Origin of the sequence: Phaeobacter sp. HF9A, assembly GCF_011806385.1 — a bacterium.
In the GTDB taxonomy this organism is placed as follows: Bacteria; Pseudomonadota; Alphaproteobacteria; order Rhodobacterales; family Rhodobacteraceae; genus Epibacterium.
The window spans coordinates 1-57,671 of the sequence record NZ_JAATOX010000008.1; the positions used below are offsets into that span (position 1 = coordinate 1).

Consider the following 57,671-nt stretch of genomic DNA (forward strand, 5'->3'; position numbering starts at 1 on the left):
GCCGCAGATGAAGCGCCTGCAAAAAATCTGCCATGACAATGCGATCACCATGGTCATGGGCTATTCCGAACGCGCCGGCGGCAGCCGCTACATGAGCCAGGTCATCATCGGCGAGGACGGCACCATCCTGCTGAACCGCCGCAAGCTCAAGCCGACCCATGTGGAACGCAGCATCTATGGCGAGGGCGACGGTTCGGATCTTCAGGTGATTGACAGCCCGGTCGGCCGCCTCGGCGCGCTGAACTGCTGGGAACATGTCCAGCCATTGGTCAAGATGTCGATGTATGCCCAGCACGAAGAAATCCACGTCGCCGCCTGGCCCAGCTTTTGCGTCTACCGCGATCTGGCCTATGCGCTTGGCCCCGAGGTCAACAATGCCGCCTCGCAGATCTATGCGGTGGAAGGGTCGTGCTATGTCCTCGCGCCCTGCGCCATCGTCAGCCAGGAGATGTTCGACCGGATTGCCGGCGACAACCCGGAAAAGGCGCATCTGCTGAACCCGCAGACCTCCAGGCCCGGTGGCGGCTTTGCCCAGATTTTCGGCCCCGATGGCCGCCCCCTTTGCGACCCGCTGCCCGAGGACGAGGAAGGCATCCTTTATGCCGATCTCGACCCCGCAATGCTGTCCATCGCAAAGGGGGCCGCAGATCCCGCTGGCCACTATGCGCGGCCTGATGTGCTGAAGCTGGTGATCAATCGCGAAAAGCGCAGCGTGATGGAAGAACACAACGGCACCGCGGGCTTTGCCGCCATTCCCTATGAGGATGCGGAAGAGGCGTAACCGCCCCGGCCCGCCGAACCAGCCCAAAAACCGCTCATCCGGCGGCACCGCTGCCGCCGGAAACACACGCGGAGCTCGCCGCGACCAAAGAGGTGTCCCCAGCCGCTGCTCGCGCCGCGCCGCTGGCCTGCCGATGCGCGCATTCCGCCACAATCATCAAAGCCCGAAAACGGGCAATACAACAGGGAAAAACGATGACCGAGATCAAAATGAACAGACGTCAGTTTTCAGGCATTCTTGCCTCCTCGACCTTGCTGCTGTCGGCGCGCGGGGCGCTTGCCGACGACGCCGGAGCGATCCGCATCGGCTTTGTCAGCCCGCGCACCGGGCCCTTGGCGGGTTTTGGCAAAACCGATGGCTATGTGCTGGAACAGGTGCGTGCGGCGCTGAGCGGCGGGATCGAGGTGGCGGGCAAGACCTACGCCGTCGAAATCCTGGACCGGGACACCCAGTCGGACCCGGCGCGGGCGGCGCAGCTGGCCAAGGAGCTGATCAACGAGGGGATCGACCTGATGCTGGCGGTGTCCACGCCCGAGGTGATCAACCCGGTCTCGGACGCCTGCGAGGCCGCCGGCGTGCCCTGCCTGTCCACCGTGATGCCCTGGGAGGCCTGGTATTTTGGCCGTGGCGCCAAGCCGGGCGAGCCGAGCCCGTTCAAATGGACCTATCATTTTGGTTTCGGCGTCGGCGAGATCTTCAAGACCTACAGCTCGACCTGGTCGCAGATCGAAACCAACAAGAAGGTCGGGGTGATGTATCCCAACGACGCCGACGGCAACGCGGTGCGCGCGGTGCTGGCCCCGCAGCTGGAAGCGGCGGGCTATACCATCATTGACCCCGGCGCCTATGAGACCGGCACCACTGATTATTCGACCCAGATCGCGCTGTTCAAGGCCGAGGGCGTCGAGATCATCAATTCCTTCCCGATCCCGCCGGATTTCGCCGCTTTCTGGCGTCAGGCAGCGCAGCAGGGTCTGACCCGCCAGGTCAAGATCATGCAGACCGCCAAGACCGGGCTTTTTCCCTCCGAGATGGAGGCGATGGGATCGCTGGCGGAAGGCATGGCCTCGGCCGCCTATTGGCACCGCGATTTCCCCTACACCTCGCCGGTGACCGGCCAGACCGGCCACGAGCTGGCGGCGGGTTGGGAAGCCACGAGCGGCGAGCAATGGACCCAGCAGCTGGGCGCCACCCTGTCACTGCTGGATGCCGGTATCGAGGCACTGAGGGCCGCGAGCGATCCGCATTCCAAGGAAGCCCTGCGCGACGCCATCGCCACGCTGAACGTGGAGACCATCGGCGGCCAGGTCGATTTCACCTCCGGCCCGGTGCCGAATGTGGCCTCAGGCCCTATCCTCGGCTCGCAATGGGTCAAGGCGAAGGACGGCCCGTTCGATCTGGACTATGTGCTGGTCAACAACGCGACCGACCCGAACGTGCCGATCACCGCCGAGCTGACCCCGTATAACGAATGATCGGGGGCGCGGTGATGGCAGAGCAGACCCAGCTTCATGCGACGGGGATCCACAAATCCTTTGGATCGCTTGCGGTGTTGAATGGCATTGATTTCTCGGTGCATTCAAACGAGGCCGTGGGCATCGTCGGGCCGAACGGGGCGGGAAAGTCCACCCTGCTCGGCGTGCTGTCGGGGGCGACGCTGCCAACGCGCGGCTCGGTCCAGCTGAATGGTGCGGAGGTCGGCGCTCTGCCGGCGCGGGAGCGGGCAAAACAGGGTCTGGTGCGCACGCATCAGATCCCCAAGCCCTTTTCCGGCATCACCGTCTTTGAGAACGTGCTGGTGGCCGCGACCCATGCGGGCGCCAGCCGCCAGTCGGAAGCCTATGACCTGGCGCTGGACGCGCTACAGATCTGCGGCATGATGGCGGTGGCGAACCGTCCGGCGGAAAGCGTCGGCCTGCTGGATCGCAAGCGGCTGGAACTGGCGCGGGCGCTGGCAACGCGGCCGCGCCTTCTGCTGCTGGATGAGATCGGCGGCGGGCTGACCGACGCCGAGGCCAGCGAGCTGGTGGAGACCATCCGCAAGCTGCGCGAGCGTGGCATCGGCATCGTCTGGATCGAGCATATCGTGCATATCCTGGTGCAGATCGCCGAGCGGCTGGTCTGCATGGACGCAGGCCGCATTATCGCCGAGGGCACGCCGGACGCGGTGATGCGCCATCCCGAAGTGGTCAAAGCCTATCTTGGGGGGGCTCCGGCATGAGCATTCTGAAGATCAGCGATCTTGATGTGCGCTATGGCCAGTTCCGCGCCGTGCGCGGCGTCAGCTTTGCGCTGGAAAAGGGCGAGATCCTTGCCCTGGTCGGCGCCAATGGTGCGGGCAAGACCACATTGCTGCGCGCGCTGGCCGGGGCCAACCCGGTGTTCAGCGGCAGCATTCAGCTGAACGGCACCGATATGACGCAGACCAGCAGCCATGCGCGCGTGGCGGCAGGGCTGGCATTGGTGCCCGAAGGGCGCAAGCTGTTTCTGGACATGAGCGTCGAGGAAAACCTGCGGCTTGGCGCCACCGTCGGGCGGCCAGGTGACTGGACGGTTGAGCGGGTGTTCGAGACCTTCCCCAATCTTGTCAAACGCCGCCACGCGCCGACCGGCACCATGTCGGGCGGCGAACAACAGGCCACGGCGATCGGCCGGGCGCTGATGTCCAACCCCGATGTGCTGATCCTGGACGAGGTCAGCCTCGGCCTGTCGCCGCTGGTGGTCGATCAGGTCTATGCCTCGCTTGAGGCGCTGATGCACACCGGCACTACGATCATTCTGGTCGAGCAGGATCTGACCCGCGCGATGACGGTGGCGGATCGGGTGATCTGCATGCTGGAAGGCCGGGTGATGCTGGACAGCCCGATGGCAGAGACCAGCCGCGAGGCGATCACCCAGGCCTATTTCGGAAGCGCGGAGACGGGAGCTGTCGCATGATCAATATCCTTATTCAGGCCGTGCTTCTGGGAGGCTATTACGCGTTGATTGCCTGCGGGCTGGCCTTCATGTTTCAGGTCATGCGGGTGATCAACCTGGCCCATGGCGCGCTTGCGGTGGTCAGCGCCTATCTGGTCTGGCTGCTCGCCGACAGCGCGGGGCTGTCGCCCTTCCTTGGGGTGCTGCTAATCCTGCCGGTGATGGGCATCGCGGGCTGGCTGTTGCAGCGCCTGATGCTGGAACGCGCGGTCCGGGGCGGAGAGCTCTTGCCGGTGCTGACCACCTTTGGCCTGGCCATCGTGCTGGACAACCTGATGTTTCAACAGTTTGGCGCCAATACCCGTTCGCTGTCGCCCTATATCGGTGATCTCAGCTGGGAAGCCTTTGAGTTGCCGGGCAATATCTATGTCGGCAAGCTGCCGGTCTACATCCTTGTGGCGGCGCTGGTGATCCTGGGCGGGCTGGACCTGATGCTGAAGCGCACGGCGCTGGGGCGGCAGATCCGCGCCACCGCCGCGGACCCCGTCACCGCCGGGTTGATCGGGGTCGATGCGCGGCGCGCGGCGGGGATCGCCGCAGCGCTGGCGACCATGACGGTGGCGGTCTCCGGGGTTGCGCTTGGCCTGCGCGGCACCTTTGACGCCTATGCTGGCGCGCCACAGCTGCTGTTTGCCTTTGAGGCAACGATCATCGGCGGCGCGCGTTCGCTTTGGGGGGTGCTTATTGGGGCCATCGTGCTGGCGGTGGCGCAATCCTTTGGCGCGCAGATCCATCCGCAGGGCTTCCTCTTGGGCGGGCATCTGGTCTTTTTGATCGTGCTCTTCGTTCGGCTCTCGCTGAAGGGCAGATCGCTCAATCTGATGCAAATCCTGCGATCCACCGGAAAAGGAGCGGCGCAATGACCATCCATCGCTGGACCTGGCAGTCCAAACTGACTTTTGCCCTGGCCGCCGTGGTGCTCCTGCTGCTGGCCCTGGTTCCGGGCTTTGCATCCGGGGGCGTGATCGAGCGGCTGACCGTGCTGTTCATCTATGTGATCCTCGCCGCGATGTGGAACGCGCTGGCGGGCTATGGCGGGCTGGTCTCGATCGGCAATCAGCTGTTCTTCGGGCTTGGTGCCTATATGACGATCCGGCTGGCGGATGCGGGGATCAACCCCTTCGCCGCCATGGCTCTGGGCGCCGGGATCGTGGCCGGGCTGAGCTGGCTGCTGTCGCTCTTCATGCTGCATCTGCGTGCGGGCGAGTTTGCCATCGGCATGTGGGTGCTGGCCTCGATCGCGCATCTCTGCGTCAATCTCGACCCGCTGATCCAGGGCGAGACCGGCACCTCGCTGATCTCGCTCAATGCCTATGCCATTGACGCGCGGCGGGTGTTGATCTTCTGGGCGGCGCTCATCGGCATGGTGGGGCTGCTGGCGCTGCTGTTTGCGGTGCTGCGCACGCCCTCGGGGCTGGCAATGCAGGCGATCCGCGACAATGAGGAAGCGGCGGATTCCGTTGGCGTCAACCCGATGCGCACCAAGCGGCTGTTCTTTGTGCTGGCAGGTTTTGGCACCGCTGTCGCGGGCGCTCTCTGGCTGGCGCAGGTCTCGGCCTTCCAGCCCAAGACCTATTTCAGCGTGCAATGGACCGCCTATATGATCTTCATGGTGCTGGTTGGCGGGCTTGGCCGGTTCGAAGGTGCCATCCTCGGCGCGCTGATCTTCTTTGCCGCCGAGACCTGGTTTGCGGACACCGGCGTCTGGTATTTGGTCGGGCTGGGCGCTGTGGCGATGCTGTTCTCGCTGTTCCTGCCCAAAGGGCTCTGGGGTTGGGTCGAAACACGCACCCATATCAGCCTCATGCCGCTGGGCTATCGCGTCCAGTTTGACACCCAATCAGAGCAAGGGAGGTAACATTATGCTTTTTGGAAAAACCATCGTGGTCACCGGCGTCGCCAGCGGCATCGGGCGGCGCACAGCCGAAATGGCCGGGCAGATGGGCGCGACCGTGATCGGCATTGATCGCAGCCCGCCCGAACAGAGCATTGGTCAGGTCCTGATCGGTGACCTCTCGACCCCGAAAGGGGTCGCCGCCATCGCCGATGCCCTTCCAGAGCGGTTCGACGGTCTGTGCAATGTGGCGGGCCTTTCGGGCCAGAGTGGCGCGGCGGAGACGCTGGCGGTCAACTTCTTTGGCCTGCGCGCCCTGACCGAGACGCTCGCCCCGAAAATCCGTGAAGGCGGTTCCGTGGTCAATGTCGCCTCGATTGCCGGCTTTGGCTGGCGCCAAAACGCCGCCCGCGCCGCTGCGATTGCCCGCACCACCGGCTTCCCCGACGCGGCACAGATCGTTGCCGACCATGATATTCCAAACGATGCCGGGTATCCGGTGTCCAAGGAAATTCTGCTGGTCTGGACAATGCTGGCCGCCCATCAGGCTCATTTCAAAAACCGGGGCATCCGGGTCAACGCGGTTTCTCCCGGTCCGGTGGAAACGCCGATCCTGCAACAGTTCCGCGAGGTTCTGGGGGACGCCCGCGTCAATGCCGACGTCGAGGCCGTAGGCCGCGCTGGCACGGCCGAGGATATCGCCCCGGCGATCCTGTTCCTATGCTCGGATGCCGCGCGCTGGATCAACGGCACAAACATCGCAACCGATGGCGGCCTGGAGGCCGCGGTCACCGCCAGCGCATATGGGTTCTGACGGCCCCGTCGCACGCACCGGCTGGCTGCCTCGCGGCGGGTTGGTCGTCTTATCGGAGGGGCAGCGCGCCGGGCTTGCGCGCTGTTCCGGGGGTTCGAAGCGAAATTAAAGGCTTAGAAGGGGGAGTGCTGGGTCGGGGCCTCGATGGTGATCCAGCGCAGGTCGGTGAATTCAGCGATCGCCGCCTTGCCGCCAAAGCGGCCATAGCCGGAATCATTCACCCCACCAAAGGGCATTTGCGGCTCGTCAGCGACGGTCGGACCATTGATGTGGCAAATGCCGCTCTTGATCTGCTTGGCCGCGGAGAGCGCCCGCTGGATATCCTGGCTGAAGACCGCGGCGGAGAGGCCGTATTCGGTGTCATTGGCAACGCGGATCGCTTCGGCATCGCCCTTGACGCGGATGATGGATTTGACCGGGCCAAAGCTCTCCTCGCCATAGATGCGCATGTCCGGGGTTACGCCATCCAGCAGGGTCGCGGAGTGGATCGCCCCGTCGCGCGCACCACCAGCGATGCATTTCGCGCCTTTTGCGGTCGCATCCTTGATCAGCGCATCCATTTTTTCGCCGGCCTCGGGGCTCACCAGTGCGCCCAGCACGACCTGCCCACGCGGATCACCATAGGGCAGTTTCGATGCCCGCTCGGCCAGTTTCTGCGCAAAGGTATCGGCGATGTCTTCATCGACGATGATGCGCTCGGTGGACATGCAGATCTGACCCTGGTTCATGAAGGCGCCAAAGATCGCGGCATTGACCGCACCGTCGATATCCGCATCCGACAGCACCACCAGCGGCGCCTTGCCGCCCAGTTCCAAGAGCGACGGCTTGAGGTTCTCGCCGGCCAGGCGGCCAATGATGCGCCCAACGGCAGAGGAGCCGGTGAAGTTCACGTGCTTGACCTCCGGTGCCTCGATCAGCGCCTTGACGACTTCGGCGGCATCAGCGGGCGCGTTCGAGATATAATTGACCACACCCTCGGGCAGACCAGCCTCGACAAAGCAGTCAACAATCATGCGATGGGTCTTGGGGCAGGCCTCAGACCCTTTCAGGATCACCGTATTGCCGCAGGCCAGCGGCATCGCCAGGGCGCGGGTGCCGAGGATCACCGGCGCGTTCCAGGGCGCGATACCAAGGCAGACCCCCTTGGGTGTCGCGACCCCCATGGCCAGGGTGCCGGGTTTGTTGGAGGGGATGACCTCGCCGCCGATCTGGGTGGTCATCGCCGCCGCCTCGCGGATCACGCCCGCCGCCAGCATCACGTTGAAGCCCGCCCAGGGGCCTGTCGCACCGGTTTCGGCGATCATCGTCGCAATAAAGGCGTCGGACTTGGAGTCCATGATATCCGCCGCCTTGTTGAGCAGGGCGCGCCGCTCACCGGGGCCGGTGGCCGCCCAGGCCGGGAAGGCTGCGCCTGCCGCCTGCGCCACCACTGCCGCATCGGCGGCCTTGGCGGCGGCCGCGGTGCTTGCGACCTTGCCGGTCACCGGATCAATCCGGTCAAAGGTGCTCTTGTCAGAGGCCTCTGCGTCCGAATTGTTCACAACGAATGCCACTGTCATCTTGATTTCCTCCTTGAATGACCTTGCTCTTTGGGTCTTTCGCCTTGCGAACGCACCCTATCCTCAACCTTGCGCCTCACGCATCCGCACCAGGGCGGCGAGCAGGCGGTTCATCGGCACCGCGATACCGCGCGTCTCGCCGATCCGTTCGACATATCCGTTCAGCGCCTCGATTTCGGTCCGACGGCCTGCTTCGACATCCTGAAGCATCGAGGGTTTATGGCCCGTATGTTCGCGCAGTGCAAAGTCGATTTGCTGTTCCACCGCCGCGATATCACCGGTGACACCTTCGGCGGCGCCGACCGCCAGCACTTCGGCGGCGATGTCGCGCGCCAGCCCTGCGCCGACATATTCGGCGATCGCCCCGACGGTGCCTGCGCCCAGAACGGCGGTGGCGGTCCTGGCACAGTTGAAGGCCGCCTTTTTCCAGACCTGCGCGGCGGCGGCTTCGGTCCAGGTGAGCTGCACGCCGTCAAGCTCCGCCGCCAGCTCTGCGGCAGCACCGTTTGCATCCAGCGCGTCAAAGGGCGTGTAGGCCATGCCGTGGCTGGCCACATGGCCGGGCCCGCGCAGATCGCCCGGCGTCATGGTGCAGCCGAACAGAACCTGGCCATCCGGCACCCGCGCCCGCAGCCGTTCGACATTGCCAAGCCCGTTCTGCAAGGTCATCACACAGGCGCCTGCGTCGATCAGCGGCGCGATCCCCTGCAAGGCGGCGTCGGTATGCATCGTCTTGGTCAAGAGGATCACCAGATCAACCTGCGGCGCCTGGTCGGGCCGCATCGCGGGGATCTTCAGGTAGTCGGTGCGGTCGTCCCAATCCACCCGCAGCCCCTCTGCGCGGATCGCGCTCAGATGGGCCTCGTTCAGATCGAGCAGCACCACATCATGGCCCGCTGTGTGCAGCTCTGCCCCGATCACCGATCCAAGGGCACCGGCGCCAAGTATTGCGATTTTCATGGTGTTCTCCTTTTCAACCAGACCTATCCACCAAAGACCTGCGGCAACCAAAGCACCAGACCCGGAAAGGCCAGCAACACCAGCACCCGCAGAATTTCAGCGCCAAAGAAGGGCAAAACCCCCTTGAAGGTCGCCGACATCGGCGTGTTCTTGGCCAGCGCCGAAATGACAAAGACATTCATGCCCACCGGTGGCGTGATCAGGCCCAGCTCCACCACGATCAACGCCAGGATGCCGAACCAGATCTTCAGATCCTCGGTGCTCATGCCAAATCCGGCCCCCTCTGCCCCCATGTAGAGCCCGCCGTTCAGCTCCACCAGCACGGGCCAGAAGAACGGGATGACCAGCAGGATCATCGACAGGCTGTCCATCAGACATCCCAGCAGGATCAGCGCCACCAGCAGCAGGAGCATCACCATCATCGGCGCCATGCCGGATTGGATGATCCAGTCTGCCGTGGCCTGCGGCAGGCCGATGCGGGACATGAAGATCTTCATCAGTTCCGCGCCCAGCAGGATCAGGTAGATCATGCCGGTGGTCGAGGCGGTCTCGCGCAGGGCGCCAATCATGTCGGGCAGGCGGATTGCGCGTGTGATCGCACCGTAAAGCCAGACCAGCGCCACGCCGATTGCGGCAGCCGGTGTCGGATTGTAAAACCCGCCATATATACCCCCCAGCACGATACCAAAGATGCCAAGCACCGGGATCATGCCGATGGTTGCAGAACGAAACTCTGCCGCGCCAACGCCGCCATGGGCGGGGCCGGCCTCGGGTTTGATCCAGACATAAAGCGCGATCGTGAGGATGAAGAGAACCACCGCCATCAGCCCGGGCAGCAGCGCAGCGGCAAACATGGTGACGATATTGGCCTCGACGATGATCGCATAGATGATCAGCACAACCGAGGGCGGGATCAGGATGCCCAGCACCCCGCCCGCAGCCAGGGTGCCAGTGGCCAGCGCACCAGAGTAGCGGTATTTTTCAAGTTCGGGCAGCGCCACGCGGCCCATGGTCGAGGCGGTCGCCAGCGAGGATCCACAGACCGCGCCAAACCCCGCGCAGCCCGCAATCGCCGCCATGGCGGTGCCGCCGCGCATCCAGCCAAGCCAGGCATTCGCCCCCCGAAACAACGCCTGGCTGAGCCCGGCCTTGGACGCGAGCGCCCCCATCAGCACAAACATCGGCACCACCGAAAGATCGTAAACGGAGAACTGCCCATAGGCGAGCGTCTTGAGCTGGTTGAAGACCGGCGCGATGCCATTCACCAGCGCGATGCCCACGCCCCCCACCAGGATCATCGCATAGGCGATCGGAATGCGGATGGCGATCAACGCAACAAGGATGACAAGCGCCGCAATACCCAGCGTCAGCGGATCAGTCATGTGGCCCTCCGTTCGACAGCCGCCGAATGTCCTGTGTCAACGTGGCGAGGGCGGCGACGGCCAGGAGCGCAAGCGACGCAAGAACCGGCAGATAGGCCAGCCAGACCGGAATTTGCAGGATCGACGTCTCGTAGCCATAATTCTTCTGGTCAAGCAGGCCGTCAAACATGCGCCAGAGCATCAGCAGCGCAAACAGCAGCGCGATCAGCGACCCCAGAGCGCCAAGAAAGGCGCGCAGACGCGGCCCCGCCCCTTGGGTAAAAATATCTGCCGTCACGTTAGAGCGCGACAACTGGCAATAGGGCAAAAAGGCAAAGGCCGCGATCGCTACACCCATTTCGGTCAACTCAAAATCCCCCGGCACCGGCCAGCCGACCAGCGTGCCCAGGACCGAGGCGACATTCATCATCACCACCGCGAGCAACAGCAGACCACCCAGCAGCGCCCAAGCAAGAACCGCCTTCGCAACCGCCCCGGAGGTGTCGGGGCGGTCATCCTGTTCCATTACCTCGGCCAAGGTCAGCCCGCCGTGTTCTGGGCGACCAATGCGCGGGCCTTCTCGACCAGCGCGGCGCCGTCGATGCCCTTGCCGGAGACCTCTTCGATCCACCGGTCCACCACCGGCAACATGGCATCCAGGAAGGGCTGGGTTTGCTCTTGATCCAGAATGCGATGCGTGTTGCCCGCGTCGGTGGCGACCTTGATGCCGAAATCATCAGAAGCCCGCCAGATGTCGCCCACCTGACCCCACCAATCCCGATCAGACGCATCGCGGAACGCCTGCTGGATATCCTCCGGCAGCCCGTCCCAGCGGGCCTGGTTCATCGACACCTGGAAGGTCGTATTGCCAAAACGCTCCTCATCGTAGAGTTCGACCTGGTATTTGGTCTGGTCCTGGATCTTCAGCGGCGGGATGATCTCCCAGGGGATCAACGCGCCATCGACGACACCTTTTTGCAGCGCCGGGGGCAGTTCGGGGACCGGCATTGCCACCGGGGTGGCGCCAAGCGACTCGATCACCCAGGCACCCGTGCGGGTCGGTATCCGCAGCTTGGCCCCTTTCAGATCGTCAAGGCTGGTCACATCCAGATCGCCGGTATGCAGCGCCTGACCGGCGTGCACATGCAGGAACATCACCTCGACGCCCTTGTAGTCCTCGGCCAGGTCCTCCTCGAACATATCATAAAGCGCGAGGTTCGCCGCCCTTGGGTCGTTCTTGTAAACGGTCGGCAGTTCCATCACCTCGGTGCGCGGGAACAGCCCGGGCGTATAGCCGTTCACGGTCCAGACCAGATCAACAATACCATCGCGAACCTGCTGGATCAGCTCCGGCGGCCGCCCGCCCAGGGTCATGGAGGGAAAGATCTCGATCTTGACGCGACCGCCGGAATTCTCTTCGACGGCCTTCGCCCAGGGCTCCAGCATCTGTGTCTGCGCCGGGGCCTGCTGGCCAAGAAAGTGATGCAGGCGAAAAGTGTAGTCCTGTGCCTTCGCGGCGGAAGACAGCGCAAGACTGGAGGCGGCAACCAACAGCGCGCCCATGAAGTTACGACGGTGCATGAATTTCTCCCCAAATGTGCTTTCCTTGCCCGAACCGGGCGACTCCTCCGAAAAGCATGATGGACGATGGAAGCGACTGCGCTTAAAGTCCAAATGATAGTTTGGATAGGGACTATTCAGAATAATGATAAACCCCCGCCGCATCGACCTTAACCTGCTCGACCTCCTGCTTCAGATCTATGACTCGCACTCCGTCTCGGTCGCTGGCGCCAATCTGGGGCTGAGCCAGCCTGCCACCTCCAACGCGCTGGCGCGTCTGCGGCAGATGCTTGGCGATCCGCTGTTCATCCGCGGCGCGCGCGGGATGGAGCCAACGCCATTCACCGAACGGATCGTGCCCGACATTCGCGAGCATCTCTCCGGCATTGCCTCGGTGTTGAACGATGCGACAACCTTTGATGCCTCCAACAGCAAGCGGACCTTTCGGCTGTCCCTGTCCGGCCTCGGCGAACAGGTCTTTCTGGCGCCCCTGGCCCGGCATGTGTTCGCGCGCGCCCCCGGTATCCGGCTGGAAAACGCCTCCTCGCCATTTCTCGACCTCTATCGAACCCTTGCAACGCGAGAGTCGGAAATGGCGATCGGCCTGCTGGAAATGCAAAACGCACAGCTGCGGCAGATGCATCTGTTTGACGAGGATTACCGCGTGGTCGGCCCTCCCGGCCTGTCCCATCAGCGCGCCGCCAACCTGGATCTATGCCGGGAGCGGATCGTGATGGCGGTGCCGAGCCTGACCTACGCGGATGATGTTGAACAGGTACTGGCCGAACGCGGCCTGGCAGAGAACGTCTGCATGCGGATCCGCAACTTCGGCGCCCTGCCGGAGCTGCTCTCGACGCTGAACGCCTTTGCCATCGTGCCGGGCTATCTGGGGCGGCGGATGGTCGAGGCGGGACAGGCCACGATGCTGGACATGACCTTGCCACGGGGGCGCCAGAAGGTGCAATTGGTCTGGCACATCAACACGATGCAGGATCCCGGCTGTATCTGGCTGCGCGCGCAGATCAGGGAGCTGTTTCAAAGCCGCGACATCTGCCAGGATGCCGGAGATAGACCGGATCGCCCGTGACCGCGTGCCATCCACCTCATTCGGAGCAAAGCACATGGCAACACCGCTGAACGGATCGCTGATCAAGGCCTTCGAAATTCTTGACCTCTTCTCCGAACAGAAACCGCAGGTATCGGCGGCCGATGTGGCCCTTGCGCTGGAAATGAGCCCAAGTTCCGCGCATCGGTTTCTGGTGACGCTGGAAGAGGTCGGCGCGCTGGTGCAGGTGCGTCGCGGTGCCTACAGCCTTGGCCACCACATTGAAAAGCTCGGCCGCATCGCGGAGCGCACCAATCCGCTGGCCACGCTTGTTCAGCCGGTCATTGCACAGATCAGCAGCCGCCTGAACGAATCCGTCATGGCCGGACAGCTCACCCGGGAGGGCGTCGTTTGTCTGGCCACGGCCATCGCGCCGCGCCCGATCTCGGTGAATATCCAGGTTGGACGGATGCTGGAGCTGCATGTCTCGGCGCAGGGCAAGCTCTGGCTGGCGCATATCGACCCGGAAGAGCGCAGCACGCGGATCACTGATCTGATCCACACCGGCAAGCTCACGCAGGCAGAAGCGCACAGGCTGCACCATGAAATCGACCGCGCACAACAGGATGGGTTTGCCTGCAACCGTGGCGAAAGCGAGCCGGATATCGGCGCCGTAGCGGTGCCGGTCTTTGACGAGACCGGAGCGCTGCGCCTGACGCTTTCCGCCTTTGGCATGGCCAGCCGCTTTTCAGCGCAGCACGAGGCGCGCATTGCCGCCAGCCTCACGCAGGCCGCACAGGAGGTTTCCAACGCGATCCCGCAGTAGCCCGCTTGGACGCTTGACAAATCTCCCCAACCCTCCAATCATTTATGAGATTCTTATCTCACTATATGAGAAAAATACACGAGGCCGAGATGAGCGACGACACCAGAATGACCGCAGGGGCAGCATTGCTGTCGCGTTTCAGCGCCTTGGGCGTGGAGTATGTGTTCACCAACTCAGGCACCGATTTCCCCCCTGTTATCGAGGGTTTGTCCGAAGCCGAGGCCGAAGGCATGTCTCTGCCGCGCACGGTGACCGTGCCGTTTGAGAGCGCCGCGACCGGCATGGCGCATGGCTATACGCTGGCCACGGGGCGGCCTCAGGCTGTGATGGTGCATACCAACGTGGGCCTTGCCAATGTCGCCATGGGTGCGATCAACGCCGCCTGCGACAATATCCCGATGCTGTTGTTCTCGGGCCGCACGCCGACGCTGGAAAAGGGCCGGCTGGGCGCGCGCACGGTGCCGATCGGCTGGGGGCAGGAGATGCTCGACCAGGCCAGCCTGATCCGCGAGGCGACCAAATGGGATTACGAACTGCGCTTTCCCGAACAGGTCTTTGACGTCACCGACCGCGCCCATGGTATTGCCAGTTCAACCCCCAAAGGGCCGGTCTACATCAGCCTGCCGCGCGAGGTGCTCTGCGAAACCGTGCCAGCCGATGGGGCCCTGCGCCGCCCACAGATGCGTCCCGCCACCATCGGTCCCGATCCGGCCACGATGGAGGAGATCGCTCGCTTGCTCGCCGAGGCAGAGCATCCGGTCATCTTTGCCCAGCACGGCGCCGGCTCGCAGGAGGCATTTGACGCTCTGGCCCGCCTGACCGCGACATGGGGCATTCCGGTCTGTCAATATTGGGCGGTGGAGCTGGCGCTGGCGACCAGCCATCCGATGGCCACGGGGCCGAACCCGCGTCCCTGGCTGGAAAAGGCCGATGTGATCCTCTGCCTCGACGTGCTTGCCCCCTGGTCGCCTGCCGATGTGGAGCCCCGCGAAGATGCCACCGTAATCCAGATCGGCCCGCGCCCGCTGCAAGAGCGCTCCGGCGTGCGCAACTTCCGCTGCGATCTGGGTGTCACCACCGAGATTGCCCCGGCCCTTCTGGCCCTGGAGACCGCGCTGGAGGCATGCAACGACGCGAACGGCAAGGCCGCCGCGCGTGCAAAATCCGTCGCGCAGGCGAACGAGGCCGACAGAACCGCCCGTTTTAATGCCGCCCTCGGCGACGCTGGCGCGGCGGCCCTCACCAAGCGCTGGATCAGCCACACGCTTTCGCTGCATGTGCGGGACCGCGATGCCACGGTGTTTTCAGAACTTGGCTGCCAGCTGTCAGCGATGAAACTCGAAAAACACCAAAGCTGGTTCGATGGGCCTCATGCGGGTGGCCTTGGCTGGGGGTTTCCGGCCGCCATGGGCTTTGCGCTTGCGCGCCCGGATCGAACCGTTGTCGCCACCATGGGTGACGGCTCCTATATGTTCGCCAACCCGGTCGCCTGCCATCAGATCGCCGAGGCGCTTGGCCTGTCGATGGTGGTGCTGGTGCTGAACAACGCCGAATGGGGGGCGGTGCGCCAGTCGGTGCTGGACATCTATCCCGACGGCCATGCCGCGCGCGCCAATGCGGTGCCGCTAACCGATCTGTCGCCCAGCCCGGATTTCGTCAAGGTCGCCGAGGCCTCCCGTGCCTTTGCCCGTCACGCCCGGACAGAGGACGAGTTCAACGCCGCCCTGACCGAGGCGCTTGATCATGTCGCCGCGAAAAAGGGGCTGGCGCTGATCGAAGTGGCGATCGCAAAGACCTGAGGGCAGACCGGCATGCGCCCGCGTCATCAAGCGGGATCGGTCTGATCGGGGCCAAGAACCTGCTTGATCAACTGCGTCATCCAGTCATAGGCGGCGCGGCGACGGTCGGTGGCCTTGTGGGTCAGCAACCGAACGGTAAAGCGCGGCAGCGGCAGCGGGATTTCGATCACCTGTAGCCCCCAGGTTTCCGAAAAAGCCACAGCGCTGCGATGCGGCACCACACCGATCAGGTTGCTTTCCTTGATCGCGGCCGGCAGCACGTTGAACTGTGCCAGCGTCAGCCGCACATCAAAGACGGGTTCACCGGCGTGCACGGCATGGCTCACGGCCTGCCAATGCCCCGCCGCATCAGAGACAACCGCATGCGCTGCCCCCCGGAATGTCGCTTCGTCGATCTCGCCCTGGATCGTCGGATGGTCCCGGCGGACAATAGCGGCATAGTGCTGATCCAAAAGGTCGATCTGCGACAATTCCGGGTCCTGGGCTTCCAGCTTGCCGATCGCAAAGTCGAGCCGCCCGGATTTCAGCAGAGTTTCCACCTGGGCAATCTCCAGCGGCGTGGCCTCGACCTTTATGCCAGGCGCATGTTTCTGAAGCGCCCCCACAAGCGGCGGCAGGAAGGTCAGCGCCCCGATATCCGACAAGGCAATGACAAAACGATCCTGCGCGGTCTGGGGATCAAAGGGCTCTTCTGCGCGGAACGTGGCCTCCAGCTGGCTGAGCGGGTGACGGCATTCAAGATAAAGCTGGGTCGCAAGCGGTGTCGGGCTCATGGAGCGCGAGCCGCGAATGAACAACTGGTCGCCGGTGATGTCCCGCAGCCGCCCCAGCGCCTGCGAGATCGAGGGCTGTGAGACATTCAACCGCTCGGCAGCCGCCGTCGTCGTGCCGCACTCATGCACCGCAACCAAGATCCGAAGAAGGCCAAGATCGTTCACTTATCTTCCTTCCTTATATCATCGGAGGGAAGATAATTAGATGATTTATGCCACTGGGTCTAGCGCTAACACTTGCCCGGACTCCGGTCCATTTACGCCGCGGGAGCGGCGGTCTGGCAGGGCTTGGTCCAATCCGCGGTCAAGCGCAGCGCCAGGCTGTGGCTCAGGTCCGACGCCGAAGTGCCCACCCAAAGGGCATAATCCCCTGCCGGTGCGGTCCAGGCATTGCTCTGCACATCGAAATACGCCAGGTCGCGCATGTCGAGCGTGATCCGCGCCTCGGAGCGCGCGCCAGGTTCCAGGATCAGCGGCCGAAAGCCGCGCAATTCCTTGACAGGTCTGCCCCGGCCCTGTGGCGGCGCAACATAGAGCTGCACAACCGCCTTGCCCCGACGCGGACCGGTGTTTTGCACCGGCACGGTGACGGTGACAGAGCCCCCGGCGTCGATCTCGGACGCCGACGCCACGGGCGCGCCGATATCAAACGTCGTGTAGGACAAGCCATGCCCAAACGGGTAAAGCACCCCCGTACCGCCGCGCGCGTCATAGTGCCGATAGCCGATGAAAATACCCTCGCCATAGCTGACATGGCCGTTCTCGCCCGGATAGTTGCCAGCCGTCGGATTGACGTCGAGCGCGGTCGGGAAGGTCTGTGGCAAGCGCCCGCCGGGCTCCGCATCGCCCAGCAGCACGTCTGCCAGACCATGGCCAAGCTCCTGCCCCGGATACCAGGCCTGAAGGATCGCCGCGACGTCGTCTTTCCACGGCATGGCCACCGGCCCGCCGGTCTGAAGGATGACAACGGTGTTGGGGTTGACTGCGGCGATGCGCGCGATCAGTTCGTCCTGTTCGCGCGGCAGCGCCAGATCCGGCAGATCGCGCCCTTCGCTGTCCCATTCCGGGGTGCGCCCGACAAAGAGCAGCGCCACCTCGGCCTCGCGCGCGATCTCTTCGGCACGCATCAGGCCCGCCTCGCCAAGCGGCCGGTGCACGCCGACGCGGAACGCCTGGATGCCGTCCATCACCCCGGTGGTGGATTGATAATCGACCCGGAACCGGTAGGTCTTTCCTGCTTCCAAATCGAGATCGACAATCCGCTCGTCGCCGCCGAAATCATAATAGGTCGCGCCCGTGGGCTGCCAGCCATCCCAGCCATCCACCACCAAAAGGTCATCGACATACAGGCGGGCCAGTCCGGCATTGGCCAGTCCCAGCTGGTGGCGGCCGCTTTCGCTCGGGCTATAGTCGAACCTATTGCGGACCGAAAAAACCTTGAGGTCCACACCCGGCTCGTTAGAGCCGAACCACTTGGCATCTGACTGATTATATTGCTTTTCATGCGCAACCGGTCCGGTAAAATCCGGGCTGTTGTAAAAGGTCGAGGTCATCGGCCCATGCACCACCGGCAACAGCAGATGGTTCGCGCAGCCGGTCTCGAACCGGATGTCCAGCTCCTTGCGCGCGCTAAGCCCCTCCAGCGGGCTGACGCGGTAATGGGCATTCACCCGCGCGCTGCCGCCGCCCATGATCCGGGCGACATCTGCATTCGGCCCAATGACGGCGACCTGGGTCTTTTTGCCCGCCTGCATGGGCAGGATACCGGTGTTCTTGAGCAATACCGTCCCCTCGGCGACGGCCCGCCGGATCAGCGCACGATGATGCGGCGCATCGACCGAAATTTTCTCTTTCGGGTTCTCTTTCAGGCGCACCCCCGCGCGATCCACCAGACCCAGAATGCGGCGCGCGCCATCGGTGACCATATCCAGATCCACCTCGCCGCGCTCGATCGCATCAAGCAGCGCCTGGCCGCGATAAAGCGCCGGACCCGGCATTTCCAGATCCAGCCCCGCGTTCATGCTCTCTGCGGTGCTCTTGACCGCCGTCCAGTCCGAAACAGCGACGCCATCAAAACCGTATTCGTCTTTCAAAAGATCAGAAAGCAGCCATTTATGCGCGCTGGTAAAGGTGCCGTTCAGCCGATTGTAGGAACACATCACCGCCCAGACCCCAGCCGCAACGGCGGCCTCGAAGGGCGGCAGGTAGATCTCCCGCAGCGCCCGGATGTCGATATCACTGGACATGGTCATCCGCTGATATTCGCTCTCGTTGCCGATGAAATGCTTGATCGTGGCACCGATGCCGTTGGATTGCAGCCCGTCGATATAGGCAAGCGCGATCTCGGTCGTCAGCTCGGGATCTTCGGAGTAACACTCGAAATTGCGACCATTGAGCGGGCCGCGATGCATGTTGACCGTCGGCGCCAGCAGCACATTGGCGCCCTTGGTGCGGGTTTCCTCGGCCAGGGCGGCGCCGATCTCGCGCACGAGGTCGGGGTTCCAGCTGGAACTGAGCGCAATGCCCGCGGGAAACACCGCCGCCGTCGGGCCGTTCTCGGTGACGCCACCGCGCGCGCCATTGGGGCCATCGGTCACCTTGACCGCCGGCACGCCCAGCCGTTCGATCGCGACGGTTTCCCAGAAATTGGCACCGGCGAGGAGAGAGACCTTTTCCTCCAGCGTCAGTTTTTGCAGCGTGTCTTCGACCCAGGCCGTATCCATCATCTTTCCTTCTTTATGCTGCGATCAGAGCCGGACGCCCGATTTGGCGTCAAACAGCGACAAAGTCGCCGGCGAGAAGCCAAGCTCCATCTCCGTGCCGCGCGGCGGATTGAGTTTCAGCTCGCTGCCAAAACGAACCGAGGCTTTCTGGCCGGCGGTGGTGCCCCAGAGCACGCTGTCAGCGCCCATGGATTCCGAAACGCTGACCGTGAAGGGCAGCCGCAGGGGCAGATTACCGGCCTCCACGAACAGATGCTCGGGCCGAAGACCAAGCACCGCCTCGCCGCCCTGCCCCAGCGGCGCAGCAAAGGCGTAATCGGTCACGTCGATCTCGGGTCCGCCCTGGATCGCAAAGACGGTCTTACCCGCCTCCGCGCGCAGCCGACCGGAGAAGAAATTCATGCCGGGCGAGCCGACAAAACCCGCCACAAAGAGGTTCGCGGGACGTTCGTAAATGTCCTCAGGCGAGGCAAGCTGCTGGATCACCCCGTTCTGCATCACGGCGATGCGGGTGGCCAGGGTCATCGCTTCGACCTGATCATGGGTCACATAGATCATCGTCTTGCCGATAGTCTGATGCAGCTCCTTCAGCTCCACCCGCAGTTCGGCGCGCAGCTTGGCGTCGAGGTTCGACAGCGGTTCGTCAAAGAGATAGATGTCGGCATCGCGCACCAGCGCCCGCCCGATCGCCACGCGCTGGCGCTGACCGCCGGACAGGGCGGCGGGGCGACGTTTGAGATAGGGTTCAATCTGGAGCATCTTGGACACCCGCGCGATCCGCCGCTGGATTTCATCCTTGGGCATGTTCGCCATCCGCAGGCCAAAGCTCAGGTTCCCCTCTACCGTGGTCTGGGGATAGAGCGCATAGGACTGGAACACCATGCCGATCCCACGATCTTTGGGTTCCGCGTCGGTCTTGTCCTCTCCCGCGATACGGATCTTGCCGCCGGTCACGTCGATCAGCCCCGCCACCGCGTTCAGCAAGGTCGATTTGCCACAGCCCGAAGAGCCCAGCAGCACGATGAACTCGCCGTCCTCGATCAGCAGGTTGAGATCCTTCAGGACGCTCACGGAGCCAAACTGGATATCGAGGTTTTCAATTGAGACTTCAGCCATGTCTTATCCCTTCACGGCGCCAGCGGCGATACCGCGCACGAACCAGCGCCCGGAAGCCAGATAGATTATCAGGGGAACCGCAGCGGTCAGAATGGTTGCGGCCATATTCACGTTGTAGGCTTTCTCGCCCTGGGTCGAATTGACGATATTGTTCAACAGAACCGTCATCGGCTGGTTGTCAGAACCGGCAAACACCAGGCCAAACAGGAAGTCGTTCCAGATATGGGTGCTCTGCAAGATGACGGCGACGATCAGGATCGGCGGCGACAAGGGCAGGATCAGCCGCACAAAGATAACCCAGAACCCGCCGCCATCGACGCGCGCGGCGCTGAACAGATCCCGTGGCAGACCGGCATAATAATTGCGAAACAACAGCACCATGATCGGCATGCCAAAGATCACATGGATCGCCACAATCCCGGCCAGGCTGTTATAAAGCCCAACCTGCGACAGCATCCGGACCAACGGGTAGATGAACACCTGATAGGGAATAAACGCCGCCACGATCAGCACGCCAAAGATGATCCCCGCGCCCCTGGGCCGCCAGAAGGACAGCGCATAGCCCGTCACCGCGCCCAGCAGGATCGACAACACCGTGGCGGGCACCATGATCAGCACCGAGTTGAGAAAGCCGACCGACAGGCCATTGCACTTCAGCCCCGTGCAGGCGGATTGCCAGGCGGTAATCCAGGCCTCCAGCGTGGGTGCGCTCGGCACCGCAAAGATCGAGGTCACCCGGATTTCATCCATCGTCTTAAGCGAGGTCACGATCATCACGTAAAAGGGCATCAAGAAGAAGGCCGCCGCGATCACCAGAAAGGCGTAAACGCCAATCCGAGCCATGATTTTTTCCGATTTGCTGCTCATGATCACGCCCCCGCCTTCTGCGCGGAGTAGCGGCGCGCATAATACATCGGCACCAGGATCGCGACCACCGCAACCAGCATCATGATCGCACCCGCATTCGCCAGGGCAATGTTTTGCCGTGCAAACAGGTTCTCCATCACGAATTTCGCCGGCACCTCTGTCGCATTCCCCGGTCCGCCGCCGGTCAGGGCCACCACAAGGTCATAGGCTTTCACCACCGACACCGCGAGCAAGACCGTGGCGGTTGCCGCCATCGGCGCGATGATCGGCAGCACGATCGAGGGATAGACCCGCCATTTTGCGATGCCGTCGATCCGGGTCGCTTTCCACAGATCCTCGTCAACACCCCGCAACCCCGCCAGCAGGATCGCCATCACCAGGCCGCTGCCCTGCCACACCGCCGCGAGCACAAGGACGTAGATTGCCCGTTTGGGCTGCACGATCCAGTCAAAGGTGAAGGTCTCAAAGCCAAGCCCCCTGACCGCCGCCTGAATGCCGAAGCCGGGGTTCAATACCCATTGCCACACCAGACCGGTAACCACGAAAGACATCGCATATGGATAGAGAAAGATCGTGCGAAACAGCGCCTCGCCCCGGATCCTCTGGTCCATCATGATCGCCATGATAAAGCCAAACACCAGGCAAATCGCGATGAACAGCAGGCCGAATACGATCAGGTTCGAGACGGCCACCTGCCAGGCAGGCAGCTTCAACAGCAGTTCATACTGGTGAAAAAAGTTGAACTTATAGACCGGTAGCAGCTTGGAACTGGTCAAGGAAATGACGAATGTCCAAATCGTCGATCCCACAAGAGCAACGAGCACGATGATCCAGACCGGCATCATCGCCAGATAGACATGCGCGCGCGTTCCCGAAAATTTTGCCATCGCCAATCCCTCCAACAGCGCGTGGGTGATGCGCACCGCAGGCAGAGGCCTGCGGCGCACAGTCTTTCGTTTGCTCAAGGATCAGTAGTTTTCCAGAACGCCCGCGATGGTCTCGACATAGTCGTCCGCCGTCGCATCGGAGTTCACCCAAAGCACCTTCAGCTCGGACCCCAGCGCGCCCAGCTTCTCGGGCGAGAAGTTGATAAAGAGCGCCATCACCGAATTGCCTTCGGCGATCGAGGCCGCGCCCGCCGCGGCACAGGCATTGAAACCGGAGGTATCCACACCGGAGCGGACCGGCAGTGACCCCATCGCGGCGGTAAACGCGGCCTGCACCTCGACGGAGGTGGTAACCTCGGCGAGCTTGACCTGGGCTTCGGTCAGCCCGTCCCCCTTGGCCGGCATCGCCCAGATATCCCCGGCAACCACCAACGGCCCCTGGTTCGGGCCAACACCGCACAGCACCTCTTCGCCCGGGGTAAAACCGGCGGCACCGATCTCGCCGATCGCCCAGCCGCCCATGATGAAGAAACCCGCCTCGCCGTTCAGGATCATCTGATTGGTGATGTTCCACTGGCGACCAGAGACACCGACATCGGCATAGCTCGGCAGTTTCGCCATGATCTCGGCAACCGGGCGGAAGGCTTCGGTGCGCACGAATTCGGGACCATTGGGGCCGGTGAATTCGTTCCAACCCTCGGTGCCGACGACCGATGCCAGAACCGCCTGGAAGGTGTTCATGAACCAGACATCGCGATCACCTGCCTGGGCAAAGGGAATGATCCCCGCGTCGCGCAGCTTGTCGCCAGTGGCAAAGAAGGCGTCCCAGGTCTGCGGCATTTCGGCGCCGACCTTTTCAAGCGCATCCCGCGAGGCAAAGAGAAAATTGGTGCCTTGAAGCTGAATTGGCACGCCATAGACATGGCCGTCGCGGGTCACCGCATCCATCACCGCCGCGGGCATGATATCGGCCCAATGGTCCGCCGTGGCGACCTGATCAAGCGGCGCCAGCACCGCGCTGTCAACGAGGTTGTCGATATCCGCACCAAGGCTGAACTGCGCTGCCTCGGGCGGATTGCCACCCACCATACGGCTGATCGCGGCCGCCTTGGCCGCATCGCTGCCGGCCACGGCCTGGTCGATCCACTCGCCGCCCAGCCCGTCATAGGCGTGCGCAATAACGCCAACACCGGCGGATTCCGCGGCAGATGTCCACCAATGCACCACTTCCGCAGATTGCGCGTGGGCCCCGATGGCCGTCAACGCGGTGGTCGCGGTCGTGGCAAAGGCCAGAGCAAGATATTTCATGTGTCCTCCCAATCGGCGACGGTCCCGTTTCCGGCGGTCACCCCTGTATCCCGTTGTCAGCGGCGCGCTCATGGATTTGCATCCGCCAGAGTTCGCACGTGGCGAGAGGTATAGCTCCCATCGTGATAGTCGAAAAATTATCTTATATTGGACTTTGGTATTCATTATCTAATAACTGAAACACATCCCCTCCTGACCAAAGCGGGCGGGCGGATGCCCGGCCACGCGCCCGATTGTGCTGCGCGAATACGCAACGCACCGGCCAACGACGCGACCTGTGGCTGTGATTGACAACCATCTGGCGCTGTGTATCTTTCCGCCACCCAGGCACGCCCCAGGTGAGAACGCTGGCACATCCGCCGGCTGCAACAATCGCCCGAGACCGTGCAAGACGCGCGGCTCGCTGTCTGGGATACAGTGATGACACTTACATATTCGCCGGCGCCCTGCCGGTCCCGCCGCCCCCACACCCTGTGGCGCGGCACCCTGTTCGCCGCCTGCTCTTTGGCCGCCCTGCCCGCACAGGCGCAAGATCAGGTAATCGAGCTCGCGCCGATCATCGTGCGCGACAAATTGCAATATGCCGGAGCGATCGAGGGCTATCTGGCACCCGCAACAGAAACCGGCGTCAAATCGGGTGTGCCGCTGAGCGAGGTGCCGCAGTCGATTTCCGTGGTGACCTCCTCCGAGCTGGAGCGCCGCCAGCCGGCGCAGGTCGAGGATGCGATCAAATACACCGCCGGTATCAACCCGTCGTCCTGGGGCACCGACGACCGTTTCGATCAATTCTCGATCCGTGGCTTTGATATGGGGTCCACTTCGCTCTATCGCGATGGGCTGCCGCAAAAGGTGTTGGGGTTCACGGCGTTTTCCAGCGATCCCTACATGCTGGAGCGTGTCGACGTGCTGCGCGGGCCTGCCGGGGTGCTTTATGGCGCCAACGATGCCGGCGGGATGATCAACCTGGTGACTAAGCGGCCGAGCTTTGAACCGCTGGCCAAGGCTTATGCCGGATATGGCAGCCATGGCACGGTCGAAGCAGGTGCCGACTGGTCCGCGGTGCTGAATGCGCAGGGCACATTGGCCGGGCGCCTGACGCTTCTGCTGCGCGACGGGGCAACCGAGGTGCAAGGCTCGGCCAACGACCGCGCCCTCATTTCCGGCGGGCTGACCTGGGCACCGAGTGACGACACCAGCCTCACGGTGCTGATGCATTATCAGAAAGACGCCCGCACACCGCTGATTTTTGCGCCCGTGCCCGGCGAGGATGCAAATGTTCCAGCAGGAAGCCTGCCGCAGGATTTTGCGCTGAGGCAATCGCCCTATAACAGCTTCAAGACCGAACAGGCCTCCTTTGGCTGGGAATTCGCGCATCGTTTCGGGGCGGGTTTCACCTTCAACCAAAAACTCCGCTATGCCCGGCAAAAGACCGATTATGCGCAGCTCGACTACTCCGATGCCAGTGCCAGTGGCCTGTCCTATTACGCCTTCAACAACGACGAAGACGCCTGGACGCTCGGGTTTGACAACAATCTGGAATGGAAAAGCGGCACCGGCAGGGGGGAAAACAGCCTGATCGCCGGCTTCGACTATCAATACAGCCGTTCCGATGTCACCCAGTATCTCGACTACAGCACCTATCTGGTGCCCTATACGGATCCGAATTTTGACTTCGCCGTCAGCCAACCGGCTTTGGGCGCGCGCGGGCGGACCACCTACAGTGAAAAAGGTCTCTACCTGCAAGACCATTTCAAGTTCGACACTGGCCTGTCGATCACGGCCGGTCTGCGCCACAGCTGGCTGGAGACCAAAGTCGAAGATTGGCTTGCCGGCTCCTCCGAAACACAAAAGGATTCCGCCACCACCGGTATGATCGGCCTGACCTACGAGATGGCAAACGGAATGGTGCCCTATGTCAGCTACACCGAGGGCTTTATCCAGAATGTCGGCAAGACCATTTCCGGCGCGCCGCTTGACCCCTCCAAGAGCAAACAGTGGGAATTGGGCCTGCGCTACCTGCCCGACAACGGCAACTACATGCTGAGCGCGGCGCTGTTTGACCTGCGCAAGACCAACGTGAAGGATTATGACCTGAACGACCCAACCTGGAGCAGCTTCACTCAGGTCGGCGAAATCCGGTCGCGCGGGCTGGAGCTGGAAGCCCGGGGCCGTCTGACGGACCGGCTGCAAGGGGTATTGGGCTATAGCTATCTGGAGAGCGAGATCACCCGCTCGTCGGATGCGTCGAAACTGGGCAATGAAAACGCAATGGCACCGCCGCATCAGCTGTCACTGTGGCTGGATTATGATGCCGCCGATCTGTTGCCCGGTCTGACCGCAGGCGCCGGGCTGCGGTATAACGCGGCGGCCTTCTCCACCCAGGACAACCTGCGCAAGACGCCGTCCTATGCGGTGGCGGATCTGGCGTTGCGCTATCAGTGGCAGAATCTGGACATCAACTTCCGCGTCGCCAACCTGTTTGATCGCGACTATTTCGGCGTCTGCTATGACAGCTATGGCTGTGTCCGTGGCCAGGGCCGCACCGCGATGCTGACGGTCGGCACATCCTTCTAGGCGGCTTGGGCGGCGCAGCATGGATCTGCGCCGCCATCACCCTTGACGGCCAAGCCGCTTCAGCCCGCGCGGTCAGGCCGGCAGAACCAACGGAACATTGTGGCGGGGATCAGATTGGATCCGGCAGGTCATCGCGAACATCGCTGCGATGGTCTGTTCGGTCAGCACCTCCCGGGGGGTTCCCTCCGCAATCAACCGGCCCTCCTTCAGCGCGACGATACGATCACAGTAGCGTGCGGCGAAATTCAGGTCGTGCAGGACCATCACCACGGTTTTCCCGTGTTCCGTGCTCAGCCGGCGTGCCAGTTGCAGCACATCGACTTGATGCGGCAGGTCCAGGAAGGTGGTCGGCTCGTCCAGCAACACCAGCGGCGTGTTCTGGGCCAGCACCATGGCGATCCAGACCCGCTGCCGCTGCCCCCCCGACAGCGCCGCAACCGGCATGCCTGCAAGCTGATCAACCCCGACATCCGCCATCGCGCGTTGCACCGCGTCGCGGTCGGCCCGCGACATGGGCCGAAACACCCGCTGGTGCGGCGTGCGGCCCCGCGCGACGAGCTCGGCGACGCGCATGCCCTCGGGGGCTTGGGCCGATTGCGGCAGGATCGCGATGTGTCGGGCCCGTTCTCCCGGCCTCATGTCGCCAATGGGGCAGCCCTGCCACAAAATACGCCCGTCCCCTATCGGCAACAATCCCGCGATACTGCGCAGCAAGGTCGTCTTGCCGCAGCCATTGGGGCCGATCAGACCGCTGACCCGACCGCCCGGCAACTGAAGCGAAAGCCGGTTCAGAATTTGCCTGCCGCCCAGCGACACCTGAATGTTCTCGATGCATACGGTCATGGCCTCTCCTCTATAGCTGGCCCCGGCTGATGCGGCGGTTGAGAACCCAAATCAGCCAGGGCGCACCCAGTATCGCGGTATAAAGCCCCGCCGGCAGCAAGGCCGAGGGCGCCAGCACGCGCGCCGCCAGATCGGCCAAGAGCACCAGCCCCGCCCCGGCAAGGGCCGCGCCCGCCAGGTTGGGGCCACCGCGACCCAGCCCCCGGGCAATCGGCCCCGCCGCAAAAGCGACAAAGGCCAGCGGCCCGGCAATCGCCACCATCCCGGCAGCCAGCAAGGCGGCCGCAAGCGCCAGCAGTGGCCGCCACAGCGTGAGCCGAAGCCCGAGCGCGCGGGCAAGATCATCGCCAAGCTCGATCCGATCCAACGTCCGCCCGGCGCTCATCAGACCCAGGCCGAGCGGCAGAACCAACGCCGCCGCGGTTGCCGCCTCCGGCCAGCCGCGCCCGTTCAGCGATCCCGCCAGCCAGGCCATCGCCTGCCCCGCCGCCGCATCATTGGCGCGAATAATCAGAATGTTGAGCCCGGCCGAAGCGGTGATCCCCGCGCCAATTCCGTATAATACCAGCCGTCGTGGCTCGACCCCGTCTGACGGCGAAAACGACAGCAGAAAAATCACCCCCATGACCAACAGGCCGCCGCCCCATGCGCCGGCCATCGCCGCCCCCCCCGCCAGCAGGCTTGCCACCGCGCCAAAAGCGGCGCCCTGGGTGATCCCGATCACGTCCGGCGAGGCCAGCGGGTTGCGCAGCAGCGACTGAAACCCCGCCCCCGAAAGGCCAAGCCCCGCCCCAACCGCGACGCCGCAGACCACCCGTGGCAAGCGCAGCCCCCAGATCAGGAAATCGCCCCCCGGTCCGGCCGCCAGCCCCTGCCACAGGGCGACAGGGGTCAGCCAGCTGCGCCCCGCCGCAACCGACAGCACGGTCAGCAGAACAACCGCGATCAACATCAGCCCGAGCCTCATCGTGCCGGCCCCAGAATACGCGAGAGCAGGACCATGAAGGCCGGCCCCCCAATCAGCGCCAGAACCGCGCCCAGGGCGATCTCGGAAGGGCGGGCGGCGACGCGCCCGATGGTATCGCAGACCAACACCATCGCCGCCCCGAGCGGCAGCGCGGCAAGCAGCGTGACGGCGATCCGGTTGCCACCGATGGTGCGCGCCGCATGGGGCACGATCAGCCCGACAAAGCCGAGCGGGCCCGCCAGCGCCACTGCCGTGCCGGACAGCAGGGTCACCGCGGCCAGCGCCGCCCCAACCGTGACCCCCGGTCGCGCGCCAAGCCCGGCGGCAAGATCGGCCCCCAGAGCAAGCACATCCAGGCCGCGCGCGCAGGCCAGAGCAAGCAGCACGCCCGCCACTGCCACCGGCAGCAACGGAATCAGCTGTGCGGTCCCGGCCTGCGCAAGCGACCCGATCATCCAAAACCGGTAGAGCTCGCGGGTTTCGGTATTGAGCAGCACCGCCGCCGCCACCAGCGACAGGCATAGGCTGCTGATCGCGGTGCCCGCCAGCGGCAGCCGCACCGAAAGCGCGCGGCTCTCCGAGATCACCGCCCCGCCTGCCAGCTTCCACACCAGCGCGGCGGCCAGCCCGGCGCCTGCCATGGCGGCGCATGCCAGCGCCACGACATCCTGCGGGCCAAAAACCCAAAGCAGCGCGACCACGGCCAGCGCCGCGCCTGCGTTCACCCCCATCAGCCCCGGATCCGCGAGCGGGTTCCGGGTCAACGCCTGCATGATCACACCCGCCGTGGCCAAGGCCGCGCCACAGATCACCCCGGCCAGGGCGCGCGGCAGGCGCAGCCCGCGCACGATCGCCTGCGCCGGATCTGCCGCATCATAGTGCACGAGCGCCGCCCAGGCGCTGCCCGCCGGAACAGCCCCCGCCCCGCAGAGCAAGGCGGCCACAAAGGCCAGCATGCAAAGGCCGCATAGGGCGGCAAGAAGCAGGGCAAGTCGCAAAGAGGGAAAGCGCATGGTGGGTGCCGAAAGCTGAAACAGTGACTTCGGCTGGCGCGGCGCTGGCTGTCCCTGACTGGACCAAGCCGCCCAAGGCGTCAAGGGGCCGCGTCTTGACCCGCGTTTCGCGCGGCCTTAGGCTCTTCCGAAATGGCCCCAGCCAGCTGCCAGGTCCCGCCCCCTCTCGAAAGGCACGACCATGCGGCGCATTCTTCTGTTTTTGCTGATTGTCCTGATCCCGGTGGCCCCCGTGGCCGCAGGCCAATCCGTGGACAGTTTCCCGATCCGGGTTGTTCATCAGTATGGTGAAACGACAATCGCCACCCCACCCGAACGCGTTGTCTCGGTCGGGTATCACGAGCAGGATTTTCTCTATGCACTGGGGATTGCGCCGGTGGGGGTGCACGAGTGGTTCGGCAACTATCCCTATGCGACCTGGCCCTGGGCCGAGAGCGCCCGCCAGGCGCTTGGCGCTGCGCCGGGTGTGCAGCGTGGCTTTGAGATCGACATCGAATGGGTGCTCGCCCAGGACCCCGACCTGATCGTGGCCACCTTTGCTCCGCTGGACCAGCGCAGCTACGCCATCCTGTCGCAGATCGCGCCGGTGGTGGGACCGCCTGCGGGCTATCCCGCCTGGGGCGCGCCGTGGCAGGAAGAACTGCGGCTGATCGGCAGGGCCACCGGCACGGCCACACGGGCAGAGACGGTCCTCGCAGAGCTGGACAGCCAGATCAAAGCCACAGCGCGGACCTTTCCGCAGCTTTCCGGCCTGCGCGGCACGGCGGCGCATTTCGCCGGCGGCCAGATCATCGGCTACCGGTCTGCGGATGGGGCCAACCGTCTTCTGGCACGGCTTGGTATCAAAACGCCCCCCGGTTTCGATGACTTGGCCGGCTCCGGCGGCAACTTCGGGATCAGCCTTGAACGGATCGACCTTCTGGATCTGGATGTGGTGCTCTGGCTGGTGGATGCCCCCTCGCGCCAGCGGATCGAAGCGCTGGCACCCTATCAGGCGCTGCGCCTCTCGCGCGAGGCACGCTCGGTCTGGGCGGATCGGGAGTTGATGGGGGCGATGAGCTTTCAGTCTCCGCTGTCGATCACCTGGGCGCTTGAGCGGCTGGCCCCGGCGCTGGCGGCCGCCGCGGATGGCGATCCTGCAACAGACGCGTTGCCTGGGCTCAGGAGGAACGGATCCTGACCCCAGGCAACGACAGCGCCAGACAGGCGATCAGCCGCCCATGGCCGCATCGAGCGCAGCCTTGAAGCGCGCATGAAACAGCTGATCGCCAATGATATGCAGATGATTGGTCCCCGGCACCACCGCAGCCGCGCTGGCGCGTGACGAATACCGCCGCCAATCCACCAGGTTGAGCCCCCGGCTCAGGCTGTCGCCAGCGCTGAAAGAGGCCACCGGCACATCCAGCTGCGCCAATTGGTACTGGCGGAACACCAGCGCATTGTCGATCAACACCCAGAATGTATGCTCCCGGCTGGAGACCTCTGGCCCGTCACAGGGCAAGGGCTCTGCCTCATTGCCGATGAAACGCAGGAACTGATCATAACAGAGCCCGTCCATCGCGGCGATCAACGCCTCCCACTGCGCCCGCATTCTGGTCTTGCGGAGCCAGTCGCGCATCTCCGCCTCCAGCCGCGCGCGTTCGCCCGGGGCAAAGTCCGGCACCGCTCCGGGGGCGAAATCACTGCCAAGGTCACAGACATCAACCATGCCGATCATGCGGATATCGACCTCCCCCCGCAGCTGTCTTGCCGCTTCCCAGGCCAAGAGCCCGCCCCAGCTCCAGCCCAGGAAGGCACAGGGGCGGCCTGCGCTTTCGGCACGAATATGCGCCACATATCCGGCGACCACCTCTGACACCGAAACATTCAGCCGCTTTTCCTCATTCAGGGAATGGCAGAGGAACCCGGTCACCGGCTGGTTGTCGCCCAGATAATCCGTAAGCCGCATGTATTCACGGGTCGAGACCAGAAGCCCCGGAAAACAATAGAGCATCGGCTTGCTGCCGGTGCCCGTGCCGCGCAGGGTGATCGCCTGCCGTCCGGTCGCATCCCCCTGCGCGATGCGCCGGGCCAAGCTGCGCACCGTGGGCGCGTCGAACAGATCCGCAATGGTCAGCGCAACCCCGGGCCAGTGGCGGCGCATCCGGGTCAGCACCTTCAGCGCGGTGAGCGACTTCCCTCCCATGGCGAAGAAATCATCGGTGACGCCCATCTCCGGGTTGCCGATTTCCTGTTGCCAGATCGCCAGAATATCGGCCTCGGTCGCGCCCGTGGCGGCAACCCCCGCCGAGGCCCGGTGCCGGCGGCCCGGCAGCGGCAGTGCGGCGCGGTCCAGTTTGGCGTTCGGATTGACCGGCATCCGCTCCAGCACCACGATGGCCGAGGGCAGCATATGCTTGGGCAAGCCCGATTCCAGCGCGCGCATCAGGTCTTCTTCCTGCACCTCGGGTGGCGCCACCACGTAGCCGACCAGGCGTTTTTCGCCATCGTCCTCGCGCAGCAACACCAGCGCCTCGGAAACGCCGGGCTGCGCCAGCAGCGCCGCCTCGATTTCGCCCGGTTCAATGCGATACCCGTTCAGTTTCACCTGCAAATCGACGCGCCCCAGGAATTCGATGGTGCCATCCTCGCGCCAGCGCCCGAGATCGCCAGAACGATAGAGCCGTGCGCCGTCGCGCCCATCCAGTTGCGGGCCAAAGGGGTCGGGAATGAAGCGATCAGCGGTGGTGCCAGGACGGTTGACATAACCCCGGGCCACGCCTTCACCGCCGAGGTGAATTTCACCCGCGACGCCGATCGGACAGGGCATCATCCGTTCATCCAGAACATAAGCGCGGCGGTTGCCGACCGCGCGGCCCAGCGGGGCATAGGCGCCATCAAAGCGGGTGCCGGCGCGCACCTTCCAGACCATCGGGGTCATGATGGTTTCCGTCGGCCCATAGCCGTTGATCAGCAAAGGCGCGCGCAGTTCGCGCGACAACAAATCAAAGGTGGTCTGCGCCAGACCTTCGCCGCCAAAGGAATACAGTCGCATATCGGGCGCCTCGCCGGTGTCCGCGGCCCATTCCGCCAACTGCTGAAGATAGGTCGTCGGGATCGAGGCATTGTTGCAGCCATAGGTGCGCATCGCGGCAAAGCTTTGCTCCGGTGTCCACAAAGGGCCATCCGGGATCACCGCAGAGCCGCCCATCATCAGCGGGTTCATCCAGCGCTCGTGCCCGCCGTCGGAGGAGAAGGGCAGAAACGGCAGCTCGCGGCTGTCGCGGCTCATCTCGTAGACCCGCGCCGTATCCTGGAGGTGATGGCTGAGCGGCCCATGTTCTACCGCCACGCCCTTGGGTTTGCCGGTGGAGCCGGAGGTATACATGATATAGGCCATCTGGTCCGGGTGGATCGTGGTCTCGGGATCGCTCTCCGGCTGGCCCGCGCCGGGGCTGTCATCGAGACACAGGATATGGGCGCCGGTGCCAGCGGGCAACCGGTCCAGATACCGTCGGCGGGTGATCACCACATGCGCGGCGGCATCGGTCAGGATATGGTGATTGCGGCTTTCGGGGTGGTCCGGCTCTAGCGGAATATAGGCTCCGCCTGCCTTGAGCGCCGCCAGGATCGCCATCACCGCCTCGTTGCCGCGCTCGACCATGATCGCCACCGCCACCTCGGCGCCGACGCCCAGATCCAGCAGCCGATGGGCCAGACGGTTGGCGCGGCGGTTCAGGGCGCCATGGCTCCACTCCACGCCAGCGCTGATCAGTGCGGTCCGCTCCGGGGTCAGCCGGGCGTGATCCGCAATAAGCTCATGTACCGGGCGGGGGTCGTTTTCCGTGTTGTCCTCATATGGGGCCGAGAGCAGGTCCAGCTCCTGGCGCAGCAGCAGCGGGATGCGCCCGACGGGCAGGTCCGACTGCTGGGTTCCGGTCGTCAGAACCCGTGTGACATGCACCAGGAAACGGTCGATCAATGCTGGTTCAAACAGGCCGCGGGCATAGTTTGCGTGTAGCTCAAGCGCCCCGTCCCGCCGCAGATAGGCGAGCAACATGCATTCGCCCAGGGCCGCCGGCTCTGGCCGGGTCAGCAGATCCAGCCCCTCGGGCAACGCGGTTTCCTGCTGCACATGCAGCGCGATCGCGCCCAGCGGATGGCGGTCCGCCTCGTCGCGGCGCAGCAGATCCTGGAGCAAATACTCCGAGGGCAAGCCATGTGCCCGGGCATCGGCCAGCGCGCGCAGGGTTTCGGCCTCTGCCTCGGCAAAGCGCTGCCCGGGGTCCAGGTTCAGACAAAGCGGCAGGATATCCTCGCTGCGTCGGGTGCTGTGGGTGGCCATCTGGCCGACCGCAAACCGCAGCCTGCCGTGGCCACTGTAGCGCATCAATGCAACGCCCACCGCCGCCGCCAGGGAAACCTCCAGCGGGAGACCGCCCCGGCGCAACGCCGCGCGTGTCTGGCCGCAATCGAGCCGATGGCTGACCTCGGCGCGCGCCAGATCCTCGGCCCCGTTGTAGCGTTGAGGCAGGCGCGCATTCAGCCAGGTTGTGCCATCCAGCAAAGGCCGCCAGTGATCAAGCCGGGCGCGCTGCGTGGCGGCATCCGGCAACGCCAGCGGCGCCAGCACCTGCTCGCACGGCCGCTCCCCCAGCAGCGCAGCGGCGAGACTGCTGGCGATATGCTCCAACACCGCGAAATCGCCAAAGGCCGGATGCAGCGCCAGGGCGATCATATGGCCGCCCTGCGTCGGAGCCAAAAGCGCCAGCACACCGGGGCCACCCTCCAGGTCAAACCGCGCGGAGGCAAGGCGGGACTCGATGTCTTGATCCGTCGCCAGCTCGATCAGGGAAACCCGGTCTGCCGCATCCTGGCTGCGCAGCAGCGTGCCGCCAGCGCGGCGGCGTAGCCGGGCGGCAAACACCGGATGCGCCGCGATCACCGCGTCTGCCGCCTGTCGCAGCTGCGCCTTGCTCCAGCGCAGATCCGCCTTTAGCCGCACCCTCTGGATCGCATAGGGCGCGAGCTGCCCCACCCGATCATGGGCACAGATCTGTTTTTCGCCCGGGCTCAGCGCCACAAGGCCGGGTGCAAGGCCGGTTTCGATGCTCATGATGTCGCCTCCTTCAGGCTGTTCGGGCGCGGATCGGTCCAGCGGGTTTCGATCTCGGCAAGGCACGCCTCGCGGCTGGCGGCGGCGCTCATGGCTCGCCAACCGGCAGGAACCGGCAGCTCCGCAGGCCAGACGGACCAGCGCCCCTCGTTGTTCTGCACAGATATCCACTGGCCAGGGTCGGATCGGGTCATCGGGGTCTCCATCAGGATCAGGGTGTTGTCCTCTCCATGACGTGGGCAGGCGCGCGGAATTCACCCCTGGCAAAATAAAGTTGCCCCGCGGGTGAATTTTTGCCGCCGCCGCCCGTCAACTCAGCAACAGCAGCTGAGTAGCAGAGCGCAGACCGACATGACGCCAATCGACCTGGGCAGCCCCGCCCTGATGCAGACCTTGCTCCGCACCGCGCTGCCTGCGGTGGGCGGGCTGTCCATCAATGCCGCACATCAGGGGGTGGATGCCTATTTCGTCGGGCAATTGGGGCCGGAGGCACTGGCGGCGGTCAGCCTTGCACTGCCGCTGACCGGACTGACCGCCGCCGTGGGTGTGGGGCTCGGCGTCGGCACGGCCTCGGCCACGGGGCGTGCCCTGGGGGCCCGGCAGCACGAGGAGGCAGGCCAGTTGGCCTCTGCCGCGATGGCCCTGTGCATGTTGCTGGCGGCCAGCTTGGCGGCGCTGCTCTGGTGCATGCGGTTGCCGCTGCTGGACCTGCTCGGCGCCAGCCCGGAATTGCACGCTCCCGCGCTGGCCTATCTGTCGATCATGGCCGTTTCGGCGGGCTTGGGCATGGTGCAGATCCTCTGCGATTTCACAGCCATCGGCGAAGGGAACGCCCGTTTCAGCCTGCTGAGCCTGGGGCTGTGCTTTGGCCTCAATATGGTGCTGGATCCGGTGTTGATCTTCTGGGTCGGCTTTGGCGTCAAGGGCGCGGCATTGGCCACGGTGGTGGCGCAACTGGTGACGCTTGCACTTTATGCCGGCTATTTTGCCACCGCGCGCGGGGCGATACGGATGCGACCGAGGCTTTCGCTGCCCGCTCTGGCGCGGCTCTGGCCCGTCCTGCGCATCGGCCTGCCCGAGGCGGGGTCGGTTCTGCTGGCGAGCCTCGCCTTCCTTCTGATGTATCGCCTTGCCGGCGAGCTGGAAGGGACCAGCGGCCAGGCCGCGATGGGGATCGCCTTGCGCCTCTGGGTCTTGGCCAGCCTTCCCATCGAGGGCTTCTGCCTGGGCGCGCAGCCGGTTCTGGCCCATGCGGCGGGGGCCGCGAACGGCGCGCGGGTGACCGCTGCCGCATGGGCCATGGCAACCATCGCAACCGGGGCGGCGGCGCTGTTTATGGCCGCAGGGCTGCTGGCAGCCCCGGCGTTCAGCGATCTGTTCACCACCGAGCACAGCGTGCGGATGCTTGCGGCACCCGCTGTGGCCGCGCTCGCCCTATCGCTGCCTGCCACCGCGCTGCGCCATGCGGCCCAGGTCACGCTACAAGCCACCGCCCGCGCGCGCCTTGCGGCGGTGCTGGGGCTGGCGCCGCTGGGCTGGCTGTTCCTGCCCTTGCTTTTGATCTTCACCCGCCACTGGGGATTTGCCGGGCTGGCCGCCAGCCTGCCTGCCGCCGCGCTGCTGAGCGGCATCGGCGCGATGCTGATCCTCTGGCAGCTGCCGCGTTTCACACTGAAAGGACATCCCGCATGAAAGACCATCTCTCACAATCGGCCAAACCGACGCTTGAACAGATGACCGCCGAGCTGGTCGCGCCCCAGCTGCCCCTGCCGCATGATGCAAGCTCGGTGCCGATCTTCCAGACCTCCTCCTTCCTGTTCGACCGCTTTGAAGACATGGCCGCCGTCTTTGCGGGAGAGTCGGACCGCTACATCTACAGCCGTGGCAACAACCCCACGGTGGCCGAGCTGGAGCGCCTGATTGCGCGGCTGGAAGGGGTGGATGCCGCGCGCGGCTTTGCCTCCGGCATGGGGGCGATTGCTGCGGCGGTCCTGCCCTTCGTACAGGCGGGCGACCGGGGGGTGGCGGTCGAAAACCTCTATTCCGACGCGTTTCGGCTGTTTGAATGCGTGTTGAAGAAATTCGGGGTGCAGACCGATTATGTGGATGGCACCGACACCCAGGCCGTTGTGGATGCGCTGCCCGGGGCCAAGCTGATCTACCTGGAGAGCCCCACCTCCTGGAGCTTCACCACCCAGGACCTGCGTGCAATCGGTGCGGCTGCACGGGCGCAGGGGGTGATCTCGGTGATCGACAACAGCTGGGCGACACCGCTCTACCAGCGCCCGGCGGAGTTCGGCATTGATCTGATCGTTCACGCTGCCTCAAAATACCTGGCCGGGCATTCCGACACCATCGCCGGGCTGGTCGCCGGGCCAAAGGCGCTGATCGACAGGATCAATCACGACTCCTATCCCTATCTGGGCGGCAAGATGTCCCCCTTTGATGCGTGGCTGGTGCTGCGGGGGATGCGCACGTTGCATCTGCGCATGGCACGGCATGCGCAGAACGGGCTGGCACTGGGGCGCGCGCTGTCGGCGCATCCGGCGGTGACCCGGGTGCGCCACCCCGCCTTCGAGGCCAATCCCGGCAATGCCTGCCTTTCGGGCTATGGCGGGCTGTTTGCCTTCGACCTGGACGCCAGCGTCGATATCGCGCGCTTTGCCAATGCGCTGAAAGTGGTCAGGATCGGCGTCAGCTGGGGCGGTGCCGAGAGCCTGATCCTGCCGGCGCAGGCGGCGCTGCGGCTGTCGGGCGACGCCAATGTGTTTCGACGCTTTGACACGCCGGCGGGATCGGTGCGGATCTCAGCCGGGCTGGAGCACTCCGACACCCTCGTCGAAGACCTGCGGACCGCAATCGACGAGGCCCGCCAATGACCCCCCCACCCCTTTGCGCAGAGGGCACGGCCTGGACCGGCGCGCGCTGGTATGACCTCAGGGACACTGAAACCGGCGATATCCGACGGGTGTTCATCTGGGTGCCACCGGGAGAGCCGCCGGAGCAAGGCTGGCCGGTGCTCTATATGACCGACGGCAATGCGGTGATCGGCACCGCGATTGATGCGATGCGCGCGCAGGCCTGCTACCCTGCGGGCACCAACACGGGTTGGGGGGTGCTGGTGGCGGTGGGCTATCCAACCGATGACGCCTATGACCCCTTCCGACGCAGTTGGGACCTGGGCCCGCCGCCGGGGCAAAGTTATCCGCCCTTTCAGGACGGTGGCGCAGCGGTGCGCACTGGAGGCGGCGCGGAAATGGCCCGTTTCCTGCTGGACCAGCTGCGCCCGTTTGTGGCGCACCGGGTGCGGCTGAACCCGACGCATCAAGGCTTGTTCGGGCACTCCTTTGGCGGGCTTTTTGCCCTGTGGCTGATGTTCACGCAGCCCCGCGCCTTTAGCCACTGGATCGCAGCCAGCCCGGCGATCACCTGGGAGAACAGCTTTGTGCTGGCGCATCAGGCGCGCTTTGATCCCGGAGAGGGGCCGATTTTTGTGCATCTTTCAGCAGGCGCCTGGGAAGGCGACCAGCTTGCCCCGTTCCAGGAAACCGCTGAGGACGCGACAGAGCGGCGGGCCGAGCGGGCAAAGACCCGCACCATCGCCGCCGCCCGGCAGATGGCCGCAGAGCTGAACAGGGTGCCGGGGGTCACGGTAGACTATGAAACCTATCAAGGCGAAACCCATATGTCGGTCCTGCCGGTGGCTGTGAACCGCGCCATTCAAAAGGTTTTCGCCCTGAGCTGAGGCCGCGTGCGCTCTGCGCGCCGCGTGCGGCGACCACCCCGCGATGCCCCCCGACAACCGCCGGTGCCGGGCCGATTGGCGTGGCGGGCTGGCAGGGCTGACTCGCAGGGCGGGCGGGCGGCAAAAACGCCTGAATTTCTGATCTTTTTTGTAAATTTTCGCGCCGCCGCTTCGTTCCTCTCAACAGAGCCGGCGCGAAATGCTCCGCGCCGCATCAAATGGAGGGACTGCATGTCACTGGATATAACCGCACCCCAAGACCTGCCCCGCCGGGCGCAGCGGCACGACGAAGGGGTGACCGTCTTTGCCGCAGGCGGCCGCCTGGACATGGCGGTCACCGATCACGGCGGCGGCCGCCTGGAGCTGGCGCCGCCGCAGGCACCGGCGGATTTTCTCAGCACCCTGGCCGCCTGCGAAGCGCTGAGCAACTGGGCTGCCGAGGAGGTCTTGATCACCCTGCGCCGGGATCGCTGGCAGGATCTGGAAGCCGAGCTGTTGACGCGCGGCGCGGCGCTGGCTCTGGACCGCGAATGGCTGGGGGTGTTCCCGGAACAGCTGTGGCAGCTTCCCGATCTTTGGCTGGCGCAAGGCCGCGACAGCTATCCCCAGACCATGCTGCCCGGACCGCATGGGGCGCATCCCAAACGACCGCCAAAACCCGCCGGTCTGCTCTATCACCGTCACATTCCCTGGCTCGATCAGGTTTTTTCGTTGCGCGCCCTGGATGCGCAGGCCGATCTGGCGCTGTTTCACCGCTGGATGAATGACACCCGCGTGGCGGCGTTCTTTGCGGAATCCGGCCCGCTCGACTATCACCGGGACTACCTCGCCCGGATCACGGCGGATCCGCATATGATGCCGGTTCTGGGCTGCCTGGATGGCCAGCCGTTCTGCTACTTCGAACTCTACTGGGCACGTGAAAACCGCATTGGCGCGCAGTATGAGGCCGCGGCCTGGGACCGAGGTTGGCATGTGCTGGTGGGCGAGGAAAACGCCCGCGGCGCCGATTACATCACCACCTGGCTGCCCTCGCTGATGCATTACATGTTCCTTGCCGAACCGCGCACGCAGGCCGTGGTCGGCGAACCCGCCGCAAACCACAGCCAACAGCTGCGCAACCTCAGCCGCTCGGGCTTTGCCAGGGTCAAGGAGTTTGACTTTGCCCATAAGCGCGCCGTGCTGGTGCGGCTGGAGCGCGATTATTTCTTCAAGGCGCGCCTGTGGTCCCGCCCGGCCCCGGCTGACCCCGGTGCACCGCTGCGCCTGTCCCTTTGCAACCACCTGATGACCGGAGACCCCCAATGACCAACCCGCAACATATTCACGATGTCACCGGCGTGGGCTTTGGCCCGTCCAACCTGGCGCTGGCCATCGCGCTCCAGGAACGCGCGCAGCGCGGTGCCCGGACCCTGGACGCCATATTCCTGGAAGCCAAACCCGCCTTCGCCTGGCACCCGGACATGCTGCTGGAGAATTCCGACATGCAGGTCTCCTTCATCAAGGATCTGGTGACCCTGCGCAATCCGGCCAGCCGCTTTTCCTTTCTCAGCTACCTGTCCGCAAAGGGCCGGCTGGAGCGCTTCGTCAACCGAAAGAGTTTTTTCCCCAGCCGGCATGAATTCAACGATTACTTCGCCTGGGCGGCAGCGCAAATGGAAGGGATCTGCACCTATGACCAGCGCGTGGTCGGTGCGGAACCGGTGCGCGGGCCGGACGGCAGCGTCGATCTGCTGGCGGTGATTTCACAAGACAGCAGCGGCGCGCAGACCCGCCGCCTGACCCGTGATCTGGTGCTGGCCATCGGCGGCAAACCCTCGGTGCCTGAGGTCTTTGCCGAGGTGCAGCATCTTTTGGAGGTGGTGCATAGTTCGGCCTATCTCAGCACGGTCAAGCCACGGCTCGCGGCAGCAAAGCGGCCATTGAAGGTCGCCGTCATCGGATCCGGTCAGAGCGGCGCCGAGATCTTCTATGATCTGGCCAATGATCCGACCCGGCCCGAGGTCGATTTCATCTTTCGCAGCCATGCGCTGAAACCCTCCGACGACAGCCCTTTCGTGAACGAGATTTTCAACGCCGATTTCACCTCATACGTCTATCGACAGCCCGCGCCACAGCGCCGCGCATTGATGGAGGAATACGCAAACACCAATTATTCAGTGGTGGACGGCGACCTGATCGCGCAGATCTACGGGCTGTTTTACGAACAGGACGTGACCGGAGGCGACGCCTATGGGCTGCTGCGCAGCACCCGGGTGAGCGCCGCAGAGGCCAGTGACGGCAAGATCAGGCTGATGCTTTGCCCTGCCGATGGCGGCGGCCCCGAGAGCCGCGACTACGATCTGGTGGTGCTTGCAACCGGGTATCAGCGTCGGCTTGGCGAAACGCTTCTGGCCGGGCTGCACGATCACATCACCGGCGCCGAGACAGGGCGGACCTATCAGATCGGCACCGCCGAGGGCTTTAGTCCCCGGATTTTCCTGCAAGGCTATTGCGAAGATACCCACGGGCTGAGCGACACATTGCTTTCCGTGCTTGCGGTGCGGGTGGATGAAATCGCGGGCGAGCTGCTCTGCCCACGACCGGATCGCAGCGCCCAGTTGACCGCCGCAGAATGATACCGCGCGGCGCGGACCGGTCCTGCCGGGGCCGCGCCAGCGACATCCGCAGAAAATGCAGCATCCGGGTACATCTTTCCCATCTAGCGTTTGACCCGCCGACAGTTCTGAGAGATAACAACAACGCAACCCAAGGCTGAACACGCCAAAGGCAGTTTCCCCGTCAAAATCTCAACCTGACCGGAGCTGCGCTCCGGCTGTCTGCCCTTGGGAATGCCATGTCCGAACACGCACACCGGCCAGTGCGCGAGATGCTCATCCACGAGCTTGTCACCCGCCGGAGACTCCACCTTTGCACCGCCCTCAAACTTGTGGGGTCGATGGACGCCGCCGAAGACGTGCTTCAGAACACCGCGCTGAAATGTCTCTCCGGCCCACCCCGCACCGCACCGGAAAAGCCGGACCGCTATGTCGCGCGTATGGTGCGCAATGCGGCCGTCGATTATCTGCGCAAGACCCGCAAGGAAATCGCGATGCCCTTTGAGGAGGAGAGCCAGCTGGCCCTTGCAGGCACCACCCCGCTGTGTGGCCAGACCTGTCTGGAGTGGAAACAGCAGCTCTCTGCCGTGACCGGCGCGCTCCGCGCCCTGCCAGCGCGCAAACGCGACGCCTTTTTGCGCCACCGCCTGTCCGAAGTGCCGCAAAAGCAAATCGCACAGGAGTTGCAGGTCTCGCGGACGCTTGTGAACTTTATCATCAAGGACGCCCAGAACAGCTGTGCCCAGGCGCGGGCACGGGCCAGCGCCCAGGACATGGCGTCCCAACTGCCCGCCAACCCGCCCGCAGCTCCCGCCGCACGGGGCAGGAGACCGGGCCGACAAAGCCCAGAACCCTGACCTGAGTCAGGCTCTCGGCGCGCGGTCACATGGCCCGGATCAAGGCAGGACCAAACAGCAGCGCCGCCCCCGCCAGTGCCAGCGCCGCGCGCATCATGCCGGGCAACCGCCCGATCACCGCATAGGAAAGAGCCGCCAGGCTGGCTCCCATCGCGACAAAGGCGACAATCGCCGCAACGGGCGTATCCGGCAGGTGGATCAGCGCCGGCCAAGTCACCATGCCAAGCGGGATCAGATACAAGCCGATGCCAAGCGCCATCGCCGTGCCCGCCACCTTGATCCAGTTTTCCCCTACCATCCCCGACGCGATGAAGACCGCGCCGCACACTGGCGGCGTGATGGTGGACAGCAGTGCGAACCAGAACACGAACAAATGTGCCTGAAGCGGCGCCAGCCCCAGTTTCATCAGGGCCGGCCCCGCCACCGAAACACAAATCACATAGGCCGCCGTGGTCGGCACCTCCATGCCCAGGATCAGACAGGCAAGTGCTGTCAGCAACAACGAGGCCCAGAGCTGACCGCCGGAACCTTCCAGGATGACCGAGGTGATCTTTACCCCGAGGCCGGTTGCGCCCAGAACGCCAATGATGATCGACGCGCAAAAGATGATCGCGGCGATCATTGCCACCTGCCTCGCCGAGGTCAGCAGCGCCTCGGCCAGACGACGCGCGGTCTGGGCCGCGTCAAACCGCAGCCGCCCGTCGATCAGCAACAGCAACGCCCCGGCCAGAATGGCCAGGCAGGCGGCATATTGCGGGGTATAGCCAAAAGCGAACATCGCCAGCATCAACACGGTGAAAGGCACCAGAAAGAACCCGGAGGTGATCAGCACATCCCGCAGCGCCGGCCGATCCGCCGCCGCCAGCCCCCTCAGGTCGAACCGGGTGGCATAGGCGTTGATCCCCACCCAGACCGCCCAGAAATAAAGCAACGCCGGCAAGAGCGCCGCGCCCATGATCTGGGTGTAGGGCGTGCCGGTCAGCTCCACCATCACAAAGGCGCCCGCGCCCATCAAGGGCGGCATGATCTGCCCCCCGGAGCTGGCCACCGCCTCGACCCCGGCCGCCAGGCGTCTTGGGTAGCCAAGCCGGGTCATCGCCGGCAGGGTGATTGCCCCGGTCGAGGCCACATTGGCACTGGCGGAGCCTGAAATAGACCCAAACAAGGCCGATGACAGCACCGAGACCTTTGCCGCGCCGCCTTTCAGGCGACCGGCGGCGGCAGCGGCGACATTCATGAACCCCTGCCCCGCCTCGCCCGCGTTGAGCACCGCGCCAAAGATCACAAAGATCGACACCACCCCCACGGAAACCGCCGCGAGACTGCCCCAGATGCCGCCTTCGGCAATGGTCAATGTGCCCAGAAAAGAGCGCAGGGGCATGCCGGAATGGCCGAACTCACCCGGGATGCGATCCCCGAAAAACCCATAGAGCAACGCCAGAACCGCGACCAAGGGCAAGGGCCAGCCAATGGCACGCCGTGCCGCCTCGATCACCACGGCAAGCAGGACAAATCCGACGCCGATCTGAAACCCGCTCTCCAGGAACCCGTATTGATCGCCCAGACGATCGGCATTCCAGGCCACCCAGCAGGCGGCGGCAACGCCAAGGAGGCTCAGCACCGCGCCCGACAGCAGCCGCCAGCGGCCAGAGACGCCAAACAGGAAAACCCAAGGCAGGATCAGCGCCAGATGCAGCGGGCGAGACACCAGATTGGGCACCAGGCCGGAAAACACCAGCCCGATGTGAAACGCCACCACCACAAAGCCCAATGCGATCCAAATTCCGCGTTGCCACGGGGTGTCCGGCAGCTCGTTCAATCCGCTCATAGTTCCGTACTTTCCAATAAAGAAGGCCGGGCCATGCGGCCCAGCCCCCGGTCGTTTGCAAGGCGTGCTTGCGTTACATCTGTGCGTCGGTCAGCGCAATGCCGGCCTCTTGGTAATAGCGGATCGCACCGGGGTGGATCTTGCCGGTGATGGTGCTCATCAGATCGACATCGACCCCGTTCCACCAAGAGGCACCCTCGGCCATCTCGGCCTTGCTTTCCCAAAAGGTCTTGGTCAGCTGATAGGCGGTTTCGTCATCCAGCTTGGTGGTCGCATAGGCCACCACCGGCAGCGAGGTGGTAACGATATCCTGCTCCTGACCGGCATAGGTGCCCGCCGGGATCACCAGCCGGGTGCGCTTGGTCTCCGCGACCTGATCATCGCTCAGCGACAGAACCGTCACCCCGGTCGAGGCCGCAGCCTCCACCACATTGGGGGCGGGCCAGGATCCGGCGGTCACGAAACCATCAATCTGGCCGTTCTTCAGCGCCGCCACCGCGTTGGACAGTTCCGCATCGGCGATCTTGACCTTGCCTTCCAGGCCAAAGAGCTTGAGGTATTTTTCACCCTCCCGCGCGCCAAAGCTGCCCTTGCCCAACAACAGCGTCTTGCCGTCCAGATCCGCGAAATCCGCGACACCGCTGTCATCGGACATCACGAAATGCATGGTCAGCGACGGAATCGGAAAGAGCGCACGAATATTGTCAAAGGCCGGGTCGGATTTGCCTTCAAACATCGCCTTGCCGTTCTGCGCCAGCCCGACCAGCGCGGGCGGCGTGGTAAAGACGTAATCGCCGCCGCGGGCGCGCACTTCCATCACGTTCTGAACAGAGCCTTGCCCCTCTTCGATGGTAACGATGATATCGCCATCCGATCCGGCCTTCATCGCCTCGGCGATCTGCACGCCCATCTGATAGTAAGAGGTGCCCGCCTTGGCGGATTTATAGGTGACCCGGGTTTCGGCCTGGGCCGGCGCAGCGAGCAGCGCGCCCGCCGCGACAGCCCCGCTAAGCCATTTGATTGCATGAAACATTTGAAACCCTCCGATTGATTTGGCAGGAGAAAGCCCCAGAATCCCAGCGAGGTCAATCAGCCATCTGCGCTGCATTGCAGCGAAATCGACAAAGGGCTGGCGACGTCATTCTCCTTCGGCGGCGAACCATTCGTGATTGGCGGCGCGGATGCGATCCAGCTGTTGCAGGATGCGGCTCAGGTGATTGCGAATAGCCGTGCTGGCGCCCTCGACATCCTGCGCCCGCAGATTACGCATGATCTCCACGTGGTCATTCCAGGCATCGCGCGAGGCAAAGCTCAGCGACAGCATCCGCACCCGGTCCATATGGCCCTTGTTCTCGGCGATGAGCTCCCAGAAGAACCCTACCCCGGCACCGTTGCAGATCTCGTGATGAAAGAGATCGTCCAGCCGGTGAAACTCCGCCTTGTCCTCGGCGCGCACGGCGGCGTCCTGTTGCGCGATCAGATCGTCCAGAACATCCAGCGACTCGGCGCTGAGCGTCAGCGCCGCGGTGCGCACCGTCTCCACCTCCAGCGCGGTGCGGATGGAGCGCGCCCGCAGCACCGCGTTTTCGGAAATCAAGGTCACCGTGGTGGCCCGCTGCGGCCGGATCAGCAGATAGCCAAGTTTCGCAAGCCGGAAGAACGCATCGCGCACCGGCTGCCGGGACACGCCCAGGGCCTTGGCCAGTTCGGCCTCTGACACCTTGCTGCCCGGTTCCAGATCCAGCGAGAGGATCTGACGCTGCAATTGCCCAAAGACCTGCTCAGCCACGGACGGACGACCGGCGGGATCCTGATGCGCGGGGGGCTGAAACTCAATCATGCATTTTCCTTGACCGAAACTGATATACTAGCATATTAGTTCCAATTGCAGGCTGGGTCCAGCGCTGATGTGCTTTAAAAACAAGGGAGAATACGATTTTGTCATTGCTGGATGAGAATCGGCTTCTGCCTGTTGAACCCAAGCTTCGCAGCCTTGCCCGCGCGCTTTATGACAGCATCGCACAGGCGCCGATCATCTCGCCGCACGGGCATACGGACCCGCGCTGGTTTGCCGAAAACGCCGCCTTTCCCGACCCGGCGCAGCTGTTTGTGACACCGGATCACTATGTGTTTCGCATGCTGCACAGCCAGGGCGTCGCGCTGGAGGATCTGGGCGTACCCCGCGTGGATGGCGGCACGACCGAGGTCGATGGCCGTAAGATCTGGCGCCGCTTTGCCGAGCGGTATCACCTGTTTCGTGGCACCCCCTCGCGGATCTGGCTGGACCATGCCTTTCAGGAAGTCTTTGGCCTCGACACACGGCTGAGCGCGGCGACCGCTGACCACTGTTACGATCACATCAGTGATTGCCTCGCCCGGCCGGAATTCCGCCCCCGGGCGCTGTTTGATCGCTTCGGGATCGAGGTCATCGCCACCACCGAAAGCCCGCTGGACGATCTGAAATGGCACAGGATGATCCAGGACAGCGACTGGGGCGGACGGGTGATCACCGCCTATCGCCCCGATGCGGTGGTGGACCCGGATTTCGAGGGATTTGTCGAAAATGTCGAAGCCTTCTGCGCCCTCGCGGGCGAAAGTGCCGCCAGCTTCGCCGGCTATCTGAACGCCCATCGCAACCGCCGCACCTATTTCAAACGCTTTGGCGCCACCTCCAGCGACCACGGCCACCCCACCGCCGCCACCCGCAATTTCACCCGCGCCGAGATTGAGGCGCTGTATGCCAAGGTGATGACCGGCAAGGCCGATGCCGCCGAGCGCGAGGATTTCCGTGGCCAGATGCTGACCGAGATGGCGCGGCTGTCGCTGGAGGATGGCCTGGTAATGCAGATCCACCCGGGCGCCCTGCGCAACCATTCTGCCGGGGTGCTGGCACGCTTTGGCCGCGACAAGGGCTATGACATTCCCACCCGCACCGATTACGTCACCGCGCTGAAGCCGCTTCTGGATGCGGTGGGCATGGAGCGTGACCTGACCATCATCCTGTTTACGCTGGATGAAACCTCCTATGCGCGCGAGCTGGCACCGCTGGCCGGGGTCTATCCCTGCCTGCGGCTTGGCCCCGCCTGGTGGTTCCACGACAGCTATGAAGGCATGATGCGCTTTCGCCAGATGACCACGGAAACCGCCGGGTTCTACAACACCGTCGGCTTCAACGATGACACCCGCGCTTTTTGCTCCATTCCCGCCCGCCATGATGTGGCGCGGAGGGTGGATGCCAGTTACCTCGCCACGCTGATCGCCACAGGGCGGCTCGGCGAGGACGAGGGGTTTGAGGTCGTGGAGGACCTCGCACACCGGCTTGCCCGTCAAGCCTACCGGCTCTGAGGAGAGCCACCCAAGGGAGGAAATAATAATGAACAAACTAACACTTACGGCGGCCCTATTGGCCAGCACCATGATCGCGGGCCTTGCCAGCGCATCAGACTGCGAAACCACGCTGCGCTCGTCCGACACCCACCCCGAAGGCTATCCGACCGTCGTCGCGGTCGAGGCCATGGGCGAGATCCTGAAAGAGAGCACCGATAGCAAGCTCTGCGTCGAGGTCTTTCACTCCGCCCAGCTGGGACAAGAGAAAGACACCATCGAGCAGACCCAATTCGGCGTCATCGACCTGAACCGCGTGTCGCTTGGCCCCTTCAACAATATCATCGAAGAAACCCAGATCCCCTCGCTGCCCTATATCTTCCGCTCGGTGGAGCATATGCACCACGTCATGGACGGCCCCATCGGCGAGGAAATCCTCGCGGCCTTTGCCGAACATGACCTGATCGGTCTGGCCTTCTACGATGGCGGCTCGCGCAGTTTCTACAACCGCGAAAAGCCGATCAACTCGATGGAGGATCTGGCAGGCATGAAGTTCCGCGTCATGCAGTCCGACCTGTTTGTCGATATGGTCGACGCATTGGGCGCCAATGCCACGCCGATGCCCTACGGCGAGGTCTATTCCTCGATCCAGACCGGCGTCATCGACGGGGCCGAGAACAACTGGCCTTCGTTTGAAAGCTCCGGCCATTTTGAGGTCGCAGGCTACTACACCCTCGATCAGCACCTGATCGTGCCAGAGGTTCTGGTGATGTCGAAAAAGACCTGGGATGGCCTTAGCGCCGAGGATCAGGCCGCCGTCAAAGCCGCCGCCAAGGCATCGGTTCCAGTGATGCGCGACCTCTGGGCGGAACGCGAAAAAGCCTCCGAGGCCAAGGTGCGGGCCGCGGGCGTCGAGATCGTCGAGAACATCGACAAGACGCCGTTCATCGAGGCGATGGTGCCGGTCTACGAAAAATACGTCACTTCCGACAAGCTCAAGGATCTGGTGACCCGCATTCAGGCCACCGAGTAATCCGACGCAAGATAGCGATCGGGGCGCGCCAAGCTGCGCCCCGATCCTTCGCAGATGGGAGGGGAAAGCGTGCAGAAATTCATGCTGCGGCTGGCGCAGATAACCGGCATTTTGGCCCAGCTCGGGCTTTGGGTGGCCGGGGCCGGGGTGGTCTTGATGACCATCATCATCGCCGCGCAGGTGTTCTGGCGCTATGTGCTCAATGACTCCCTGCCCTGGAGCGAACCCGCCGCCGTGATGATCATGGGCTGGTTTATTTTCCTCGGCGCCGCTGTCGGCATTCGCGAAGGCTATCACCTGGCCTTTGATGTGATGATCATGGTGCTACCGCGCAGGCTGCGGCTGTGGTGCTTTTCCATATCCGACGTTGTGATCTGCGCCTTTGGCGTCGGCATGGCCAAATACGGCACCGATCTGGCGCTCAAGACAGCGCATAACAAGCTGCCCTCGCTTGGCATTTCCGGCGCCTTTGATTTCCTGCCGCTGACGGTGGGGGGCGTGCTGCTGGTGCTCTTCACGCTGGAACGGCTGGCCCGTCGCGCCGCCGGGCTGCCCACCCGCCGCTTTGGCGATGATCACGACGACGAACATGCCTCGGATGAGGCCACAGTTGCGGCCCATTCCGCCCAAACCGCCGCAGAAAAGGCCTGACGCCCATGGAACTCTGGATCCTCTTTGGCACATTTTCGCTGCTCTTGCTGATCGGCACGCCGGTGGCCTTCTGCCTTGGCGCGGCCTCGCTTGCTACAGTGCTTTATCTCGACCTCCCGCCAGTGGTGGTGTTTCAGCGGCTGAACTCCGGCGTTTCGGTCTATGCGCTGATGGCGATCCCCTTCTTTATCTACGCCGGCGATCTGATGGTGCGCGGCGATATCGCCCGCCGTCTGGTGGCCCTGGCCGCCGCCGCCGTTGGCCACATGCGCGGTGGGCTGGGGCAGGTGAACATCGCGGCATCCGTCATGTTCGGCGGGGTTTCCGGTTCCGCTGCGGCGGATGCCTCGGCTGTGGGCGGCCTGATGGTGCCGCAGATGAAAGAGCGCGGATACGGCGCGGATTATGCGGTGAACATCACCGTGGTCTCGTCCATCATCGCGCTGATGCTGCCGCCCTCACATAACATGATCATCTATTCGATCTCGGCTGGCGGCAAGATCTCGATCGCCGATCTGTTCACCGCCGGAATTATCCCCGGCATGCTGCTGGCGGGGTCGCTGATGGTCGCCGCATGGTTTGTGGCCAAGAAACGCGGCTACCCGACCGAGACATTCCCCGGCTGGGCTGGTCTTGCCCTGCTGTTTGCCAGCGCCGCGCCGGGGCTCATTCTGATCCTGATCATCTTTGGCGGCGTGCGGTCGGGCATCTTCACGGCGTCTGAGAGCTCCAATATCGCGGTGGTTTATGCGCTGTTTGTGACCCTGCTGGTCTATCGCAGCCTGACCTGGAGCGCCTTTATCGCCGCCACAATCGCCGCCGTGCGCACCACCGCAATGGTGCTGATGGTGATCGGCTGCGCCGCCGCCTTTGGCTGGCTTCTGGCGTTTTTGCGCGTGCCGACCATGCTGGTCGCCTCCCTGCAAGGGCTGTCGGACAATCCCATCGTGATCCTGCTGCTGATCAACCTCGTGTTGCTCTTGCTTGGCACCTTCATGGATATGTCGCCGCTCATCGTGATCACCACGCCGATTTTCCTGCCGGTGGCGCAGGCCTTTGGCGTCGATCCGGTGCATTTCGGAGTGATCCTGATCCTGAACCTCGGCATCGGTCTCTGCACCCCGCCGGTGGGCGCAGTCCTGTTTGTCGGCTGCGCCGTCGGACGCGTGTCGATCTGGTACGTGTTGCGCAGCATCTGGCCCTTCTATGGCGCTGCCGTCGCCACCCTGATGGCCGTCACCTATATCCCGGCGCTGTCGCTCTGGCTGCCGTCGCTCTTCCACTAAGGAACATCTCATGCTCTATGTTGAAACCCGCCACGCCATTCATCCCGACCACGCCAAGGGCATGGACACCGCCGCCCTGCGGCAGCATTTCCTGACCGAGGATATGTTTCAGGACGGCCAGATCCGGCTGGTCTACAGCCACTATGACCGCTTCACCATCGGCGGGGCCGTGCCCGCTGGCGGCACGCTCACGCTCGACAAGGTCGAGGAGACCCGCACCGACAGCTTTCTGGAGCGGCGCGAGATGGGCATCGTCAACATCGGCGCGCCCGGCACCGTCACCGCCGCGAGCCAAAGCTGGGAAATGGCGCGCGGCGATGTGCTCTATCTCGGCATGGGCGCCGGGCCGGTGAGCTTTTCGGGGGATGGGCGGTTCTATATCACCTCCGCCCCCGCCCACCGCGCCTGTCCGCACCGCCTGATCACGCTCGCCGAGGCCAAACGGGTGGAGATGGGCGACAGTGCCACCTCGAACAAGCGGGTGATCAACCAGTTCATCCATCCGCTGGTGATGGAGAGCTGCCAATTGGTGCTGGGCTATACCACGCTGCTGGAGGGCTCGGTCTGGAACACCATGCCCGCCCATACCCATGATCGCCGGATGGAGGCCTATCTCTATTGGGATATGGCCCCCGAAGCCCGCGTGCTGCATCTGATGGGCGAGCCTCAGGAAACCCGCCACCTGTTTGTCGCCAATGAACAAGGGGTGCTGTCGCCGCCCTGGTCGATCCACTCCGGCGCGGGTATCGGCAGCTATTCTTTCATCTGGGCGATGGCGGGCGACAATGTCGATTATACCGATATGGACTTTTTCCAGCCGGAGGACTTGCGATGAGCGTGTTTTCCCTCGCCGATCGCCGCGCGCTGGTGACCGGCGCCAATACCGGCATTGGTCAGGCCATCGCCCTGTCCCTGGCCGCACAGGGCGCGCGGGTGACCTGCGCCGGGCGCCGCGCCTGCACGGATACGGTAGAACAGATCACCGCCGCAGGCGGCAGCGCCGAGGAGCTGATCCTGGATCTTGCCGACCCGATGGCGGCGCGTGATCTCTTTGACGGGGAGGAGTATTCCATCCTCATCAACAACGCGGGCATCATCCGCCGCGCCGAAAGCCTCGATTTCACCGAGTCTGACTGGGATGATGTGATGGATGTGAATCTGAAAGCGCTGTTTTTCACGGCGCAGGCTTTTGCGCGCGCCTGTCTCACCCGCCCTGCCCCGGCACCGGGCGAAAGCCGGGGCGCCATCGTCAATATCGCCTCGCTGCTGTCGTTTCAGGGCGGCATAAGGGTGCCATCCTATACCGCCGCCAAACATGGCGTCGCCGGGGTGACCAAGATCCTCGCCAATGAATGGGCCGCGCAGGGATTGAATGTAAACGCCATCGCGCCGGGCTATATCGCGACCAATAATACCGAGGCCCTGCGCAACGACCCCGACCGCAACCGCGCCATTCTGGAGCGCATTCCCGCTGGCCATTGGGGCGCGCCCGAGGATATCGGTGGCACGGCTGCCTTCCTGTGCAGCCCGGCGGCGCGCTACATCCATGGCGCAATCATTAACGTAGATGGAGGCTGGCTTGCCCGATAATCGACTGACCCGCACAGAACCGGCCCCGAAAACCGGCATCGTTCACCTTGGCCTTGGCGCATTCTTTCGCGGCCATGGTGCGATCTACACCGAAGAGGCGATCGCCGCGTCCGGTGGCGACTGGGGCATCATCGGCGTGTCGCTACAAACCCCGCGCATGCGCGACGCGCTGGAACCGCAGGGCGGCACCTATATGGCGGTGGAGCTGGGCCCCAAACCCGTGCCGCCGCGCCATGTCCAGGTGATCGACCGGGTGCTGGTGGCGCCCGAGGACCCGCAGGCGGTGCTCGATGTGATGACAGATCCCGCCATTCGCATCGTCAGCCTCACCGTCACGGAAAAGGGCTATTGTCATGAGCCTGCAAGTGGCGCGCTGAACCTCACCCATCCCGATATCCAGCATGATATCGCCAATCCCCTGCCCCGCAGCGCGCCCGGATTTCTGGTGCGCGCGCTTCAGGCGCGGCGCGCGGCGGGTCATGCGCCCTTTACTGTGCAGAGCTGCGACAACCTGCCGGACAATGGCCGGGTGGCGCGCGGCGTGGTGCTGGCGCTGGCGCGCGAAATCGACCCGGCGCTGGCGGACTGGATCGGCGACGAGGGCCGCTTTCCCGCCGCCATGGTGGATCGCATCGTCCCCGCCACCAAGCCCGAGGACATCACCGCCCTGCGCGAGGCCAGCGGCACATATGACGCCGCGCCGGTGATGCATGAACCCTTCCGCCAATGGGTCATCGAGGATGACTTTGTCGGCGGCGCCCGCCCGGACTGGGCCGCGGTGGGCGCGCAGATGGTCGAGGATATCGCCGCCTATGAGCATATGAAGCTGTGCATGCTCAACGGCACCCATTCCTCGCTGGCCTATCTCGGCTATCTCGCGGGCAAGGACACCATCGCCGACACCATGGCCGATCCCGCCTTCGCCGCATTTGTCGATCACCTCTGGCGCGCCGAAATCGCCCCCGGTCTGACCCCGCCCGAAGGTGTCTCCCTCGCCGACTATGCCGCCGCGCTGGCCGAGCGCTATCGCAACCCCGCCATCCGCCATCTGACCTGGCAAATCGCCATGGATGGCAGCCAGAAACTGCCGCAGCGCATTCTTGGCACGGTGGGCGAGGCCATGGCGGCAGGACGCCCCTGCCCCGGGCTGATCCTGGCGATTGCCGCCTGGATGCGCTACGTCGGCGGCGTCGACGAGGCGGGCAATCCCATTGATGTACGCGATCCTTTTTCGGCAGAGCTCAAGGCCCTGAGCGACAGCGCCGAAGCACCAGACGCCAAGGTCGCGGCCCTGCTGTCGCTGCGCGCGGTGTTTTCCGCCGAACAGGCCGCCGCGCTCCTGGCGCCCGTGAGCAAAGCCTATGCGACGCTTGTGGAAAAAGGCGCCAAACGCGCATTGGCGGAGATCCTGTCATGATCGAGACCTGGCGCTGGTACGGGCAGGATCTGGACAGTATCCCGCTCGACGAGATCGCCCAGGCCGGCCCCAGCGGCATCGTCAACGCACTGCACGAGATCCCCTATGGCGAGGTCTGGCCGCAGGCGGCAATTGCCGCCCGCCGTCGGGTGATCGAGGAGGCCGGTTTCACCTGGGACGTGGTCGAAAGCCTGCCGGTGCATGAACGTATCAAACGCGGCGCGGGCGATCTGACGCCCCTGTTTGCCAACTACCGCCAGTCGATGGCCAATCTGGCCGCCGAGGGCGTCAAGGTGATCTGCTATAACTTCATGCCGGTGCTGGACTGGACCCGCACCGACCTGCACCACCCCCTGCCCCGGGGCGGCACCTGTCTGCGGTTTGAGGCCTACAAGATGGCGGCCTTTGAGTTTCATATGCTGGGCCGCGAGGCCGCCGCCGAAGATTACACCCCCGAGGTTCTGAGCCGCGCCAAAAGCTGGTTTGAACAGAGCAGCGAGGCAGATCAGGCCACGCTGCTGCACGCCATCATGTCCGGCCTGCCCGGCGCGTTCGACCGATACGACGTAGAAGGATTGCGCCAACAGCTCGCGCTCTATGACGGCATTGGTCGCGACGAAATCCGCGCCCATTTCAAACGCTTCCTTACCGAGGTCATCCCAACCGCCGAGGAACTGGGCCTGCGCCTTTGCGTCCATCCAGACGACCCGCCCCGCGATATCCTCGGCCTGCCGCGCGTGGTCTCCGACGCAGATGATATCGCCTGGATCCTGCAAGCGGTGGACAGCCCCGCCAATGGGCTCACGCTCTGTTCCGGCTCGCTCGGGGCCAATCCAGGCAATGACGTGCCCGCGATCGCCCGACGTTTCAGCGACCGCATCCATTTCGCCCATCTGCGCAATGTGCGCAAAGACCCCGATGGCAGCTTTGAAGAAGCCGCGCATCTGGAGGGCGACACCGATATGGTGGCGCTGGTCGCCGCCCTTCTGGACGAGGAGCGCCGCCGCACTGCGACGGGCCGCAGCGATGCCCAGATCCCCTTTCGCCCCGACCACGGCCACGCGCTGGCCAGCGATCTTGGCCGCGACAGCTTTCCCGGCTATCCGCTGGTCGGTCGCCTGCGCGGCCTCGCCGAGCTGCGCGGCGTCATCCATGCGCTGAACTGGCGCGCCTCCTAACACACTGCTGAGGACACCCGACATGACCGCCCCACACCCGTTTATCGCCTGCGTTGGCGAAGCCATGGTTGAGCTGAACATCGCCCACCGCGCCCAGCAAATCGGCTTTGCCGGGGATACGCTCAACACCGCCATCTATCTTGCCCGCAACCTGCGCACCGCCACCCCGGTTGGCTTTGTCTCGGTGGTTGGACAGGATCCGCTGTCGCAGGCGATGCAGGCGTTTATCGCCGCCGAAGGGGTCGGCACCGATGCGCTACGCCAGCACCCAGACCGCCTGCCGGGGATTTATTCCATCGCGACCGACGCCGCGGGCGAGCGGCGGTTTGACTATTGGCGCGACCAATCCGCCGCCCGCTGCCTGTTCGAGGATGGCTTTGACCAGCTCTCCGGCGCCACGATGATCTATCTCAGCGGCATCACCCTGGCGATTCTGCCGCAGGCACGACGGCTGGCGCTGCTCGACCATCTCGCCGCGCATCCTGCGCAGATCGCCTTTGATTCAAACTACCGTCCGCGCCTTTGGGAAGATCGCGCCACCGCGCAAGCGATGATCGAAGCCGCCTGGCGGATCACCGATATCGCGCTGCCCTCTCTGGATGACGAAATGGCGCTGTTTGGCGATCAGGATGAGGCCGCGACCCTGGCGCGGCTGCGCGGCTATGGTCTGCGGCAAGGGGCGCTGAAACGCGGCGCCCTCGGCCCTGCCCCGCTTGATCCCGCGATTGAACCACCCGCCCTGCCCGCCGCCAGCAAGGTGGTCGATACCACTGCCGCCGGGGACAGTTTCAACGGTGCCTATCTCGCTGCGGTCCTGCAAGGCGAGACCGCAACGTCGGCACTGCGCCGGGCACATGACATGGCAATAAAGGTGATCGCCCACCCCGGCGCTATCCTGCCCCGCGCCGAGACAACAGCCTCCTGAACCTTCTCCCGGTTGGATCACTCTGACCGGAATGCAAAAAGCGCGCCGCAGACTTGCGACGCGCCTTAAGGTATTGATGAAGCATATCAAATAGCTTGAAACCGGTTCCCGGTTTCAGGCGACATGCGCCCTAGCCGCCCTTCATCCGCTGCATCAGATAGATCTCATCGCCCTCGGCGATGGCGCGATGACGCGCGCCATTATAGATCTCGCCATTCAGCGCGACAGAGATCCCGGCATCCAGGATCGGCTTTAGTCCTGGATGCGCCTGAACCAGCGCATCCAGCATTTCTCCGATGGTCGCGGCCTCAACCGTGACCACCTCGGCGCCCTCGGTCAATCGCCTGAGACCGGCCCAGAGATGCACATCGACCTGCGCCATGGCTCAGCTGTCCTGTGCCTTCATCGCGGCGCGCACCTTCTGCGGGGTCATCGGCAGGTGCCGCAACCGCGCGCCGGTGGCCTGATGGATGGCGCTGGCAATCGCAGGCAGCGGCGGGGTGATGCCGGTCTCGCCGACACCGCGCACGCCGTAAGGGTGACCCGGGTTCGGCACTTCAACGATCACCGTGTCGATCATCGGCAGGTCCGAGGCAACAGGAATACGGTAGTCGAGGAAGATCGGGTTTTGCAGCCGCCCATCCTCGCCATAGATATATTCCTCGTTCAGCGCCCAGCCGATGCCCTGCACCGCGCCGCCCTGATATTGCCCTTCGACATAGGAAGGATGGATCGCACGGCCCGCGTCCTGCACCACCAGATAGCGCAGGATCTTGGTCAGACCGGTTTCCGGGTCCACCTCGACATCGACCACATGCGCGCCAAAGCTGGCGCCGACGCCTTCGGGCAGGGATTCATGGTGACCCGAGATCGGCCCGCCGGTTTCCCCCATCTTGCCCGCGATCTCCTTGATCGACATCGGCGGGAATTTCCCGGCGTTGGGACCTGCGGGCTGGGCTGCGCCATCGGCCCATTCCACCGCCTCGGGGTCGATGCCCCATTCATTGGCGGCGCGGCGGCACATTTCCTTGATCGCCTGATCGGTAGACAGGATCGCCGCCTTGCCGCTGGCAAAGGTGGCACGGCTGCCGTGGGTGGGTTCATTTTCACCAAGGGAGCCGGTTTCCACCACGTTCACCCGCACATCCTCGTAGGGGATGCCAAGGTGTTCAGCCACCATCAGCGACAGCGAAGCACGGCTGCCGCCAATATCCGGCGTGCCGACCGAAACCTGCACGGTGCCATCCGCGGCAATCGACATCGACACCGAGGTTTCGCCGTTGTGGTTGAACCAATAGCCCGAGGCCACGCCCCGCCCCTGGTTCGGCCCCAGCGGCTCGGCAAGGTTCGAGTGGCCCTTCACGGCCTCCAGCACCTCGACCAGACCGATCGAGCCGAATTTCGGGCCGTAGCTGGATTGATCGCCCTCGCGGACCGCGTTTTTCATACGCACCTCGACCGGATCCAGACCCAGCTCGCGGCACATCTCGTCAATCAGGCTCTCGACCGCAAAGGCCCCCATGGGCGACCCCGGCGCACGGTAGGCGGCGCATTTGGGGCGGTTGGCCAGCACGTCATAGCCAACATGTTCAACCGCATCGAGCTTGTAGGGGGCAAAGCCGCAATAGAGCGCCATATCCACCGGCGCGCCGGGGAAGGCCCCGCCCTGCATGCGGAATTCGGCGCGGGCGGCGGTCAGCGTGCCGTCCTTTTTCATGCCGATTTTGACATCCATCGAGCCGGAGGCGGTCGGCCCGGTGGCGCGCAGCACCTCGGAGCGGCTCATCACGATCTTGACCGGACGGCCATTGGCCTTGCGCGACAGCGCCAGCGACAGGGGCTCCATGAAAATGGTGGTCTTGCCACCAAAGCCACCGCCGATTTCCGAGGGGGTCACCCGCAGTTGCGAGGCTTCCAGCCCGAGAACAGCGCAGCACATCTTGCGGATGAACCACTGGCCCTGGGTGCAGACCCACATTTCGCCCTTGGCGTCCGATCCCATCTGCCCAACGCAGGCATGCGGTTCGATATACCCCTGGTGGGTCGCCTCGGTCTTGTAGGTGTTTTCGCGCACCAGATCGGCAGCGGCAAAGCCTGCCTCCAGATCGCCGCGCCCGAATTCCATATAGCGCACCACATTGGGCGGCATGCCCTCGGGCACGCTGGCGTCGGACGCACCTTCGCGGATCACCGGCGCGTCGGGTTTGATCGCGTCATCGACGTCGATCACATGCGGCAGAACCTCATATTCGACCTCGATCAGCCGCACCGCCTCTTCGGCGAGCAGTTTCGAGGTTGCCGCAACCGCCGCAACCGCATGGCCATCATAGAGCACCTTGTCCCCGGCCATGGTGTTTTCCTGAAGGTTCCAGTCCTCGCCCTCCAGCCCCTCGGGGAAGTCGGCACGGGTGACCACGGCTTTGACCCCATCCAGCGCCTCGGCCTTGGAGGTGTCGATCTTCAGGATTTTCGCATGCGCATGCGGCGAGCGCAGCACCGCGCCATGCAGCATGCCGGGCAGCGAGAAATCAGCCCCGTAGCGCGCGCGCCCGGTGACCTTGTCGAGCCCATCGGGGCGGTTCGGTCGGGTGCCAACCAGCCGGAATTCGGTGTTCAGTCCATCCTTCGCCATTATGCAGCCTCCCGCAATTCCGCCGCCGCATCCATCACAGCGCGAATGATTTTGTCATAGCCCGTGCAGCGGCACAGGTTTCCGGCCAGCCAATAGCGGACCTCTTCCTCGGTCGGGTCGGGGTTCTTGTCCAGCAACGCCTTGGCCGCCACCAGGATCCCCGGCGTGCAGAAACCACATTGCAGTGCTGCATGTTCGATGAACTTGCGTTGCAAGGGATGCAGCGCATCGCCAGAGGCCATGCCCTCGATGGTGTTGACCGTCTTGCCGTTGGCTTCGACGCCCAGCACCAGGCAGGAACAGACCAGCGTGCCGTCAAGCTCCACCGAGCAGGCACCGCAATCGCCGGTGCCGCAGCCTTCCTTGGTGCCGGTCAGCCCGACATGATCGCGCAGGCAGTCCAGCAGGGTTTCGCGGGGATCGGCGAGAAATTCGACGGCATCTCCGTTGACCGTCGTTGTCACATGATGCTTGCTCATTTGTTGTCTCCTTTCGCGCGACCATAGGCGATCTTGGCCGCACGTTTGGCCAGAACGCCCGCGATCTCGATCCGGTATTCGGCCGAGCCACGTTTGTCGCTGATGGGTTTCGCCGCTTTGCTTGCCGCCGCTGCCAGCGCGTCCAGCGCCGCGTCATCCAATGTGGTGCCGATGATGGCATCCGCCGCCTCGGCCACCAGAAGCACCGTCGGCGCAACCGCGCCAAGCGACACGCGTGCCTCGACGATCTTGTCACCGTCCAGCCGCAGGCTCACGGCACAGCCGACCACGGCGATGTCCATTTCCGTCCGCGGGGTAAAGCGCAGATAGGCATCACCGGCATTGTCGCCACGCGCCGGCAGGCGGATCTCGGAGATCAGCTCGCCCTTGTTCAGCGCGGTCTTGCCGGGGCCTGTCGGCACCTCTTCGACCGGCAGCTCGCGGCTGCCCT

Annotated in this window: 50 protein-coding genes (1 of these 50 running past the window's edge); 27 read left to right on the forward strand and 23 right to left on the reverse strand. The window is 64.2% G+C overall.

Annotated features, from left to right (window positions below; all coding sequences use genetic code 11):
• The 7 genes from HCZ87_RS02515 to HCZ87_RS02545 form a co-directional block, all read left to right on the forward strand.
• The coding region (locus HCZ87_RS02515) for a carbon-nitrogen hydrolase family protein (protein WP_167642198.1) at positions 1-781 on the forward strand (781 nt) is incomplete at its 5' end.
• Positions 782-975: 194 nt separating this feature from the next.
• Positions 976-2,256 carry an ABC transporter substrate-binding protein gene (locus tag HCZ87_RS02520; protein WP_217701927.1) on the forward strand — a complete coding sequence of 427 codons (1,281 nt, stop codon included), beginning with the start codon at positions 976-978 and terminating at the stop codon, positions 2,254-2,256.
• 14 nt (positions 2,257-2,270) lie between these two features.
• Positions 2,271-3,002 carry an ABC transporter ATP-binding protein gene (locus tag HCZ87_RS02525; RefSeq protein WP_217701928.1) on the forward strand — a complete coding sequence of 244 codons (732 nt, stop codon included), beginning with the start codon at positions 2,271-2,273 and terminating at the stop codon, positions 3,000-3,002.
• Entirely contained in the window at positions 2,999-3,718 is a 720-nt protein-coding gene (locus HCZ87_RS02530; protein ID WP_167642200.1) for an ABC transporter ATP-binding protein, read from the forward strand. The genes HCZ87_RS02525 and HCZ87_RS02530 overlap by 4 nt, the downstream gene beginning before the upstream one ends.
• On the forward strand, positions 3,715-4,620 hold the full coding sequence (locus tag HCZ87_RS02535; protein WP_167642201.1) for a branched-chain amino acid ABC transporter permease: 906 nt from the start codon (positions 3,715-3,717) through the stop codon (positions 4,618-4,620). Before HCZ87_RS02530 ends, HCZ87_RS02535 begins: the two co-directional genes overlap by 4 nt.
• Positions 4,617-5,615, forward strand: a complete 999-nt coding sequence (locus tag HCZ87_RS02540; protein WP_167642202.1) for a branched-chain amino acid ABC transporter permease — start codon at positions 4,617-4,619, stop codon at positions 5,613-5,615. Before HCZ87_RS02535 ends, HCZ87_RS02540 begins: the two co-directional genes overlap by 4 nt.
• 4 nt (positions 5,616-5,619) lie before the next feature.
• Positions 5,620-6,405, forward strand: a complete 786-nt coding sequence (locus HCZ87_RS02545; protein ID WP_167642203.1) for a coniferyl-alcohol dehydrogenase — start codon at positions 5,620-5,622, stop codon at positions 6,403-6,405.
• 113 nt (positions 6,406-6,518) lie between these two features.
• Here HCZ87_RS02545 and HCZ87_RS02550 read toward each other — a convergent pair whose 3' ends face one another.
• The 5 genes from HCZ87_RS02550 to HCZ87_RS02570 form a co-directional block, all read right to left on the reverse strand.
• Positions 6,519-7,964 carry an aldehyde dehydrogenase gene (locus HCZ87_RS02550; protein ID WP_167642204.1) on the reverse strand — a complete coding sequence of 482 codons (1,446 nt, stop codon included), beginning with the start codon at positions 7,962-7,964 and terminating at the stop codon, positions 6,519-6,521.
• A 63-nt stretch (positions 7,965-8,027) separates the two neighbouring features.
• The gene (locus tag HCZ87_RS02555; RefSeq protein WP_167642205.1) at positions 8,028-8,924 is read right to left on the reverse strand and encodes a ketopantoate reductase family protein; all 897 of its coding nucleotides are present in this window, start codon (positions 8,922-8,924) and stop codon (positions 8,028-8,030) included.
• 23 nt (positions 8,925-8,947) lie between these two features.
• Positions 8,948-10,306, reverse strand: coding sequence for a TRAP transporter large permease (locus HCZ87_RS02560; RefSeq protein WP_167642206.1), 1,359 nt, complete (start codon positions 10,304-10,306; stop codon positions 8,948-8,950).
• Positions 10,299-10,811, reverse strand: a complete 513-nt coding sequence (locus HCZ87_RS02565; RefSeq protein WP_167642207.1) for a TRAP transporter small permease — start codon at positions 10,809-10,811, stop codon at positions 10,299-10,301. Before HCZ87_RS02565 ends, HCZ87_RS02560 begins: the two co-directional genes overlap by 8 nt.
• 14 nt (positions 10,812-10,825) lie before the next feature.
• Positions 10,826-11,866 (reverse strand): TRAP transporter substrate-binding protein, encoded by a 1,041-nt coding sequence (locus HCZ87_RS02570; RefSeq protein WP_217701929.1) that lies wholly within the window; start codon positions 11,864-11,866, stop codon positions 10,826-10,828.
• Positions 11,867-11,990: 124 nt separating this feature from the next.
• On the opposite strand from HCZ87_RS02570, the gene HCZ87_RS02575 reads away from it, so the two are divergent.
• The 3 genes from HCZ87_RS02575 (at position 11,991) to HCZ87_RS02585 (ending at position 15,515) form a co-directional block, all read left to right on the forward strand.
• A complete protein-coding gene (locus HCZ87_RS02575) occupies positions 11,991-12,932 on the forward strand; it encodes a LysR family transcriptional regulator (protein ID WP_167642208.1) in 942 nt (313 codons plus the stop codon).
• Positions 12,933-12,966: 34 nt separating this feature from the next.
• Positions 12,967-13,716, forward strand: a complete 750-nt coding sequence (locus HCZ87_RS02580) for an IclR family transcriptional regulator (protein WP_167642209.1) — start codon at positions 12,967-12,969, stop codon at positions 13,714-13,716.
• An 89-nt stretch (positions 13,717-13,805) separates the two neighbouring features.
• On the forward strand, positions 13,806-15,515 hold the full coding sequence (locus HCZ87_RS02585) for a thiamine pyrophosphate-requiring protein (protein WP_167642210.1): 1,710 nt from the start codon (positions 13,806-13,808) through the stop codon (positions 15,513-15,515).
• A 26-nt stretch (positions 15,516-15,541) separates the two neighbouring features.
• On the opposite strand, the gene HCZ87_RS02590 is transcribed toward HCZ87_RS02585, so the two are convergent.
• The 6 genes from HCZ87_RS02590 to HCZ87_RS02615 form a co-directional block, all read right to left on the reverse strand.
• Positions 15,542-16,453 carry a LysR family transcriptional regulator gene (locus HCZ87_RS02590; RefSeq protein ID WP_167642211.1) on the reverse strand — a complete coding sequence of 304 codons (912 nt, stop codon included), beginning with the start codon at positions 16,451-16,453 and terminating at the stop codon, positions 15,542-15,544.
• Positions 16,454-16,545: 92 nt separating this feature from the next.
• On the reverse strand, positions 16,546-19,014 hold the full coding sequence (locus HCZ87_RS02595; RefSeq protein WP_217701930.1) for a glycoside hydrolase family 3 protein: 2,469 nt from the start codon (positions 19,012-19,014) through the stop codon (positions 16,546-16,548).
• Between the two features lie 21 nt (positions 19,015-19,035).
• Positions 19,036-20,127, reverse strand: coding sequence for an ABC transporter ATP-binding protein (locus HCZ87_RS02600; RefSeq protein WP_167642212.1), 1,092 nt, complete (start codon positions 20,125-20,127; stop codon positions 19,036-19,038).
• Positions 20,128-20,130: 3 nt separating this feature from the next.
• Positions 20,131-20,994, reverse strand: a complete 864-nt coding sequence (locus HCZ87_RS02605) for a carbohydrate ABC transporter permease (protein ID WP_167642213.1) — start codon at positions 20,992-20,994, stop codon at positions 20,131-20,133.
• 2 nt (positions 20,995-20,996) lie between these two features.
• Entirely contained in the window at positions 20,997-21,881 is an 885-nt protein-coding gene (locus tag HCZ87_RS02610; RefSeq protein ID WP_167642214.1) for a carbohydrate ABC transporter permease, read from the reverse strand.
• A gap of 81 nt (positions 21,882-21,962) precedes the next feature.
• Positions 21,963-23,189 carry an ABC transporter substrate-binding protein gene (locus HCZ87_RS02615; RefSeq protein ID WP_167642215.1) on the reverse strand — a complete coding sequence of 409 codons (1,227 nt, stop codon included), beginning with the start codon at positions 23,187-23,189 and terminating at the stop codon, positions 21,963-21,965.
• 420 nt (positions 23,190-23,609) lie between these two features.
• Here HCZ87_RS02615 and HCZ87_RS02620 point away from each other — a divergent pair, with 420 nt between their 5' ends.
• Complete coding sequence (locus HCZ87_RS02620; RefSeq protein ID WP_167642216.1) at positions 23,610-25,763, forward strand: TonB-dependent siderophore receptor; 2,154 nt, start codon at positions 23,610-23,612, stop codon at positions 25,761-25,763.
• Positions 25,764-25,835: 72 nt separating this feature from the next.
• On the opposite strand, the gene HCZ87_RS02625 is transcribed toward HCZ87_RS02620, so the two are convergent.
• Genes HCZ87_RS02625 through HCZ87_RS02635 form a run of 3 tightly spaced genes read right to left on the reverse strand, consistent with a single transcriptional unit; the run spans position 25,836 to position 28,586 of the window.
• Positions 25,836-26,606, reverse strand: coding sequence for an ABC transporter ATP-binding protein (locus HCZ87_RS02625; RefSeq protein ID WP_167642217.1), 771 nt, complete (start codon positions 26,604-26,606; stop codon positions 25,836-25,838).
• 10 nt (positions 26,607-26,616) lie between these two features.
• Positions 26,617-27,558: an iron chelate uptake ABC transporter family permease subunit gene (locus HCZ87_RS02630; RefSeq protein ID WP_167642218.1), complete on the reverse strand. Its 942-nt coding sequence runs from the start codon at positions 27,556-27,558 to the stop codon at positions 26,617-26,619.
• An 11-nt stretch (positions 27,559-27,569) separates the two neighbouring features.
• Positions 27,570-28,586 (reverse strand): iron ABC transporter permease, encoded by a 1,017-nt coding sequence (locus HCZ87_RS02635; RefSeq protein WP_167642219.1) that lies wholly within the window; start codon positions 28,584-28,586, stop codon positions 27,570-27,572.
• A gap of 181 nt (positions 28,587-28,767) precedes the next feature.
• Between HCZ87_RS02635 and HCZ87_RS02640 the strand changes: the two genes are divergently transcribed.
• The gene (locus tag HCZ87_RS02640; protein ID WP_167642220.1) at positions 28,768-29,766 is read left to right on the forward strand and encodes an ABC transporter substrate-binding protein; all 999 of its coding nucleotides are present in this window, start codon (positions 28,768-28,770) and stop codon (positions 29,764-29,766) included.
• A gap of 30 nt (positions 29,767-29,796) precedes the next feature.
• On the opposite strand, the gene HCZ87_RS02645 is transcribed toward HCZ87_RS02640, so the two are convergent.
• Together HCZ87_RS02645 and HCZ87_RS02650 are read right to left on the reverse strand one after the other, a co-directional pair.
• On the reverse strand, positions 29,797-33,681 hold the full coding sequence (locus tag HCZ87_RS02645; RefSeq protein ID WP_167642221.1) for an amino acid adenylation domain-containing protein: 3,885 nt from the start codon (positions 33,679-33,681) through the stop codon (positions 29,797-29,799).
• Positions 33,678-33,875, reverse strand: coding sequence for an MbtH family NRPS accessory protein (locus HCZ87_RS02650; RefSeq protein WP_167642222.1), 198 nt, complete (start codon positions 33,873-33,875; stop codon positions 33,678-33,680). Before HCZ87_RS02650 ends, HCZ87_RS02645 begins: the two co-directional genes overlap by 4 nt.
• A gap of 157 nt (positions 33,876-34,032) precedes the next feature.
• Between HCZ87_RS02650 and HCZ87_RS02655 the strand changes: the two genes are divergently transcribed.
• The 6 genes from HCZ87_RS02655 to HCZ87_RS02680 all read left to right on the forward strand — a co-directional run bounded on the left by HCZ87_RS02655 (position 34,033) and on the right by HCZ87_RS02680 (position 40,877).
• Complete coding sequence (locus HCZ87_RS02655; protein WP_167642223.1) at positions 34,033-35,373, forward strand: MATE family efflux transporter; 1,341 nt, start codon at positions 34,033-34,035, stop codon at positions 35,371-35,373.
• Positions 35,370-36,560 carry a PLP-dependent transferase gene (locus HCZ87_RS02660; RefSeq protein WP_167642224.1) on the forward strand — a complete coding sequence of 397 codons (1,191 nt, stop codon included), beginning with the start codon at positions 35,370-35,372 and terminating at the stop codon, positions 36,558-36,560. The genes HCZ87_RS02655 and HCZ87_RS02660 overlap by 4 nt, the downstream gene beginning before the upstream one ends.
• Positions 36,557-37,426: an alpha/beta hydrolase gene (locus tag HCZ87_RS02665; protein WP_167642225.1), complete on the forward strand. Its 870-nt coding sequence runs from the start codon at positions 36,557-36,559 to the stop codon at positions 37,424-37,426. Before HCZ87_RS02660 ends, HCZ87_RS02665 begins: the two co-directional genes overlap by 4 nt.
• A gap of 231 nt (positions 37,427-37,657) precedes the next feature.
• Entirely contained in the window at positions 37,658-38,731 is a 1,074-nt protein-coding gene (locus HCZ87_RS02670) for a GNAT family N-acetyltransferase (protein WP_217701932.1), read from the forward strand.
• A complete protein-coding gene (locus tag HCZ87_RS02675; RefSeq protein ID WP_167642226.1) occupies positions 38,728-40,041 on the forward strand; it encodes a lysine N(6)-hydroxylase/L-ornithine N(5)-oxygenase family protein in 1,314 nt (437 codons plus the stop codon). The genes HCZ87_RS02670 and HCZ87_RS02675 overlap by 4 nt, the downstream gene beginning before the upstream one ends.
• 218 nt (positions 40,042-40,259) lie before the next feature.
• On the forward strand, positions 40,260-40,877 hold the full coding sequence (locus HCZ87_RS02680; RefSeq protein ID WP_167642227.1) for a sigma-70 family RNA polymerase sigma factor: 618 nt from the start codon (positions 40,260-40,262) through the stop codon (positions 40,875-40,877).
• A gap of 25 nt (positions 40,878-40,902) precedes the next feature.
• Here HCZ87_RS02680 and HCZ87_RS02685 read toward each other — a convergent pair whose 3' ends face one another.
• From HCZ87_RS02685 to HCZ87_RS02695, 3 genes are all read right to left on the reverse strand, one after another.
• Positions 40,903-42,705: a TRAP transporter fused permease subunit gene (locus tag HCZ87_RS02685; RefSeq protein WP_167642228.1), complete on the reverse strand. Its 1,803-nt coding sequence runs from the start codon at positions 42,703-42,705 to the stop codon at positions 40,903-40,905.
• A gap of 73 nt (positions 42,706-42,778) precedes the next feature.
• Positions 42,779-43,738, reverse strand: coding sequence for a TAXI family TRAP transporter solute-binding subunit (locus HCZ87_RS02690; protein WP_167642229.1), 960 nt, complete (start codon positions 43,736-43,738; stop codon positions 42,779-42,781).
• A gap of 105 nt (positions 43,739-43,843) precedes the next feature.
• Entirely contained in the window at positions 43,844-44,545 is a 702-nt protein-coding gene (locus tag HCZ87_RS02695; RefSeq protein ID WP_167642230.1) for a GntR family transcriptional regulator, read from the reverse strand.
• A gap of 98 nt (positions 44,546-44,643) precedes the next feature.
• Between HCZ87_RS02695 and uxaC the strand changes: the two genes are divergently transcribed.
• The 9 genes from uxaC (at position 44,644) to HCZ87_RS02740 (ending at position 54,109) form a co-directional block, all read left to right on the forward strand.
• Entirely contained in the window at positions 44,644-46,050 is a 1,407-nt protein-coding gene (gene uxaC, locus HCZ87_RS02700; protein WP_167642231.1) for a glucuronate isomerase, read from the forward strand.
• 28 nt (positions 46,051-46,078) lie between these two features.
• The gene (locus HCZ87_RS02705; RefSeq protein WP_167642232.1) at positions 46,079-47,062 is read left to right on the forward strand and encodes a TRAP transporter substrate-binding protein; all 984 of its coding nucleotides are present in this window, start codon (positions 46,079-46,081) and stop codon (positions 47,060-47,062) included.
• Positions 47,063-47,131: 69 nt separating this feature from the next.
• Complete coding sequence (locus tag HCZ87_RS02710; protein WP_167642233.1) at positions 47,132-47,713, forward strand: TRAP transporter small permease; 582 nt, start codon at positions 47,132-47,134, stop codon at positions 47,711-47,713.
• A gap of 5 nt (positions 47,714-47,718) precedes the next feature.
• On the forward strand, positions 47,719-48,999 hold the full coding sequence (locus HCZ87_RS02715; protein ID WP_167642234.1) for a TRAP transporter large permease: 1,281 nt from the start codon (positions 47,719-47,721) through the stop codon (positions 48,997-48,999).
• A 10-nt stretch (positions 49,000-49,009) separates the two neighbouring features.
• Positions 49,010-49,834, forward strand: coding sequence for a 5-dehydro-4-deoxy-D-glucuronate isomerase (kduI, locus tag HCZ87_RS02720; RefSeq protein ID WP_167642235.1), 825 nt, complete (start codon positions 49,010-49,012; stop codon positions 49,832-49,834).
• Positions 49,831-50,589, forward strand: coding sequence for a 2-dehydro-3-deoxy-D-gluconate 5-dehydrogenase KduD (gene kduD / locus HCZ87_RS02725; protein WP_167642236.1), 759 nt, complete (start codon positions 49,831-49,833; stop codon positions 50,587-50,589). Before kduI ends, kduD begins: the two co-directional genes overlap by 4 nt.
• Positions 50,567-52,006, forward strand: a complete 1,440-nt coding sequence (locus HCZ87_RS02730; RefSeq protein WP_167642237.1) for a mannitol dehydrogenase family protein — start codon at positions 50,567-50,569, stop codon at positions 52,004-52,006. The genes kduD and HCZ87_RS02730 overlap by 23 nt, the downstream gene beginning before the upstream one ends.
• The gene (gene uxuA, locus HCZ87_RS02735) at positions 52,003-53,184 is read left to right on the forward strand and encodes a mannonate dehydratase (protein ID WP_167642238.1); all 1,182 of its coding nucleotides are present in this window, start codon (positions 52,003-52,005) and stop codon (positions 53,182-53,184) included. Before HCZ87_RS02730 ends, uxuA begins: the two co-directional genes overlap by 4 nt.
• 22 nt (positions 53,185-53,206) lie before the next feature.
• A complete protein-coding gene (locus tag HCZ87_RS02740) occupies positions 53,207-54,109 on the forward strand; it encodes a sugar kinase (protein WP_167642239.1) in 903 nt (300 codons plus the stop codon).
• A gap of 130 nt (positions 54,110-54,239) precedes the next feature.
• Here the strand turns inward: HCZ87_RS02740 and HCZ87_RS02745 are convergent, their stop codons facing one another.
• The 4 genes in view from HCZ87_RS02745 to HCZ87_RS02760 are tightly spaced (at most 3 nt apart) and all read right to left on the reverse strand, a layout consistent with a single transcriptional unit that may run on beyond the window.
• Positions 54,240-54,491 (reverse strand): MoaD/ThiS family protein, encoded by a 252-nt coding sequence (locus HCZ87_RS02745; protein ID WP_167642240.1) that lies wholly within the window; start codon positions 54,489-54,491, stop codon positions 54,240-54,242.
• 3 nt (positions 54,492-54,494) lie between these two features.
• Positions 54,495-56,741 (reverse strand): xanthine dehydrogenase family protein molybdopterin-binding subunit, encoded by a 2,247-nt coding sequence (locus HCZ87_RS02750; RefSeq protein ID WP_167642241.1) that lies wholly within the window; start codon positions 56,739-56,741, stop codon positions 54,495-54,497.
• Entirely contained in the window at positions 56,741-57,220 is a 480-nt protein-coding gene (locus HCZ87_RS02755; protein ID WP_167642242.1) for a (2Fe-2S)-binding protein, read from the reverse strand. The genes HCZ87_RS02750 and HCZ87_RS02755 overlap by 1 nt, the downstream gene beginning before the upstream one ends.
• On the reverse strand, positions 57,217-57,671 hold the 3' portion of the coding sequence (locus tag HCZ87_RS02760) for a xanthine dehydrogenase family protein subunit M (protein ID WP_167642243.1). 412 nt of this gene lie beyond the right edge of the window; only the last 455 of its 867 coding nucleotides appear in the window; its start codon lies beyond the right edge, outside the window; its stop codon occupies positions 57,217-57,219. The genes HCZ87_RS02755 and HCZ87_RS02760 overlap by 4 nt, the downstream gene beginning before the upstream one ends.

Coding starts and splice junctions, on each gene's coding strand:
- HCZ87_RS02740 (WP_167642239.1), top strand. CDS start 53,207: ATGACCGCCCCACACCCGTTTATCGCCTGCGTTGGCGAAGCCATGGTT.
- HCZ87_RS02540 (WP_167642202.1), top strand. CDS start 4,617: ATGACCATCCATCGCTGGACCTGGCAGTCCAAACTGACTTTTGCCCTG.
- HCZ87_RS02625 (WP_167642217.1), bottom strand. CDS start 26,606: ATGACCGTATGCATCGAGAACATTCAGGTGTCGCTGGGCGGCAGGCAA.
- HCZ87_RS02525 (WP_217701928.1), top strand. CDS start 2,271: ATGGCAGAGCAGACCCAGCTTCATGCGACGGGGATCCACAAATCCTTT.
- HCZ87_RS02640 (WP_167642220.1), top strand. CDS start 28,768: ATGCGGCGCATTCTTCTGTTTTTGCTGATTGTCCTGATCCCGGTGGCC.
- HCZ87_RS02550 (WP_167642204.1), bottom strand. CDS start 7,964: ATGACAGTGGCATTCGTTGTGAACAATTCGGACGCAGAGGCCTCTGAC.
- HCZ87_RS02650 (WP_167642222.1), bottom strand. CDS start 33,875: ATGACCCGATCCGACCCTGGCCAGTGGATATCTGTGCAGAACAACGAG.
- HCZ87_RS02680 (WP_167642227.1), top strand. CDS start 40,260: ATGTCCGAACACGCACACCGGCCAGTGCGCGAGATGCTCATCCACGAG.
- HCZ87_RS02585 (WP_167642210.1), top strand. CDS start 13,806: ATGAGCGACGACACCAGAATGACCGCAGGGGCAGCATTGCTGTCGCGT.
- HCZ87_RS02730 (WP_167642237.1), top strand. CDS start 50,567: ATGGAGGCTGGCTTGCCCGATAATCGACTGACCCGCACAGAACCGGCC.
- HCZ87_RS02665 (WP_167642225.1), top strand. CDS start 36,557: ATGACCCCCCCACCCCTTTGCGCAGAGGGCACGGCCTGGACCGGCGCG.
- HCZ87_RS02635 (WP_167642219.1), bottom strand. CDS start 28,586: ATGCGCTTTCCCTCTTTGCGACTTGCCCTGCTTCTTGCCGCCCTATGC.
- HCZ87_RS02670 (WP_217701932.1), top strand. CDS start 37,658: ATGTCACTGGATATAACCGCACCCCAAGACCTGCCCCGCCGGGCGCAG.
- HCZ87_RS02620 (WP_167642216.1), top strand. CDS start 23,610: ATGACACTTACATATTCGCCGGCGCCCTGCCGGTCCCGCCGCCCCCAC.
- HCZ87_RS02745 (WP_167642240.1), bottom strand. CDS start 54,491: ATGGCGCAGGTCGATGTGCATCTCTGGGCCGGTCTCAGGCGATTGACC.
- HCZ87_RS02705 (WP_167642232.1), top strand. CDS start 46,079: ATGAACAAACTAACACTTACGGCGGCCCTATTGGCCAGCACCATGATC.
- HCZ87_RS02750 (WP_167642241.1), bottom strand. CDS start 56,741: ATGGCGAAGGATGGACTGAACACCGAATTCCGGCTGGTTGGCACCCGA.
- HCZ87_RS02520 (WP_217701927.1), top strand. CDS start 976: ATGACCGAGATCAAAATGAACAGACGTCAGTTTTCAGGCATTCTTGCC.
- uxuA (WP_167642238.1), top strand. CDS start 52,003: ATGATCGAGACCTGGCGCTGGTACGGGCAGGATCTGGACAGTATCCCG.
- HCZ87_RS02660 (WP_167642224.1), top strand. CDS start 35,370: ATGAAAGACCATCTCTCACAATCGGCCAAACCGACGCTTGAACAGATG.
- HCZ87_RS02645 (WP_167642221.1), bottom strand. CDS start 33,681: ATGAGCATCGAAACCGGCCTTGCACCCGGCCTTGTGGCGCTGAGCCCG.
- HCZ87_RS02685 (WP_167642228.1), bottom strand. CDS start 42,705: ATGAGCGGATTGAACGAGCTGCCGGACACCCCGTGGCAACGCGGAATT.
- kduI (WP_167642235.1), top strand. CDS start 49,010: ATGCTCTATGTTGAAACCCGCCACGCCATTCATCCCGACCACGCCAAG.
- kduD (WP_167642236.1), top strand. CDS start 49,831: ATGAGCGTGTTTTCCCTCGCCGATCGCCGCGCGCTGGTGACCGGCGCC.
- HCZ87_RS02575 (WP_167642208.1), top strand. CDS start 11,991: ATGATAAACCCCCGCCGCATCGACCTTAACCTGCTCGACCTCCTGCTT.
- HCZ87_RS02655 (WP_167642223.1), top strand. CDS start 34,033: ATGACGCCAATCGACCTGGGCAGCCCCGCCCTGATGCAGACCTTGCTC.
- HCZ87_RS02530 (WP_167642200.1), top strand. CDS start 2,999: ATGAGCATTCTGAAGATCAGCGATCTTGATGTGCGCTATGGCCAGTTC.
- HCZ87_RS02565 (WP_167642207.1), bottom strand. CDS start 10,811: ATGGAACAGGATGACCGCCCCGACACCTCCGGGGCGGTTGCGAAGGCG.
- HCZ87_RS02715 (WP_167642234.1), top strand. CDS start 47,719: ATGGAACTCTGGATCCTCTTTGGCACATTTTCGCTGCTCTTGCTGATC.
- HCZ87_RS02615 (WP_167642215.1), bottom strand. CDS start 23,189: ATGAAATATCTTGCTCTGGCCTTTGCCACGACCGCGACCACCGCGTTG.
- HCZ87_RS02580 (WP_167642209.1), top strand. CDS start 12,967: ATGGCAACACCGCTGAACGGATCGCTGATCAAGGCCTTCGAAATTCTT.
- HCZ87_RS02600 (WP_167642212.1), bottom strand. CDS start 20,127: ATGGCTGAAGTCTCAATTGAAAACCTCGATATCCAGTTTGGCTCCGTG.
- HCZ87_RS02695 (WP_167642230.1), bottom strand. CDS start 44,545: ATGATTGAGTTTCAGCCCCCCGCGCATCAGGATCCCGCCGGTCGTCCG.
- HCZ87_RS02545 (WP_167642203.1), top strand. CDS start 5,620: ATGCTTTTTGGAAAAACCATCGTGGTCACCGGCGTCGCCAGCGGCATC.
- HCZ87_RS02755 (WP_167642242.1), bottom strand. CDS start 57,220: ATGAGCAAGCATCATGTGACAACGACGGTCAACGGAGATGCCGTCGAA.
- HCZ87_RS02595 (WP_217701930.1), bottom strand. CDS start 19,014: ATGATGGATACGGCCTGGGTCGAAGACACGCTGCAAAAACTGACGCTG.
- HCZ87_RS02610 (WP_167642214.1), bottom strand. CDS start 21,881: ATGGCAAAATTTTCGGGAACGCGCGCGCATGTCTATCTGGCGATGATG.
- HCZ87_RS02535 (WP_167642201.1), top strand. CDS start 3,715: ATGATCAATATCCTTATTCAGGCCGTGCTTCTGGGAGGCTATTACGCG.
- HCZ87_RS02570 (WP_217701929.1), bottom strand. CDS start 11,866: ATGCACCGTCGTAACTTCATGGGCGCGCTGTTGGTTGCCGCCTCCAGT.
- HCZ87_RS02690 (WP_167642229.1), bottom strand. CDS start 43,738: ATGTTTCATGCAATCAAATGGCTTAGCGGGGCTGTCGCGGCGGGCGCG.
- HCZ87_RS02630 (WP_167642218.1), bottom strand. CDS start 27,558: ATGTTGATCGCGGTTGTTCTGCTGACCGTGCTGTCGGTTGCGGCGGGG.
- HCZ87_RS02560 (WP_167642206.1), bottom strand. CDS start 10,306: ATGACTGATCCGCTGACGCTGGGTATTGCGGCGCTTGTCATCCTTGTT.
- HCZ87_RS02605 (WP_167642213.1), bottom strand. CDS start 20,994: ATGAGCAGCAAATCGGAAAAAATCATGGCTCGGATTGGCGTTTACGCC.
- HCZ87_RS02555 (WP_167642205.1), bottom strand. CDS start 8,924: ATGAAAATCGCAATACTTGGCGCCGGTGCCCTTGGATCGGTGATCGGG.
- HCZ87_RS02675 (WP_167642226.1), top strand. CDS start 38,728: ATGACCAACCCGCAACATATTCACGATGTCACCGGCGTGGGCTTTGGC.